The following is a 56,335-nucleotide window of genomic DNA, read 5'->3' as shown; positions in this document are numbered from 1 at the left end:
GAATCCGCGACTGCATCGAAATATCCGCCGAAAGGTCGAGAAGCCTTGTCCTCCAGAGAGATCGGAGGGGCGAGCCTGCTGTAGCCCGAGGTGTCGCCAGTTCCGCGGACCCCGAACATCCCTCTCGCGCCGGTGTTACCCGAGGTCATCGCAGAAGCCCCTTCATATCGATGGTGGGGGTGGATGCCAGTGCGGCGCGCTCGGCTGCCGCGCGTGCCTCTTCGCGGTTCACGCCGAGGGGCATCTCCTGGATCTTTCGGTGCAGTTCGATGATCGCGTTCAGGAGCATCTCCGGCCGCGGCGGACAGCCGGGCAGGTAGATGTCGACCGGCACGATGTGGTCGACGCCCTGAACCACTGCATAGTTGTTGAACATTCCGCCGGACGACGCGCACACACCCATGGCCAGAACCCATTTCGGCTCGGCCATCTGGTCGTAGACCTGACGAAGTACCGGGCCCATCTTTTGACTGACCCGCCCGGCCACGATCAGAAGATCTGCCTGTCGCGGCGACGCGCGGAAGGCCTCCATGCCGAACCGCGCCAGGTCGAAGCGGCCGGATGTGGTTGCCATCATCTCGATGGCGCAGCACGCGAGCCCGAAGGTGGCAGGCCACAGTGAACCTTTGCGGACATAACCTGCAAGGCCCTCGACCGTGGTCAGTAGAAATCCGCTGGGGAGCTTTTCTTCGAGACCCATATCCGACTCTTTTCAGTCGTAACAGCTTCGGTGTGACCGGTTTTGTCTGACTTCTTTGTGTTGATCGTCTACTCGTCCAGCTAGTCCCAACCGAGACCGCCTCGTCGCCATTCGTATGCGTATGCGACCGAAACGTTGACTATGAAAAGGCACATGGCCGCTAGACCGAACAAGCCGAGCGAATCGAAATGCACGGCCCACGGATAGAGGAAGACGATCTCGATGTCGAAAATGATGAACAGCATCGCCGTCAGATAGAACTTGACGGGAAACCGTCCGCCACCAGCGGTGCGGGGTGCCGGTTCGATTCCGCATTCGTACGCTTCGAGCTTTGCCCTGTTGTACCGCTTCGGGCCGACCACGGACGCGAGAACAACCGACACCACGGCGAAGGCCATCGCGATGACCCCGAGAACGAGAATGGGGATGTAAGCGTTCATGTCACCCGAACTCCTCTCCGCTGTGCGGATGTCCGCCTAGCCCGAAGGTGCCGTTAACCCGAAGGTGCCGTTCGAATTCGATACTGCCAGCAATTCACCACTTATGTGACCTGCGACACCCACACTAGGGGAGGCCTCCGACATTGGGTTGATTTTCGAGGTGCCGAGTTTCGCTCGCGAAAGCCCGAAGTAGTCGGCGCCGCAACGAATCACCGCTGCAACGGGTGCTCACCGGCTCAGTTGCCGACGCAGAAGCGCGATGACGGCGGAAGAGAGTTCAATCGGATCTATCGGCTGCGGCACTGAGGCTTCCGCTCTGGACCACGACGCCAGCCACGCGTCGTCGGGTCGACCGGTCAGTACGAGGATCGGTGGACAGTCGACGATCTCGTCCTTGAGTTGTTTCGCGACGCCCATGCCGCCCGCCGGACTCGCCTCACCGTCGAGGATGGCGAGATCGATTCCGCCGGCATCAAGCTTGTCGACGACGATCGGCGCCGTCGCGACCTCGACGTAGTCGATGGTGGGCATCGAAGGATGTGGGCGCTCTCCGAGCGCGAGCCGAACTTGCTCGCGCGTGTGTGCGTCGTCGCTGTAGACGAGGATGCGCACGGGTGCCATGGAGTTGGGCTCTGCGGTCTCGGCGGACACGCGGCCGACGTTACTCCGGGCGGTCACCGGCTACCGGCGAATGTTCGACATCGGCAAGAACTTCCGCGAAATCGCAGCTCGGCTTCACAGCGAACGGCCCCTACCCGGCGATGAACGCCGAAGTAAGGGCCGCCTGAATTACGTGTGTGCTCAGAAGTTTTCGACGAACTTCGTCAGACCCTTGCTTGCCGTTTCCAGGGCCGTCTTCTGCGCTTTCTTCACCAGGAAACCGGGCAGCGGAATCTTGGGATCGATGGTCAGTTCGAAGGTGACCTTGGTTCCACTGTCGGTGGGCGTCAAGACGTACGAGCCGTCCTGCTGGTTCTGCTGGCCGCTCTCGACAAGGGTCCAGGTCACCTTCTCGTCGCCCTCGAAGGTGTAGTCGACTACCTGCTCGTCGTTGATTCCGAGAATGGACACGGCCATGCGAACGCGATGCGGGCGTCCGTCGTCGTGGGTGCTTTCAATGGTGATCTTCTTGTGCGCAGACGACCACTCCGGCAGTCGATCGACCGCGGCGACGGCCTGCATCACCGTCGCCGGATCGGCCTTGATCTCGAATTCCTTGACGCCCGAAACGGCCATGAACGTGCTCCTTCTCGCCTTGCGGCAACGGTTCGTGATTACTGCAGTTGCGCAATTAGATCATTCGGCGATCGGGGTGGCGTCGAACTAGTCCATGCCGTTCTTGCGCATCTGGTCCCGCAACGCGCCCTGAACGGCTTGTGAAACCCACGAGTTGAGGGAAACTCCGTTCTGATTGGCTGCCTCCTCGGCGCGGGCTTTGATCTGCTCCATCATCCTCAACGTCACTCGGCTGATATCTCCGCTGACGTCGTCGAACGAGTAGGGGGAGTCCTTCTTCTCGTCGCCTGCTTTCTCGTCTGCGCCCTCGCCGTCGATCGGATTCGTCGGGCGGACGACGTCGGTCACGATCTCGTTGCCGTCGAGATTGACTCTGACCTCGCGGCCGTCGAGTTTGGTCCCGATCTCCTTGGCCAACTCCGTCGCTGCGGCCAACAAGACCAGGCGGACCGAGGGTTCGATGGCGGCGGACAACGACGCCGCAATCCGGCGCGTGTGGTCGTCGCCGAGTTCGGCTGCGGTGACGAGGTCATTCTGCAGCTTTGCGGTGTACTCCGAAATGTCCATGACACCAGAGTGACGTCAAAAGTGACGTCAGTCAAGGATGTGGTGACGTCACTCGATCTCGGGGGTGGGCGACCGCTATAGAGTTGCCCAGCACCTGAGGCGAACGGCGCCCAGGTTTTGTGCTTGTCGGTTTGTGCTTGCGAGGAGTGGGTTGTGCCGAACACGGTGTCGCTGAAAGTGCAGTTGGTGGCGAAGTCCGAGTTCTTCCCGCCCGAGGACATTCCGTGGGAGACGGACGCGGATGGCGGCGAAGCACTCGTCGAGTTCTCCGGCCGAGCCTGCTACCAGAGTTGGTCCAAACCGAATCCGCGAACGGCAACGAACGCCGGATATTTACGGCATCTGCTCGAGGTCGGGCACGTCTCGGTGCTCGAGCATGCAACCGTGAGCTTCTACATCACCGGTATCTCGCGCTCGTGCACTCACGAATTGATTCGTCACCGGCACTTCTCGTACTCGCAACTCTCGCAGCGATTCGTCCGCGAGAATGATGCGAACGTCGTTGTGCCTCCCGCCGTCGAAGGTGATCCCGAGCTCGAAGCACTGTTTCTGTCTGCCACCGACGAGAGCCGTCGAGCGTACGGCGAGCTGCTGACCGCCCTCGAGGGGAAATTGCAATCAGTGCCCGGTGCCCCGATGCGGGGGAAGCAAGCCAGGCAAGCCGCGCGCTCGGTGCTGCCCAACGCAACCGAGACGCGCTTGGTCGTGACGGGGAACTATCGGGCATGGCGGCACTTCGTCGAGATGCGCGCCACCGAACATGCCGACGTCGAGATCCGGCGAGTCGCGGTCGAGTGCCTACGTCAGCTTCGCGACGTCGCGCCAAATGTGTTCGGGGACTACGAGATTCTCCGCGGAAGCGACGGATCGGAAATCGCCGTCAGCGCATTTGCGGCCGAGTCGTGACTCGTGTGCAGAAGTAAGAGCTGAACCGGGTAACCTTCTGACCATGACCTACGGTGATTCCGCTTCTCTTGTCGAGCGTCCGTTCGGCACCATTTCCGTTGCGATGGTGACCCCGTTCACTGCCGACGGGAAGTTGGACGTCGACGCGGGAGTGCGCCTCGCAGCCCATCTCGTCGACAACGGCTGCGACGGCCTCGTTCTTGCCGGTACCACCGGTGAGTCTCCCACCACCACCGAGTCCGAGAAGCTCGACCTGCTCCGCGCTGTGATCGACGCCGTCGGCAACCGCGCCAAGATCGTCGCAGGCGCCGGCAGTAACGACACCGCGCACAGCGTCGAACTCGCCCGTGATGCGGCCCGCGCCGGCGCGCACGGTCTGCTCGTCGTCACCCCGTACTACTCGCGTCCGCCTCAGGCCGGACTCTTTGCGCACTTCACTGCTGTCGCCAACGCGACCGACCTGCCCGTCATGTTGTACGACATTCCGCCCCGCTCCGTCGTTCCCATCGAGACCGAGACGATCCGCCGACTCGCCGAGCACCCGCGAATCAAGGCCGTCAAGGATGCCAAGGGAGACCTCAACGCCGGCGCAGAGTTGATCGGCACCACCGAGCTTCAGTTCTTCTCCGGTGACGACCCCCTGAACCTGCCGTGGCTCGCTGTCGGTGCTACCGGCTTCGTCAGTGTCATCGGCCACCTTGTTCCGGGTCGCCTCCGTGACCTTCACACCGCGTTCGTGTCCGGCGACATCGCCCGCGCACGCGAGATAAACCTCAGTTTGATCCCTGTGATTCGTTCCGTTGCCCGCCTCGGCGGTGTCAGCGCTTCGAAGGCGGGTCTGCGACTCATCGGAATCGATGTCGGAGAACCACGCCTTCCGCAGGTTGCACCCACTAAAGAGCAGATCGACGGTCTTGCCGCCGATCTGCATGCGGCAGGAGTTTTGTAAATGACCCGTCCCCCCCGACGTCGTAGTGCCAGTCGTCAAGCCGGTCCGCCTTCGCCTCCGGCTCCCGAAACGGCCGCGAAGGCCGCGCCGGTAGAGGCACCAGCTGCGCCGGCGGCAGAAGCGGCCCCCGCCGCAGCCGCCCCGCCCAAGAAGGCCGCAGCAAGCAAGTCTGCACCAGCCAAGTCCGCAGCCTCCAAATCTGCTGCGCCGAAGAAGTCGGCCGAAGACAGGTCGCCCCGCAAATCTTCCGGCGGTAACCGTCCGGCAGCGTCGAAGACGGGCAACGGACGCGGAAACAAGCGCCCCGAGAACCGTCCGGCCGTCGATCCGACGGGTCGCCTCGGAACACCCCCGAAGGCACCGGCATCGGGTCTGCGCATCGTCGCTCTGGGTGGCATCGGCGAAATCGGTCGCAACATGACGGTGTTCGAGCACCGCGGCAAGCTGCTGATCGTCGACTGCGGTGTGCTGTTCCCCGAGGACCAGCAGCCCGGCGTCGACCTGATCCTCCCGGACTTCCGCTACATCGAAGACCGTATGGACGACGTCGAAGCCGTCATCTTGACTCACGGACACGAGGACCACATCGGTGCTCTGCCGTTCTTGCTGCGCCTGCGTGCGGACATTCCGGTCATCGGCGCGAAGTTCACTCTCGCCCTGGTTGCCGCCAAGTGCCGCGAGCATCGCCTGCGTCCGAACCTCGTCGAGGTCGTCGAGGGAAACACGACCACCCACGGCCCGTTCGACTGCGAGTACTTCGCGGTCAACCACTCGATTCCCGACGCTCTCGCGATCGCGATTCGCACCGACGCCGGCGTTGTCCTGCACACCGGTGACATCAAGCTCGATCAGCTGCCTCTCGACGGCCGCCTGACCGACCTCGCCGGATTCTCCCGCCTGGGCGACGAGGGCGTCGACCTGTTCCTCGTCGACTCGACCAACGCCGAGGTTCCGGGATTCGTCACCCCCGAGCGCGAAATCGGGGGAGTGCTCGACAACGTCATCGGCAAGGCGAAGCAGCGTGTCATCGTGGCGTCGTTCGCCAGCCACGTGCACCGCATCCAGCAGGTCGTCGACGTTGCTGCTCGGTACAACCGCCGCATCGTCTTCGTCGGCCGCTCGATGGTCCGCAACATGCAGATCGCACAGGATCTCGGCTACCTCACGGTGCCCGACGGCCTGGTCGTCGACATCGACACCGCCGCCACCCTTCCCGACGATCGCCTCGTTCTCATCTCCACGGGTTCGCAGGGTGAGCCGTTGGCAGCGCTCTCGCGGATGGCTCGCGGCGAACACCGCCAGATCAACATCCGCGCCAACGACCTGGTCGTTCTCGCGTCGTCTCTGATCCCGGGCAACGAGAACTCCGTTTTCGCCGTGGTCAACGGTCTGGCCAAGCGCGGTGCCACCGTCGTGACTCAGCAGAGCGCCAAGGTTCACGTCTCGGGCCACGCGTCCGCCGGTGAGCTGCTGTACCTCTACAACGCGGTTCGGCCCACCAACGCCATGCCTGTTCACGGCGAATGGCGTCACCTGCGTGCGAACGCAGCGCTCGCCAAGGCAACCGGCGTTCCGGAAGAGCGCATCGTGCTGGCCGAGGACGGCGTAGTGGTCGACATGGTCGACGGCCTCGCCGAGATCGTCGGACGCGTACCGGTCGGACACGTCTACGTCGACGGTCTCTCCGTCGGTGACGTCGGTGAGCCGACGCTGTCCGATCGCCTCGTGCTCGGTGAGGGCGGCTTCATCGCCATCACCATCGTCATCAACGAGTCGACGGGCCGCGCGGTCAGTACTCCCGAGGTGTCCGGTCGCGGGTTCTCCGACGATCCGACGGCACTCAAGGACGCCGCGGATCTCGTGGAATCCGACCTGGCACGCCTGGCGAGCGAAGGCGTCATCGACGCTCATCGCATCGCTCAGTCCGTGCGCCGCGTCGTCGGACGTTGGGTCGCGGACAAGTACCGCCGCCGTCCGATGATCATCCCGACGGTCATCGCGGTTCCGTAGATTCGGCACAGCAGGTCGCTTACGCTCGAACCCGGTCCGGTTCGAGTACTTTGGCGAAGGTGACCTTCGCTCATGACGAACGACTCGCCCTGGTGGACAGCATGGTCGAATTCGGCCCCGATGCACCGACACTGTGTGGGGAGTGGACCAATCGCGACCTGGCAGCACACTTGATCGTCCGGGAGCGGCGTCTCGACGCCGCTCCCGGAATCATGTTGAGCCCTCTTGCCGGACACACCGAGAGCGTGCGAAAGTCCGCAGCGGCGCGTCCGTGGGAGGAAATCCTCGACGACGTTCGGAGTGGGCCGCCGCGGTGGTCGCCGATGTACTGGCTCGACGCGCAGGTGAACACCACGGAGATGTTCGTCCACCACGAAGATGTACGACGCGCACACCTGAACTGGGCGCCGCGTCCGTTGTCGGAGGGTCGGCAGGCTCAGCTGTGGAAGTACGCACGCCAGGTCGGCAAGATGGGCTACCGCAAGGCCGCTGTCGAGGTAATTTTCGAACTTCCCTCCGGCGAGAGTGCGGTCGTCCACAAATCCGGCTCTCGCAGTGTTGTTCTACAAGGTGAACCCGCCGAGTTGTTGCTGCATGCTTTCGGTCGCAACGAAGTGCAGATCGAAGCCAAAGGTGAACTGGCCGACGTTCAATCTGTGATGGCGCTCGATCGCAGTTTCTGATTGCCTTTTTCAACCTGAGTGGAGCTCCGCAGACGGGTTGTGAAGATCACGTTTCGCACTCGCGACCAGTGTTGCTGGTGTTGCGGATGGTCCAGATGGGGTCGCACAGACTAGCCTGAACTCCATGGCAGGTAAGTCGAGCGCCCGGGGATCCAGTACAAGCACGTCCACGTCCAGGGCATCGACCAGGTCGTCAGCCTCTACTCCGAGCGCCCGAGCGACCGCAAAACCTCGTACGTCGCGCACCACACGGACCGTGTCGACTCCTCGCAACGTCACGACTTCGGCCAGGGCTGGTGGGCGTCCGGCCTCGGGCAAGGGCTCCAAGCCGGCGCCCAAGAAGGCGTCCGGTACGTCGTCGGCCGCGCGTCGCCCGGTATCGAAAACGTCTCAGCGGGCCAGTCCGTTGGCGGCCGTCGGGAAGGGAATCGGAGCCGGGTGGTCCCTGGCTGCCCGCGGCGTCGGCGCCACCACACGCACCGTCAGTAAGGTCGGCGAGATCGAAGCCGGCCACCGCCGCGACGGAATAGCGCTCGGTCTGATCGCATTCAGCGTCGTCATCGCCGGCGGCGTCTGGTTCAAGGCCGGTGGTCCGATCGGCGGCGGCATCGACACCCTCGTGCGCGCGATCTTCGGCGCGGCCTCGGCCGTGCTCCCCATCGTCGGCGTCGGCCTTGCGATTCTGCTGATGCGCACCGAACCTAAACCTGAGATCCGGCCCCGACTGATCATGGGATCGTTCCTGGTCGGTCTGCCTGCGCTCGGCCTCTGGCACATCATCTCGGGTTCACCGACAGACTCCACCGGTCGCTCCAACGGCGCAGGGTTCGTCGGGTACGTCGTGGGCGGCCCGCTCACCAACGGGCTCACCGTCTGGCTGTCCGCGCCGCTGCTGGTCATCGCTGCCGGATTCGGAATCCTCCTTCTGACCGGAACCACTCTGCGTGAGGTGCCGAGCAAGTTCCAGTCCTTCTTCGGTGCCTCGTATCGCTCGGACGAATACGGCGACTACGGATCCGAATTCGACGAGGACGGCGAGCACCACTACGGCGAATCTGCTTACGATCCTTCACTGTTCGATGCCGACGGCTACCCGGTCGACACCTACGCCGAGCCACCGCTCAAGCCCGCCAAGCGGACCAGCCGACGCGCACCGATCGACAACTACCCGACGGACGAGTTCGAATCCGGCGACAAGAAGACCGAAGTACTCGGTCTGTGGAACGCCGACGAAACCGCGGTACCCGACGAGCCCGTCGTGGCTGCGGCAGCGCCCGTCGTGGAGACTCCGGCGCCGCGTCCCAAGGTGCCGGCTCGCTCGGTCCCCATCGCGAAGCCGGTGCCGAAACCCGAACCCGAGCCGGAGGAGAAGGAACACTTCGTCACCGATCGGGTCACCGACGGCGACTACAACCTCCCACCGACGACGTTGCTGATCGAGGGCGACCCGCCCAAGCTCCGCAGTTCTGCGAACGACGCGATGATCGAGGCGATCAGCGAGGTCCTCGAACAGTTCAAGATCGATGCCGCCGTTACCGGATTCACCCGCGGCCCGACAGTGACGCGTTACGAGGTCGAACTCGGCCCAGGCGTGAAGGTCGAGAAAATCACCGCGCTCGCTCGCAACATCGCCTATGCGGTGGCAACCGACAACGTTCGCCTCCTCGCCCCCATTCCGGGCAAGTCCGCGGTGGGCATCGAGGTACCGAACTCCGATCGTGAAATGGTTCGCCTCGCCGACGTGCTGAACGCGCCGAGCACCCGACGCGATCACCATCCGCTGGTGATCGGTCTGGGCAAGGACATCGAAGGCGACTTCGTCAGTGCCAACCTCGCGAAGATGCCCCACCTTCTGGTGGCAGGTTCGACCGGCTCGGGTAAGTCGAGCTTCGTGAACTCGATGCTCGTCTCGTTGCTCACCCGAGCAACGCCGGAAGAAGTACGGATGATCCTCATCGACCCGAAAATGGTCGAGCTCACGCCGTACGAAGGTATCCCGCACCTGATCACGCCGATCATCACTCAGCCGAAGAAGGCAGCGGCAGCGCTGGCTTGGCTGGTAGAGGAGATGGAACAGCGCTACCAGGACATGCAGGCCAACCGGGTGCGTCATATCGACGACTTCAACTCCAAGGTCAAGTCCGGCGAAATCACCGCCCCGCTGGGCAGCGAGCGCGTCTACCGTCCGTACCCCTACATCCTGGCAATCGTGGACGAGCTCGCAGACCTCATGATGACCGCGCCGCGCGACGTCGAAGAAGCAATCGTCCGCATCACCCAGAAAGCCCGTGCTGCCGGTATCCACCTGGTGCTGGCAACACAGCGCCCGTCCGTCGACGTCGTCACCGGCCTGATCAAGACCAACGTGCCTTCGCGTCTGGCGTTCGCGACGTCTTCACTGACGGACTCGCGAGTCATCCTCGATCAGCCCGGCGCCGAGAAGCTCATCGGTATGGGTGACGGCCTCTTCCTGCCCATGGGTGCGGGTAAGCCGACCCGTATGCAGGGCGCGTTCATCACCGACGAAGAAATCTCGGCGGTTGTCGACTTCGCGAAGAACCAGGCGGAACCCGAGTACACCGAAGGTGTCACCGCGCAGAAGGCCGGGGAGAAGAAAGACGTCGATCCTGACATCGGGGACGACATGGACGTCCTCCTGCAGGCCGTGGAATTGGTGATCACCAGCCAGTTCGGCTCGACGTCGATGCTGCAGCGCAAACTGCGCGTCGGGTTCGCCAAGGCCGGCCGACTCATGGACCTCATGGAAAACCGCGGTGTCGTCGGACCCAGCGAGGGCTCGAAGGCTCGCGAGGTACTCATGAAGCCCGAGGAGCTCGACGGTCTGCTGTGGTCGATTCGCGGCGGCGACCCGGACGAGGCACCCGCAGACGAGTAGGGACACCTCGGCGGACAAGCCGTCGACAGACGACCGGAGGAACCCGTGCATGTGACGCCGTTGGCTTGGGGAATCACGATCGTGGTGATCCTCGGTCTGTTCGTCTTCGACTTCTTCGCCCACGTCCGCACTCCGCACGCGCCGACGTTCCGGGAGTCCGCATTCTGGTCGACGGTCTACATCTCGATCGCCGTCGTGTTCGGTCTCGTCGTGATGTGGATCTGGGGCACCACGTACGGCGGTGAGTACTTCGCCGGCTACGTCACGGAAAAGGCGCTCTCGGTCGACAATCTGTTCGTCTTCGTGATCATCATGTCGACCTTCGCGGTACCACGAGAGTTCCAGCAGAAAGTCCTGCTGATCGGCATCGTCCTCGCGTTGGTGATGCGCGGAATCTTCATCGGTGTCGGTGCCGCCGCCATCAACGCGTACAGCTGGGTGTTCTACCTCTTCGGTGCGTTCCTGATCTACACCGCGTACACCCTGATCCGCGATCACGGGCATGAGAAGGAGGCAGAGGAGAAGCGCGACAGTCGCATTATCTCGCTCGTGAAACGGGTGCTGCCGACAACCGAGGAATACGACGGGGACAAACTGATCACCCGGATCGACGGCAAGCGCGTCGTGACGCCGTTGTTGTTGGCGCTCATTGCAATCGGGTTTGCCGACGTGCTCTTCGCGCTCGATTCGATTCCGGCGATCTACGGTCTGACCCAGGAACCGTATCTGGTGTTCACCGCCAACGCCTTCGCGCTGATGGGCCTACGGCAGCTGTACTTCCTGATCGGCGGATTGCTCGAACGGCTGGTCTATCTCTCGTACGGGCTCTCGATAATCCTGGCGTTCATCGGCGTGAAATTGGTACTGCACGCGTTGCACGAGAACACTCTCTCGTTCGTCAACGGAGGTGAGCACGTCTCCGTGCCGGAAATCTCCACGGCACTCTCACTCGGAGTGATCATCGGAGTACTGGCGGTGACGACGGTCGCGAGCCTGTTGAAGACTCGCGACCGGGCGGGGGAGTAAGCCGGGGCCGAGGCTCTCAGGCGCTGAACTGACCCAATACCGGGACCCACTCGGTGATGCGGACGTTCTCGATCAAATCGGCGATCGCGAACGGATCGTGGGTGAAGAGGAGCGAAACGGTGTCGGCGTCCGCGGCGTCGACGATGATCAGCGCGCCGTTTCCATCTGCAAACGGGCCGGATGACAGAACGATCGAGCGGGAGACCAGATCCGCGAGCCACGCGCGGTGATCGCCACGGACTTCGTCGCGCTGAGGGTTCTTCTCGGGAGCGTAGGTGTATTCGACGAGAAACAACGACATCGTGACCGCTTTCGGGGACTGGTGATCGAGACAGGTGTGTGTGAAGAGCAGGGTGTGAGAAGAGTCTGAACGGTTCAGAGAGTCAGGAGCATGCGAGTGTTGCCGAGTGTGTTGGGTTTCACATAGCTCAGGTCGAGGAACTCGGCGACACCGGCGTCGTACGAACGACACATCTCGGCGTAGACCTCGGCGGTGACGGGAGTGCCGTCGATCTCCGCGAATCCGTGACGGTGGAAGAACTCGGTCTCGAACGTCAGAACGAACAACCGTTCCAACTCCAATTCCTTGGCGACCTCGATGAGTTTGTCGACGACATGGAAACCTGCACCCTGCCCCTTGGCTGTCGGATCGACTGCGACGGTGCGGATCTCACCCAGGTCTGCCCACAACACATGCAAAGCGCCGCAGGCGATTACCTGATTACCGCGCTCGGCGACCCAGAACTCCTGGACGGCCTCGTACAGCGTCACGAGGTTCTTCTCGAGCAGGATCTTGCCGGCGTAGATGTCGATGAGGCGCTTGATTTCGGGGATGTCCGACGTTCGCGCGCGACGCACGATCAACTGGCTCTCGGTATAGGTCGGCGCGGTCGAAGTCATGTGGTGCACATTAGTCAATGCCCCTACCGATATTCTAAGTCGCGTGCCTGTCCGCCCCACGCAATTCCCGCGCCGCTCGGCTGTATCCCGGGTTCGGCTCACCGCTCGTGCGGTGATCCGATGAGTACCCCGCGCGATCAGACCGACGCCCATCGCGCTGCCGTCGGCCCGTCCGACGGCACACCTGTCGCGGACAACCCGGTTCCATTGCTGAACATCGCGAACATTCTCACGATGGTTCGAATGGTTCTCGTTCCCGTGTTTCTCGTTGTTCTCTTCGTCGACGGCGGACACTCGACGTGGTGGCGTCTCGGGGCGATGGGCGTATTCATCGTGGCCGCGATCACGGATCGGATCGACGGCCAATTGGCTCGGAAATACGGTCTGGTCACGGATTTCGGGAAACTCATGGACCCGATCGCGGACAAGGCGCTGATCGGAGCTGCGCTCATCGGGCTCTCGGTTCTGGGTGATTTGTCATGGTGGGTGACCGGAGTGATCATCGCCCGAGAACTCGGAATCACGCTGCTGCGGTTCGCGGTTCTGCGGCACGCGGTCATCCCGGCGGGCAAGGGCGGCAAGCTCAAGACCCTCGTGCAGGCCGTCGCGATCGGCTTCTACCTGTGCCCACTGCCGAGCAGTTGGGACATCGTCAGCGGGTTGCTGATGGCTGCTGCCGTCGTGCTGACGGTGGCGACGGGAATCGAATACATCGTGCAGGCGATCAGGCTTCGCGCCGGAGTTCGCGCAGTCGAGTCATGACCGATCCGCTGCTCGGACTCGGAGTGGCCGAACTGGTCGAGGTCCTCGGCGCCGCGGGGCAGACTGTCGCCGCCGCCGAATCTCTGACGGCCGGATTGTTCACTGCAGCGGTGGCGTCGGTGCCGGGATCGAGTGCTGTGCTGCGCGGAGGGCTGGTCGTGTACGCGACCGACCTGAAGGCGACGCTGGCTGGCGTGGACCCCGATCGCCTGGCAACAGACGGCCCCGTGTCCGAGAGCACCGCGGTGGCTTTGGCGCTCGGTGCCCGCTCGAGGTGCGGCGCCGACTGGGGTGTCGGTCTGACGGGGGTCGCCGGTCCGAGTGAGCAGGACGGACACCCGGTCGGAACGGTGTTTCTCGGTATCGCCGGCCCGGACGGAACCGAATGCGTACCGCTCGCGCTCGGCGGCGAACGGTGGGAGATTCGAACAACCGCAGTCGCGACTGCCGTGTCGCGGTTACGTGATCGTGTCGCAGAGCGCGCGGCACGATAGGCTCGGGAACCAATCGGATGTGTTCGGACGTTGACGATTGTGAAGACGTACGACCATGCACGATGAGGTCACGGATGAAGGAGGAGCGAGATGGCGCTGCTATTGCGTGAGGCAATCGGTGACAGTCTCCGGCGTACGCGCGTTTCGCAGAGCCGCACGCTACGTGAGGTGTCGAACAGCGCGCGTGTGAGCTTGGGCTATCTGTCCGAAGTGGAACGTGGACGTAAGGAAGCATCGAGCGAACTGTTGGCAGCGATCTGTGATGCGCTCGCAGTCCCACTGTCCGACGTGCTGGTCGACGTGAGCGAGACCCTGGCCACGAAGAAGAGCGCTCCGGTGGCGAGTCGACAGGTCACCGAACCTGCCGTGTCGGCATCCGGCTCCGTCTCGGCTTCCGGTTCGCCGACTATCGCACGCGATACCCGCGTCGTGATTCCGGCACCGAACGCTCGAAGGTTGGCGGCGGCGTAGCCACTACCGGCCGTAACCGATAGATTTTGTACGTAACCGCCGGTTTCCAGCAGGTGGGGTCAGAGCAGATAGGGCGCAGCCCTTGTTTCGGTGCGCGACGGTCGCGCTCCGGGTCGCGTTCGGCGCGGCGCATCAGATGGAGGCAGGATCAAACCAATGGCTAATCCTTTCGTCAAGGGCTGGAAGTACCTGATGGCGCTCTTCAATTCGAAGATCGATGAGAAGGCAGATCCAAAGGTTCAGATTCAGCAGGCGATCGAGGACGCACAGCGCCAGCATCAGGCGTTGTCCCAGCAGGCTGCGTCGGTGATCGGTAATCAGCGTCAACTCGAGATGAAGCTCAGCCGTCAGCTCGACGAGGTCGAGAAGCTCAACGCCAACGCGCGCCAGGCCGTCAACCTCGCCGATCAGGCCGCTGCTGCCGGCGACAACGACAAGGCGATCCAGTACACCAACGCCGCTGAGGCTTTCGCGGCTCAGTTGGTGACGGCCGAGCAGGGCGTCGAGGATCTGAAGGCACTGCACGACCAGTCCTTGCAGGCGGCCGCTCAGGCCAAGAAGGCCGTCGAGCAGAACGCGATGACTCTGCAGGCAAAGGTTGCCGAGCGCACCAAGCTGCTCAGCCAGCTCGAGCAGGCCAAGATGCAGGAGCGCGTGAGCGAGTCGCTTCGTTCCATGGACAGCACGCTGTCGGCTCCGGGCAACACACCCAGCCTCGATGCTGTGCGCGACAAGATCGAACGTCGCTACGCCGACGCACTCGGCTCTGCCGAGCTCGCTCAGAACTCCGTTCAAGGCCGCATGATGGAGGTCCAGCAGGCTTCGGTCCAGATGGCAGGGCACAGTCGCCTCGAACAGATTCGTGCATCCATGAAGGGCGAGGCACTGCCGTCCGGCGGCGCAGCGGCCACTCCTGCGACTCCGTCCGTCGAGAAGCAGCCCCCGGCTGCCGGTCAGACCGGGCAGTAGCCGAATCCTCGATGTCGGCAGTGATGCTCTGATGTTTTCTTCACGAGACGGTCGATCTGGGCGTGAGCCCCGGTCGGCCGTTCCCGTTTCCGTATCCGGCGCTTTCGGAGCATTGGGACGCACCGCGGACACATTGCGCGAGGTCGGTCTGTCTGCGGCGGATGCAGCACGGCGGTGGCAGGACCCGCGCGCCAAATTCGAGCGCAAACGTGCCCGAGCGCGTCGACGAGCGCAGCGTTGGGGTTTCATGTCCGGCGGATCCGTGGTCGGCACTGCCGGCCTCGCAGTAGCGTCCGCTCCAGAGTGGTCGGTGGTCGTGGCAGGCGGGGGAGCGGCACTGTTCGCGGTTCCCGCCGTCATCGCGGTCGGCCGTTACCGTTCGATGAGTTCCGGCCCACCGCCGTCCGCGCCGATTCGCCGGCGGTTGCCACCGTCGTCGTCTCGCGCGTTCATCCCGATGTCTCGCCTGATCGGCGCCGAGACTTCGCTGTTCGAGATCTTGAGTGTGCTCAGGCGTGCCGACACCATCGACCCCGGCGAGTTGGACGAAATCACCGTCACCGCTGATTCGGCATTGAGAGCGATGTTCGCGGTGTCCACGGACGTGGTCGCGATGGAACGCGCGGTTGCCGCGACGCCCAAGGTGACCGAACCTCTTGATCCCACAATCGACAGCGCCGTACGTGAATTGCAGTCGGGGTTGGATCAGTACGAGGATCTGGTGACCTCGGCCGCCGCATTGACCGCGCCCCACAGCCCTTCGGCACTGGTGGGGTTCAATCGAGAACTCTCGGCGTTGCACGCAGCCGCCGAGCGACTCTCGGCGCTTGCCGACGCCATCGGCGAGGTGGACGACATCACCCGCAAGTACAACTGACAGCTCTCGGCCTGATCGGCGCTCAGTCGTCGGCGCCGCGGGCTGCCAACGCCTCACCCATCGCATCCGCGGTCATCAGCGTGCCGACGATGACCGGCACGGCGAAAGAACGTAGCGAGAAGCCGAGTCCACGCGCCTTGCGTGCCTCGGACACCTGCGTGATGACTTCGAACATGAGCGGGATGCACCGGATCGTCATGGCAAGGAGCAGGGCGATTCGTTCGGGATTGACGCCGAAGCGTCGCAAGGGCGTCAGGAATCTGGTGATCGCGTCGAGCATCTCGGAGATCCGTGTGGTCAGACCCATGATCGCCGCGAATGCGATCGAAATGATCAGAACGCCGCAAACGACGGACGCTCGCTGCCATCCCGCGACCACCAGCTGGAATGCCCCGATGAAGAGCAACATCCACAGTGCCGGACGCAGTTGCCGGAGTGCCGTCATCGGAGGAATGCGCGCAATCACGTACAGCGCAACAACGACGATCGCAGGAGCTGCCAGCTGCCAGGGCTCACGCACGAAGATCGAGACTGCCAGGATCGCCGCGATCAAGGCGACGAGCTTGATCCCCGTCGGCATCCGGTGCAGCAGTGACGTGCCCGGGCGGTAGACGCCGAGGGTGGTCACGAGACCAACGACCGATAGTGATCGATGGAGTCGGCGGGGGATCCGTCCGCGACGACGCGCCCTTGGTCGACAACCAACACCCGTTCGAAGGATTCGAGGAGATCGAGTTGGTGGGTCACGACGATCAGTTGCTGATCGAGAGACTCGAATACCGAGCTGATCAGCCGAGAGTTGCGAAGGTCGAGGAGCGTGGTGGGTTCGTCGGCGACCAGTACGGTCGGTTCCGTCACCATGACGGCCGCGAGCGCGAGAAGCTGTTTCTGCCCGCCCGAAAGCTGGTGGGTGGGATGGTCGGCGTGCCCGGCGAGGCCGTAGCGTTCGAGCACCGAGGCCACCTTTGCGGCGCGCTCGGTTTTGCCCGATCCGCTACGGCGGAGCGAGAATTCGATGTCCTCGGCAACCGTCGGCATCACGATCTGGTGGTTGGGATCGGTGAAGACGAATCCGACCTGCTTGCGTACGTCGCGGCCCTTCTTCGCCGTGTCCAAGCCGTTGACGTGGACGTGTCCTTCCGTCGGAACGACCAGTCCGTTGATCATGCGAGCGAGGGTCGACTTGCCGCTTCCGTTCGCACCCACGATCCCGATTCGCTGCTCGCTCAGACGCAGATCTATCTGCTGCAGGACCGTTCGCTCACCGAAGCGGTGTCCGACGTTCTCGAAGACGATCTCACTCATCGGAGATTAGTTCGCCACCACGGTCTTGTTCGAAGAGATCACCGAGTCGCGCAGTAGTGCCGGGTATGCCCGATGAACCTGGGACGCGACCAACGCAGTGACGACCGCTTTGGCGGCGTCGAGCGGGATGAAGGCGGCGTTGGCAGACCAGGCGGCGACGAAGCTCATGTGTCCGCGGACCATCATTCCGACGATGCCGAACGCGTAGAGAACGACGACGCCGCCGAGAAGGTTGATGCCGATGCCTGCGATGATCCGGTACTTGGGCAGCATCTTGGCAGTCAGCCATCCGATGACGAACGCCGTCGGGATCCAACCGATGAGGAATCCGGCCGTCGGGCTCGAGAGAGACACGAGTGCGGTGCGACCGCCGGCAAGGACGGGCAATCCGACCAATCCCAGGGCGATGACCGTCAAGACTGCGAGAACACCCTTGCGCGGTCCGAGCAGAGCGCCGGCCATCATGACGCCCATGGACTGAAGCGTGATGGGTACACCGGAGATACCGATGTTGATCGACCCGGGAAGGCCCAGCGCGATGATGAGTGCGGCGAAGACGGCTACATGCGCGAGATCGCGAGCGGGGAAACGGGTCGTAGACACTGCGGACGTGCTCCTTCGGCGTACGGGATGGAACTTCGCGAGCTTACGCCAGGAGCAAGCTCCGATGGGTTGGACACCTGACCTGCGTGAGGGCTGGTCTCGGGGTGAACCCTGATCTTTACCTGAACTTGCCGCTGAGCTGCTGCTTTGTCACGCCAGACCTGTCAGGCTGGTTCTACGGACGACGCAGCACCTGTCCGATTCGACTGATTATTCAACGGCACGTTGGAGGTAAGCATGTTTTGGAAGATCGTTTTGGCCGTCGTACTGGTGTGGGTCGCACTTGCGGTGGTCGGTGCGCTGATCAAGGGGCTTTTCTGGGTCCTGGTGGTCGGCGCTGTCGGTTTCGGAATCTACTTCCTGGTGAAGGCGATGTCGGGAAGTGACGACAATTCCCACGCTTCGCGGTTCTGACGGGCAAGATCTGCCCTATGGAAAACTTCCCCGAGGACTGGCAGCGCGCGATTGTCATCGTGGCGCATCCCGACGACATCGAATACGGCGCAGCCGCGGCAGTGGCGCAGTGGACCGATCGCGGTAAAGATGTGCGATACGTCCTGGCCACGCGCGGTGAGGCCGGAATCGCCGGTCTGTCGCCCGAGGAGTCCGGCCCGGTCCGCGAGGAAGAAGAGCGTCGCTCGGCCGCGATCGTCGGTGTCAGTGAGGTGGAGTTCCTCGGTCTACCCGACGGTCGTCTCGTGGAAGGCTTGGAGTTGCGCTCGACTCTCGCCGCGGCAATTCGTCGCCACCGCCCGGAATTGGTGGTGACGATGAACTTCTCCCACACCTGGGGACCTGGCTACCTCAACAGCGCGGATCACCGAGCACTCGGGATCAGCGTCCTGGACGCGACCGCTGATGCGGCGAACGAATGGATCTTTCCGTCATTGACGGCTCAGGGACTGGCGCCGTGGTCCGGCGTGCGGTGGGTTGCGGTCAATACGATGACTCCCACACACTGCGTCGACGTGACGTCGACGGTCGATCGCGCCGTGGATTCGCTCGCGGAACATGCGCGATATCTGGCGGCGTTGAGTTCCACGCCGATCCGGGAACAGGCGCGCGCACAGATCGACATGGTCAGCGGACCGAAGCCCGGTTTCGACGCCGAGCGCGCAGTTGGTTTCGAGTTGTACTATTTCTGATGATCGCTGAGCGAGAGAACTCGCAAGTCCCGACGGGATTACCGGTGACTTGTCCGGTATTGTGTTACACACGATGGTAATCCGTAACGCAGATGACTCACTTGCCCCTCGCAAGGCAGATGGTCAGCGCATCCCCAGCCGCGAGATCGACGACGTGATTCTCGACGCAGCAAGGTCGTGTGTCCTCGATTTCGGAATGCAACGAACCACACTTGCGGAGATCTCCCGTCGAGCCGGCGTGAGCCGACCGACGGTCTACCGGCGATGGCCGGACACACGAGCCGTCGTCGCGGATCTGCTCACCCGGGAGATTCGATCAGTGCTGCCAGAGGTGGCGTTCACCGGGTCTGCGGGCACATTGCTCGTGGAAGCTATCGGTGACGTCGTCGGCCAGATTCGCGATCATCCGCTCTTCGTGAAGATTCGCCACGCCGATCAAGAGTTGCTCACCACCTACATCGTGGACCGACTCGGCGCGAGCCAGAAGTCGATTCTCGAACTGATCACTTCCGTCGTCGCTGCCGGTCAACAAGACGGTTCGATTCGCGAGGGAAGCGTCAACGAGATTGCGGCGATGGTTCTGCTGATGGCTCAGTCCGTCGTCATCTCCGCACCGACTCTCGAGCCGGAACTCTCGGCCGACGCGTCGGTCGAGCAACTTCGACATGCGGTCGCTGCGTATCTGGCACCTGCAAAGAATTCGGGAGAATAGCTGTGGACCTTCGGGATTCGGCAGGCGGCGATTCAGCTCTCAACGCACAGCGGCGTACTCGTGAACTCGAGCAGTTCGCGAACGGCGATTCGGTTGACGTCCTGGTTATCGGCGGCGGAATCACCGGTGTCGGTGTCGCTCTCGACGCCGTGACTCGAGGGCTCAGTGTTGCGCTGGTCGAAAAGCACGACCTCGCATTCGGCACTAGCCGCTGGAGTTCGAAACTGGCACACGGCGGCCTTCGGTACCTCGCCTCCGGCAATGTCGGTATAGCGCGTGAAAGTGCGGTCGAGCGCGGCATTCTCATGACGCGCACCGCGCCGCATCTCGTTCGCGCCATGCCTCAACTCGTACCGCTGTTGCCCGAAACATCGTTTTTCGGGAAGGCCCTGGTGCGTACCGGTTTCCTGGCCGGTGACGCTCTGCGTATGTCGGCGCGAACCCCAGCGTCGGTTCTACCCCGATCACGGACGGTCAGCGCTGCTCGAGCGCGCGAATTAGCTCCCGCGGTCAAGCGAGAGAACTTACGTGGCGCCTTGACCGCGTTCGACGGGCAGCTCATCGACGACGCCCGCCTCGTCGTCGGCATCGCCCGAACCGCAGCGTCATACGGCGCGCGAATCCTGACCCGCGTCGGTGCATACGACGTATCCGGAACGTCGGCCACCTTGCGCGACGAGTTGACCGGGTCCGAGTTCTTGATGCGTGCCCGCGTCGTGGTCAATGCGACCGGTGTCTGGGCTGATCAGGTCGACTCCAGCATCACCCTGCGCCCCAGCCGCGGGACGCACCTGGTGCTCGATGCCGCGCGATTGGGGAACCCCACTGCAGCACTGACCGTGCCGATTCCCGGCGAGACCAACCGCTTCGTCTTCGCCCTGCCCGCGCAGCTCGGCCGGATCTACCTCGGGTTGACCGACGAAGCAGCGCCGGGACCGGTGCCAGACGTGCCGACGGCGTCCGAGGACGAGATCGACTTCCTTCTCGACACCGTGAACACGGCGTTGGAAGTTCCTCTGACCCGTGAGGACGTCCTGGGGACCTTTGCGGGTCTGCGTCCGCTGTTGGACACCGGTGAAGGCTCGACGGCCGACCTCTCTCGCAATCACGCTGTAGTCCGTTCGGACTCGGGCTTGGTCACGGTAGTGGGCGGAAAACTCACGACGTACCGCAAGATGGCCGAAGACGCCGTCGACGCCGCGGTCGAGGTCGGGTCGCTGAGCGCCGGAGCGTGTCGGACACGCGCGTTGCCGCTGGTAGGCGCTGCATCACCGGCTGAATTGAAAAAGATCAAGGCACCCGCGTCATTGGTGGCGCGATACGGCACCGAGGCTGAGGTCGTGGCCGCGGCGAGCAGCGATCGACTCCGGTCGGTTGCGGACTTGGAGATCTGCGGTGCAGAGTTCGATTTCGCGGTATCGCATGAAGGCGCCCTCGATGTCGACGACGTCCTTGATCGCAGGACGAGGATCGGATTGGTGGCTTCGGATCGCGAACGCGCACTGGGTGCGGCGGAACAGGCCTTTCACTCGGTGTGACACTCTGATCCGGTGCGTGTAGCCGTTGTTGCCGGGCCGGACCCGGGTCATGCTTTTCCCGCAATAGCGTTGTCGCTGGCGTTGATCCAGGCCGGCGACGAACCGATCCTGTACACAGGGACCCGGTGGGTCGAGGCAGCGCGAGCTGCCGGCGTGGAAGCCGAGCCGCTCAAGGGCTTGGCTCCGCGGCCGGGAGACGACGATCTTGATGCAGGCGCTCGGATTCATTCGCGCGCCGCCTATATTTCCACCGAACTGCTTCCCGACCTGAAATCCGTCTCCCCGGATCTCGTCGTCTCCGACATCCTCACTGCCGGAGGCGGATTGGCCGCCGAACGACTCGGCATCCCCTGGGTGGAACTCTCGCCTCACCCGCTTTACTCACCCTCGCGCGGTCTGCCGCCGATCGGCAGCGGGCTCGCGCCCGGCGTCGGAATTCGTGGTCGACTCCGCGATACCCTGATGCGCGCAGCGACCGGACGTTCGATCAAGCAAGGGTTGGCCCAGCGCTCCCACGCTCGCGTCGGTGTCGGGTTGCCCGCTCTCGATCCCGGTCCGCAAGCCCGGCTGATCGCAACACTTCCGGCGCTGGAAGTGCCTCGCCCCGACTGGCCGGAGCACGCACACGTCGTCGGCCCGCTTCTCTGGGAGCCGACCGAGGTCATTCTGGATCCACCGCCAGGTGACGAGCCGCTGGTCATGGTGGCGCCGTCCACGGCGCACACCGGGGCAGTGGGAATGTTCGAGGGCACGGTCGAGGGACTCGGCGGCGCCGGTGTCAGGCTGATCGCGTCGATGCTCGACGGAGCAGAAGGCGAGCATCCCGATTGGGTTCGTGCAGGTCTCGGACGCCAGGACGCGATGCTGCGCGACGCGTCGGTATTGGTGTGCGGCGGCGGGCACGGCATGTTGGCGAAGGCCTTGCTGGCCGGCGTGCCGACGGTCGTCGTTCCCGGGGGCGGGGACCAGTGGGAGTTGGCCAATCGCGCTGCGCGGGCAGGGACGTCGGTGATCGTGCGGCCCGCAGATGCCCAGTCGATTCGCGATGCCGTACTGCAGGTGCTCTCCGACAGACGATTCGCGGACGCTGCGAAGTTTGCTGCCGCGACTGCGTCGCAGGTCACCGATCCGGTGGCGGTGTGCCGACAGGTGGTCAACGGTGGTGTGACGGCGTGAGCATGGTGCGCCTGAATGCAGGTGCACCGCTCTGTGGACTACGGTTGCGGCTGTGCGGTTGACCGAATTTCATGAAATGGTGCGCGAAGAGTTCGGGCAGGTACGAGGCGACTCGATGTTGATCGACCATGTACTCCAGAGTCTCGACGGAATGACTGCCGCGGAGGCTGTCGAAGCAGGCTGGGAGCCTCGCGAAGTGTGGCGCGCGCTCTGCGTGGAGTTCGACGTACCCCCCGCCCGCCGCTGATTCTTCGGCGTGTCGAACGTCTCTCGTCTTCTGTTCGAACACGTGTTCGTCTATGCTGAACCTGTTCGGTGGTGACGCTCTTTTCGTAACTGCGAACTTTCGGTGTTCTACAAATGCGGTGTTTCACGAACGCGGTGATCGGCAAGCGCGAAAGCAAGATCGAAAAGTCTGTCGGTGGCCGGATCTACTCTGATCGCAACACACCAACAGGGTCGGCTCAGGCAGGCGCTGAAGAGACGGAGTCTGCTCAGGCAGGCACTGAAGACTGAAACAAGGATGGGGATCACGATGGCACCACAGGCACCTGATCGGGACAAGGCACTCGACCTCGCGTTGGCGCAGATCGACAAGAACTTCGGCAAGGGTTCGGTGATGCGCCTGGGTGAGGGTGTTCGTCAGCCCATCGCCGTCATTCCCACCGGTTCCATCGCGCTCGACGTCGCGCTGGGTATCGGCGGACTGCCGCGTGGCCGCGTCATCGAGATCTACGGCCCGGAGTCCTCGGGTAAGACCACCGTGGCACTGCACGCAGTTGCCAATGCTCAGGCCAACGGCGGCATCGCGGCGTTCATCGACGCGGAGCACGCACTCGATCCTGACTACGCAGCCAAGCTGGGTGTCGATACCGACGCGCTTCTGGTCTCGCAGCCCGATACGGGTGAGCAGGCTCTCGAGATCACCGACATGCTGATCCGTTCGGGCGCCCTCGACATCGTCGTGATCGACTCCGTGGCCGCTCTTGTTCCTCGCGCCGAGATCGAAGGCGAGATGGGTGACAGCCACGTCGGCCTGCAGGCTCGACTGATGAGCCAGGCGCTGCGCAAGATCACCGGTGCCATGAACAACTCGGGCACCACCGTCATCTTCATCAACCAGCTTCGCGAGAAGATCGGCGTGATGTTCGGTTCTCCCGAAACCACCACCGGTGGTAAGGCACTGAAGTTCTACGCTTCGGTCCGCCTCGACATCCGTCGCATCGAGACCCTCAAGGACGGTACCGACGCAGTCGGTAACCGCACTCGCGTCAAGGTCGTCAAGAACAAGGTCGCTCCGCCGTTCAAGCAGGCCGAGTTCGATATTCTCTACGGCCAGGGCATCAGTAAGGAAGGCTCGCTCATCGACATGGGTGTCGAGCACGGGTTCATCCGCAAGTCCGGCTCCTGGTACACCTACGAAGGTGACCAGTTGGGTCAGGGCAAGGAAAATGCTCGTAAGTTCTTGCTGGAGAACACCGATATCCGTGACGAGATCGAGAAGAAGATCAAGGAAAAGCTCGGTATCGGTGCTGACGTCACTGCAACCGACGAAGCTCCCGCCGACTTCTGAGTTCAGTCATGAGCTTCGACGACGGTGACCACGGCGAGAATGCTCGTGAAGAGTACGACGCTCCTCGGCGTCGATCCCGTCAACGCTCCGAGAAACCGTCGCAACGTGCGGAAGGTGGTACGGAGGCGCAGGCCAAAGACGCTTGCCTGCGCCTCCTGACCGACCGGGCACGCAGCCGCTCGGAACTGGAAACCAAGCTGAGCGGGCGCGGCTTCGAGCCCGAGATCATTACCAAGGTCCTCGATCGACTCCAAGAAATCGGGTTGATCGACGACGCAGACTTCGCAAACCAATGGGTTCATTCGCGGCACACGTACTCGGGCAAGGGAAAGCGTGCGCTTGCAGTCGAGTTGCGGCTCAAAGGAATCGACCAGGACGTCGCTTCCGAAGCTCTGTCGCAGATCGATCCCGAAGACGAGCGCGAGCGCGCAGCAGATTTGGTTCGGCGCAAGCTGAAGAACAAGCCGATCGACGATCGTGACAAGGTCACGCGTCGACTGGTCTCGATGCTCGCGCGCAAAGGATATTCAGCGGGGATGTCGTACGAGGTGGTCAAAGCAGAGATGGCTGCCGCAGAGTCGTAGGCAACACATGTCGTAGGCATCGAATACCAGGAGCGGGGTGTGTCACCGAATTCGGTGACACACCCCGCTCCTCGCGTCAGTGGAACAGCAGGTCGATCAGCTCACGGCTTGGTCAGGTCCATACCCGGTACCGAAACCGCTGGGTCGGCAGACGGAGCCGCGATGGGGCCCTTGCCCTTTCGCTTGCCGGAACGCAGGCGCTTCTCCACCTTGGTTGCCAGGAAGGTAAGCGCGGAGTTGAGAGCGATCATGATCGCGGCAACCACGATGAGCGCCGGCAGGAAGTTTCCGTAGAAAGTGCCGAGCTGTTGGGCCTGACGTACCAGCTCGACATACCCGATCAGGTAACCGAGGGCGGAGTCCTTCAGCGCCACGACCATCTGTGAAATCAGTGCCGGCAGCATGGCGGTAACCGCCTGGGGGAGCAGGATCGTCACCATGATCTGCGTCTTGCGCATCCCCAGCGCCTTGGCGGCCTCACTTTGCCCACGCGGGAGTGAGTTGATCCCGGCACGGACGATCTCGGCGATCACTGACCCGTTGTACAGGGTAAGACCCACGACGACTGCCGCGAGTGCAAGGTACTTCGACTTGAAGACTTCGTATTCGGCGAACACCTGATACGAGAAGATCATCAGAATCAGAACCGGTACTGCTCGGAACAGTTCGACGATGACGCCGCAAATTTTCCGGATGATGTTGTGCTCGGAGAGTCGGCCGATACCCAGGGCAGAACCGAGGATGAGCGCGAAGACGATGGACATCGCAGCCGCGATCAATGTCCCGCGGATACCGGGTATCAGATACGTTGTCCACGAGGTGGATTCGAGGAACGGATCCCACTTCGCTGCTGTCAGCTGGCCCTTTTCGTCGAGTGCGCGGTAGATGACGTACCCGATCGCGACCATGAGTGCAGCGACGACAAGGGACGCGAATCGGTAGAGATTTCGCGCTCTGGGGCCCGGCGCGTCGTAGAGGACTGTTGCGCGGTTGCTCATCGTGAAACCTCGAATCGCTTGCTCAGCTTGCCGAAGATCAAGCCCATGGGAAGTGTCAGGATCACGAAACCGACAGCGAAGATTCCACCGACGACGAAGATCGCGGCTTCGTTTTCGATCATCTTCTTCATCAGCGCTGACGCTTCGGATACGCCGATCACCGCGGCGATGGTCGAGTTCTTGGTCAGTGCGATCAGCACGCTACCCAGCGGCGCTGTGACCGCGCGAAATGCCTGAGGCAGGACGATCAGCCGAAGATTTTGGGCAAACGACAGACCGAGTGATCGGCCCGCTTCGGCCTGGCCGACGGGAACGGTGTTGATTCCCGATCGAAGTGACTCACACACGAACGCTGCGGTATAGACACTGAGTCCGAGCACTGCGAGTCGGAAGTTGTTGTCTGTCAAGAACGTCGGTGAGTCCGACTTTGCGAGATTGACTCCGAGCGTCTGCGACAGACCGAACAGACAGAACAGCAGAATCAGTGTCAGGGGGGTGTTGCGGAACACGGTCACGTACGCGGTACCCAGGAATCGGGCGACCGGAACCGGTGACACGCGCATGGCCGCGATCAGGACACCGATGATGACGGCGCCGATCGCGGAGAAGAACGTCAGCTGGATCGTGGTCCAGAAGGCTTCCAGAATCTGGTCGCCGTACTTGCTCAGAAGGTTCACTTGCCGTCTCCCCAGATCACGGGATCTCCGTTGGTGGCGTCACGCGCTGCGGCTCCCGAAGTGGGGAGCCGCAGCGAGATTGACGGTGAAAAAAGCAGGTCAGTAACGATCAACGGTGGGCGGGGCCGGGATGGGGTAGCCCGAAGCACCAACGGTGTTGTTGAAGGCTTCTTCCCACGCGCCGGTGGAGATCATCTTCTCGATGGCATCGTTGATCTTGCCGCGACCCTCGGAATCGTCCTTGGCCAGGCCGACGCCGTACTTTTCGGTCGTGAACGGTTCGCCGACGACCTTCAGCTCTCCTGGGTACTGGGCAGCGTAGCCGGCGAGGATGATGTCGTCGGTGGTGACAGCGTCGACAGCGCCGTTACGCAGAGCTTCGACACAAGCGGAGTACGTGTCGAGCGGCTGGAGCTGGACGTCCTTGGCGTAGTTGTCCTGGATGTTCTGCGCCGGAGTCGAACCCGACACCGAGCAGAGCTTCTTGCCGCCGGTGAGCGAATCGGGGCCGGTGATGTCGGTGTTGTCGGAGCGAACGAGCAGCGACTGGCCCGCGATGAAGTACGGGCCGCCGAAGCTGACCTTCTCCTTGCGCGTGTCGGTGATCGAGTAGGTCGCGACGATGTAGTCGACCTCGCCGTTCTGGATCAGGGTCTCGCGCTGGGCTGACGGCGATTCCTTGAAGGTGATGCCTTCGGGCTTCACGCCGAGTTCGTTTGCGATGTAACGGGCTACCTCGACGTCGAAGCCGGAGAAGGTGCCGTCTGGGTTGCGCTGACCGAGGCCGGGCTGATCGAACTTGATGCCGACGGTGAGAGTGCCGTCGGAAGCGCTCTCGGTGATCGACTTGTTCTCCTCGCCGCCGCCACAGGCAGTGGCAGCGAACGCGATGGCCATGATTCCGATTCCGAAACGGACGGAACGATTGATCTTCATGAAGATCCTCTCAGTTGTCGACACACGAACAGTGCAGTCGAGATGAACGGTGCAGCCGAGGTGAACGGTGCAGTCGAGCAAGTTGTCTTGTGGACGAGGACAGAACTGTCGGAGGGGAGACTGTAATCAGTGCGTGAGGATCTTGCCGAGGAAGTCCTTGGCCCGATCCGACTTGGGATGGGTGAAGAACTCTTCGGGCGTGGTGTCTTCGACAACCTGGCCGTCAGCCATGAACAGCACGCGATCGCCGGCCTTGCGCGCGAAGCCCATCTCGTGCGTGACCACGAGCATGGTCATGCCTTCCTTCGCGAGGGAGGTCATGACGTCGAGGACCTCGTTGACCATCTCGGGGTCGAGTGCGGAGGTGGGCTCGTCGAACAGCATCACCTTCGGCTGCATCGCAAGGGCGCGAGCGATCGCGACACGCTGTTGCTGACCGCCCGAAAGCTGCGCCGGGTACTTGTCGGCCTGATTGGCGATACCGACGCGTTCGAGCAATGCCTGCGCGGTCTTCTTGGCGTCTTCCTTCTTGGCCTTGCGGACCTTCATCGGTGCGAGCATGACGTTCTCGAGGATCGTCTTGTGCGCGAACAGGTTGAACGACTGAAAGACCATCCCGACGTCGGCGCGAAGTGCAGCAAGTGCTTTGCCCTCTTCGGGGAGCGTCTTGCCGTCGACGGCGATCGTGCCCGAGTCGATGGGTTCGAGGCGATTGATGGTGCGGCACAGAGTCGACTTACCGGAGCCCGACGGACCAAGGACGATCACCACTTGGCCCTTGGGTACCTCGAGATTGACCTCTTGCAGGACGTGAAGTTCCCCGAAGTGTTTGTTCACCGAGGTCATCGAAATCATGGATGTGGAATCGCCGGAGGTGGTCGGCGTCGTCGCATCGTCGGCTTGGGTCATAAACGAGAACCTTAGGCGTAGTTTGCGTCGACGCCCGTGATTTCGCCATGGTTCTTGCCATATGTAATGGAAATTTTACTGTGACGACGTTTATGTCGCGTTTCGGCTGTTTATCAGGGCGTTATCACACGTCGTAGTGGACGTGAGCTAGGCTGAAGCGTGTCACTGATCGACGAAATGTCCCCTGCACTTCCACAGCCGACTGCAGTTCCGGAACCGACGGCAGATTTCGAGCCGACGGCGACGCCTGTTCGCACCTACGAGGTGCGGACGTACGGCTGTCAGATGAACGTCCACGATTCCGAGCGACTGTCCGGTCTGCTCGAGGATGCCGGGTATTCGAAGGCGGAGACCGGAAGCGATCCTGATCTTGTCGTCTTCAACACGTGTGCGGTCCGCGAGAACGCGGACAACAAGTTGTACGGCAACCTCAGCCAGCTCGCCCCGAACAAGGAGGCGAACCCCGACATGCAGATCGCGGTCGGTGGGTGCCTGGCGCAGAAGGATCGTGACACCGTAGTCAAGAAGGCGCCGTTCGTCGACGTCGTCTTCGGCACCCACAACATCGGCTCGCTTCCCGCGTTGCTCGACCGCGCGCGCCACAACCAACGCGCCGAAGTCGAAATCCTCGACGCGCTGGAGGCCTTTCCGTCGACGCTGCCGGCCAAGCGCGAATCTGCTTACGCGGGTTGGGTTTCCATCTCGGTCGGTTGCAACAACACGTGCACGTTCTGCATCGTTCCGGCCCTGCGTGGCAAGGAAGTGGATCGACGTCCCGGCGACATTCTGGCCGAGGTGCAGGCACTCGTCGACGAGGGTGTCTCGGAAGTGACCCTGCTCGGGCAGAACGTCAACGCCTACGGCGTGTCGTTCGCCGATCCGGAACAACCGCGCGATCGCGGAGCCTTCGCCTCGCTCTTGAAGGCATGTGGACACATCGACGGTCTCGAACGGGTGAGGTTCACATCGCCGCACCCGGCAGAGTTCACCGACGACGTCATCGAAGCGATGGCAACCACTGCCAACGTCTGCCCGCAGCTGCACATGCCGTTGCAGTCCGGTTCGGACAAGGTTCTGAAAGCGATGAAGCGCTCGTACCGCAAGTCGAAGTACCTCGGGATCATCGAGAAGGTGCGCGCCGCAATGCCGCACGCCGCCATCACCACGGACATCATCGTCGGATTCCCGGGGGAGACGGAAGAGGATTTCGAGGAAACGCTGGACGTCGTGCGTAAGGCGCGATTCTCCAACGCCTACACCTTCCAGTACTCCAAGCGCCCGGGCACGCCGGCGGCGGAGATGGCCGATCAGCTTCCCAAAGAGGTTGTCCAGGAACGCTACATGCGATTGCTCGCGGTTCAGGAAGAAGTGAACATCGAGGAAAATCGCAAACTCGTCGGCACCGAGGTCGAACTCCTGGTGGCAGCGGGGGAGGGTCGGAAGAACGCAGCGACTCACCGTCTCAGTGGTCGCGCGCGAGACGGCCGCCTGGTGCATTTCCGCCCCGAGGGAAACCTCGACGGCACAATCCGACCCGGTGACGTGGTGACGGTCGTCGTCACCCACGGAGCCCCTCATCACCTCGTGGCAGATGACGGAGTGCTCACGCACCGTCGGACCCGCGCCGGTGACTCGTTCGACAAGGGCATCACACCCAAGACCCCGCCCATCGGCGTAGGTCTCGGGCTACCGAAGATCGGTGCCCCGGCCCCACAACCCGTCCAGATGGGATGCAACGCATGACCTCGCAACACGAGAACACGACACCACAGCCCGGCGACGACGCCTTCGAGGGCTACCGCAAGGATCTCGACGACGCGGAACGCAAGGTCGCGGGAGAAATCGATCCAGGTGCGCGCGCCATGGTCGTCGCAGTTGCGGTGCTCGTGCTGGTCGGCACGCTTGCGCTGCCCCATGCGGGAGTTGCGAACGGCTGGGATGTGCTCGCGTACAACCAGGATGCGGAAAGCGAACGGATTGCACTGTTCTCACGCTTGTTCGTGTGGTTCGTCGTCGTCTTCGGCATCGGATTCTCGATGCTCGCACTCGTGACGCGTCGCTGGAGTCTGGCGTGGGTCGCGCTGGCCGGCAGCGCCGTGGCGAGTGCTCTGGGAATGATGGCCGTCTGGTCACGTCAGACCATTCCCGCCGGTTTCAACGTGGCCGGACCGTCGATCGGGCTGATCATCGGATGGTTCGCCGTCGTGTTCTTGACGTTCCATTGGCTCAAGGTGGTCTGGACACGAACCAACATTCAGCTCGCTGCGGAGGAACAACGCCGGATCGCTGCGGCTGAAGCCGAGAAGCATCAGGAATGGAACGTCGGCTGACACAGCAGGCCGTCTGTACAAAGCGCAAGACAATGCCGGCTGACTCCTTTCGGAGTCAGCCGGCGTTTTGTTGTCTTGGCAGCTCGTCGTCGATTACTCGTTGACGGCGCTTTCGGCAGCTTCGGCCCACTCACGCCACTGCTTTGCCTGAGCGAGAGCCTTCTCGGCGTCCTTCGTCTTGCCGGCAGCCTGAGCCTTGGCGGCCTGCTCCTCGAACTGGCTCACCCGCTCCTTGAACTGTGCGACTCGGGCAAGTGCTTCCGGATCGGTACGACGCCACTCGGCGTCGACAGCATCGCGCACCTTGGTTTCGATGGCCCGGAGCTTCGCTTCGAGTTCCTGCATTCGGTCGCGCGGCACCTTGCCGATCGCGTCCCACTTCTCCTGCAGGTCGCGCAGCGCTGCACGAGCATTCTCGAGTCCGTGCGCCGGATCGATGTTCGCGTTGGCAGCGAGCAGCTCTTCCTTTGCAACCGCGTTCTGCTCGAATTCGGCATCGCGCTCGGATGCAGCAGCGTTGCGCGCGGCGAAGAACACATCCTGCGCGCCTTTGAAGCGCTTCCACAGGTTGTCGTCGGCCTCGCGCGGTGCGCGGCCGGCAGCCTTCCACTCGCTGAGCAGATCGCGGAATTCTCCAGCGGTCTGCCCCCATTCAGTGGAGGTCGACAGCTTCTCGGCGCGCTCGACCAGTTCTTCCTTCGTCGAACGGGCGCTCGCACGATCTCGGTCGAGTTCGGCGAAGTGGGCTCCACGTCGTCGGTTGAAGGACTCGCGAGCCTTGGAATACCGCTTCCAGAGTGCGTCGTCGACCTTGCGGTCGATTCCGCGAATCGTCTTCCACTCGTCGAGAATCTCGCGCAGTCGATCACCCGCGGTCTTCCACTGGGTCGACTCCGAGCCGATCTGTTCGGCCTCGACAGCGAGGGCCTCCTTGCGGGCGGTGCTGGCCGCGCGAGACTGTTCCTTCTCTTCCTTCGCGTGCGCTGCGGCCTCGTCGGACCCGGCGACGATCACGTCGAGTCGTCGGGCCAAAGCGTCGAGGTCACCGATCACGGCAGCGGTGGAGAGGGATTCGGACAGAGCGATGGCGGCAGCCTTGGTCTTCTTGGCGTCTCCGGCGCCCGACGTCAGTCGCGCCTCGAGTAGCGAGACCTCGGTCGCGAGGTCGTCGTAGCGACGACCGAAATGGGCGAGACCCTCGGCGGCATCCCCGGCCTGCCACGATCCGATCTGACGTTCACCGTCAGCGGTCTTCACCCAGGCGGTCCCGTCTTCCTCGACGCGTCCGAACTTGCTCGGGTCGCTGGCCGGTGCGGCGGTGACGGCATGCGAGGCTGCTGGGCCGGGGCGAGGTGCTCCGGGGCGGGGTGCACCGGGGCGTGGTCCACCAGGTTTGGGCGCGCCGGGTTTGGGTGCTGCCGGGCTCGGGCTGGCCGAACTGCTGTCGGCGCCGGTGGTGGGTTCACTGTTCTCGGTCATCGGTCCTCGTCTCTGCCGCGCGTCACGGCTGCCTGATCGCATTCCTGGTTCCATTGAACCCGGTACTCACGTTCTCCGACTATTGAATCAGGTAAGAGGGTGTGAGGTCGCCACCTCGGGGTCGACTAGCGTGGCAGCTGTGTTGACTTCCGCTGTTCTCGTCCCCTCGGCGCCGTTGCTCGTGCCGGAATTGTCCGGTGATTCGGCCGAGTCCGCTCAGGTGCGTGCTGCAGCGACAGCCGCCGTGCGCCGGCTCTCTGAGGAGGCGGTTCACTGGGTGGGCGTCGGTGTCGACTCCGAGAATGCGGCGGGCGAACTCTGGCGATCGGGCGTCGGACATGCGCAGATCGGAACATTTGCGGGATTCGGCGCCGATGTCCGGACGTCCCTGGACGCGGATGCGACCGGCGAACCGGTGCAATCACTCGAACTGTGCGCCCTTGTCGCCGGCTGGCTGCGTGCCCGAGCAGACGAGGAGATCACCGTCGACATGCACGCCGTCAGTGCAGAGGCGTCGGCGAATGAGTGTCGTGAATTCGGGAAGCAGCTGCGCAAGCAGCTCGACAGCGACAACCGACCGCAAGGGCTTCTGATCGTGGCTGACGGTGCGTCCACGCTGACGGCAAAGGCGCCCGGAAGCTTCGACGAGCGCGCCGCGGGCGTGCAATCGGCCATCGACGATGCCCTGACCACCGGTGACCCGGAGGCGCTTCTTGCTCTCGATCCGCAGCTCTGCCGGAGTGTCGGAGCCCAGGGGCGCGCGGCGTGGCAGGTCCTCGCCGGTGTCTTTACGAGCTCGTCTCCGTCAGCCCATCCTCGCTCGACGGTCGACTACACCGATGCGCCGTTCGGCGTCGGCTACCACGTCGGGACGTGGCGGCCGTGAACGTCCCTGAAGACCTTCGCCCGATCGCAGTTGTCGGTCCGACGGCGTCGGGAAAGTCCGATCTCGCGTTGGCACTGGCCGAGGAGTTCGGCGGAGAGATCATCAACATCGACGCGATGCAGCTCTATCGCGGCATGGATATCGGGACCGCCAAACTGACGCCTGCCGAGCGCTGTGGGATTCCGCATCACCTGCTCGACGTTCTCGACGTGACGGAGACGGCCACCGTCGCGCGTTATCAAACCGACGCGATCGCGATCGCCGAGGATCTGATCGCGGCGGGCAAGGTTCCGGTGATCGTCGGCGGATCCATGATGTACGTCCAGTCGTTGCTCGACGAATGGTCTTTTCCGGCAACGGATCCCGAAGTTCGCGCGAAGTGGGAAGCAGTGCTGGCCGACGGTGGGGTCGGTGCGGTGCATACGGCGCTTGTTGCTGCTGATCCGGTAGCGGCGGCGTCGATACTGCCTACGGACGGCCGGCGGATAGTTCGGGCGCTCGAGGTCGTCGAGCTGACAGGTCTGCCGTTCGCGGCCTCGGCGCCGCAGATCGGTGACCCTCGTTGGGGAACCCGCATCATCGGCGTGGATCGGGATACGGAAGAACTCGACAGACGGATTCGGTTGCGAACCGAGCTGATGTTTTCGGGTGGGCTTGTCGACGAAGTTGCCGTGCTGGTCGAGCAAGGATTGCGTGAGGGCGTCACAGCGCCGCGAGCCATCGGCTACGCACAGGTGCTCGCACATTTCGACGGTGAATACGATCTGGCCGAAGCACTCGAACGGACGTTCATCGGGACACGGCGCTACGTTCGACGCCAACGCTCATGGTTCCGTCGCGACGCACGCGTGCACTGGCTCGACGGTGCCGATCCGGAGCTGGCTCGCTCGGCCTTCTCTGCACTTGCAGATCGCGGTCTGTAACACGATCGAGCCGATCAGCTATCTTACAGTTAGCTCTTTCGCGATCCATCCGTTTCGCGATCGACGGACTGGAGGACATCGAACATGGCGCAGAGCGGGACGCGCGCGCGACCGAAAAGCCGACGCGCGAGTCGGCTGCCGCTTCTCCTGCTGCTCGTCACATTTCTCGCGGTGGGCGGCGTGCTGATCTATTTTGCGGTGAGTGCCGCCGGGAAGCCCGTCAGCGCACCCGTTCCCGAAGCGCCATTCGACGTGGGAGCCCCAACCGACCCACAGGCGACATGGGCGCCCGCGCCGACGGACTTGCCGCCGAACACGCTCGCGATTCCTGATCTGGATGTGCAAGCCGACATCGTGACCAGCGGGTTCGGCGCCAACCGCGGAATGATCCTTCCGCATCCTGACAAGGTTTCGCATTTCACCAACGGTGTGCAGTTCGGATCGTCGGAGGGCACCAATCTTGTTGCCGGCCACGTCGACGACGGTGATCGCACGCACGGCGCCTTGTGGGCGCTGCACCAGATGAAGCCCGGAACACCGATCTACGTGAGCGACGATGCCGGAACGATGTTCATCTATCACGCAGCGAGCCTGAAGCTGTACGAAAAGGTGGCTTTGCCGGCCGAGTTCTTTTCCGAAACGGGTGCGCCCAGGCTGGTCCTCGTGACCTGCGGCGGCGCGACGGTGCCGGACCCCTCGTTGCCGTCCGGATTCACGTACGAACAGAACGTTGTGGTCACCGCGTCACCTGCGTAAGTCGGTCGGTAGGTCCGGATAGGATGGCGACCATGGATTTCAGTAAGGGCCACGGAACGCAGAACGACTTCGTTGTTCTCCCTGACCTCGACGTACGGATCGATCTCGAGCCGGCACGAGTGTCAGCGTTGTGTGATCGCCAGCGTGGTCTCGGCGCCGACGGCATCCTTCGTGTCGCTCGCGCGGGCGCACTTGCGGACGCCGGCGTGCTCACCGCACTTCCCGACGGCGTCGCTGCAGAAGACTGGTTCATGGACTACCGCAACAGCGACGGCTCCATCGCGGAGATGTGCGGAAACGGCGTTCGGGTATTTGCCCATTACCTCAAGGCGTCGGGCTTGGAGAGCAAGGACGAGTTCGTGGTCGGCAGCCGCGCCGGAGCGCGTCCGGTCGTGGTGCACGGCTACGACGCCACGCACGGTGACGTGACCGTGGCGATGGGCCGGATCAAAGAACTCGGCACCAGTTCGGCAACAATCGACGGCCGCGTCTTCGCCGGAATCGGCATCGACGTCGGTAATCCGCATTTGGCATGCGTCGACGAGCACGTGACGGCAGAAGTGTTGAGTGCGCTCGATCTGAGTGTTTCTCCGGGCTTCGATCCCGGGTTCTTCCCGCACGGGGTCAATATCGAGATCGTGACGCCGATCCACGACGGCGGGGTCCACATGCGGGTACACGAGCGTGGTGTGGGCGAGACTCGTTCCTGCGGAACCGGAACGGTCGCAGCTGCGGCCGCGGCGCTGAAGTACGACGGCAGCGACGAAGGTTCGGTGCTGGTGCGCGTGCTCGGCGGCGAAGTGCAGGTCACCGTCGAAGGCGGTGAAGGGTCTTTGCGGGGGCCCTCGGTTCTGGTGGCGAACGGGACGATCAGCGACGCCTGGTGGCAATCGCTCGTGTGATATCGCCCGCGGGAAATACGCCTGCAGGAAATACGGATGCACCGTGCCCAGGTTTCGTGGGACCATGGATCTTGTATGACGAACACACATGAAAACGAAGAGTCCACCGCTCACGAGCAGTCCGAGTACGCGCAAGCCGAATACGCGGCAGATTCTGCATCGGGCAACCCGTCGACCGGTGAGATGCAACTCGCAGATCGCGGCGCCCTGCGCCGCGTGGCCGGTCTGTCGACCGAGCTCGAGGACGTCACCGAAGTCGAGTACCGCCAGCTTCGACTCGAAAGAGTTGTCCTGGTCGGCGTCTGGACCCAGGGAACCGCCGAGCAGGCCGAGGCGAGCATGACCGAGCTGGCCGCACTTGCCGAGACGGCCGGCTCGGAGGTTCTCGAAGGACTGGTTCAGCGCCGCGACAAACCTGACGCTGCCACCTACATCGGTTCCGGCAAGGCGCAGGAACTGCGCGAAGTTGTCCTGGCGACCGGTGCCGACACCGTCGTCTGCGACGGCGAGCTGACGCCGGCGCAGCTCACGGCGCTGGAGAAGATCGTCAAGGTCAAGGTCATCGACCGGACGGCTCTGATTCTCGACATCTTTGCTCAGCACGCGACTTCCCGTGAGGGTAAAGCCCAGGTGGCTTTTGCTCAGATGGAGTACATGCTCCCGCGTCTGCGTGGTTGGGGCGAGTCGATGTCGCGCCAGGCCGGTGGCCGTGCCGGTAGCAACGGCGGTGTGGGTCTGCGTGGTCCCGGTGAAACGAAGATCGAGACGGACCGTCGCCGTATTCGTGAGCGCATGGCAAAACTACGCCGCGAGATCAAGGGCATGAAGGCCGCTCGCGACACCAAGCGCACACGTCGATTGCAGAGCGACATTCCGTCGATCGCCATCGTCGGATATACCAACGCGGGCAAATCGAGTCTGCTCAATTCGCTCACCGGATCCGGTGTGCTCGTGGAGAACGCGTTGTTCGCCACCTTGGACCCGACGACGCGCCGCGCAGCACTCGACGACGGCCGCGAGTACGTACTCACCGATACGGTCGGCTTCGTGCGACACCTGCCGACTCAGTTGGTCGAGGCATTCCGCTCGACTCTCGAGGAAGTAACCGACGCGGATCTGCTTCTGCACGTCGTCGACGGTTCGGATCCGTTGCCGACAGAACAGATCAAGGCTGTGCGGGAAGTCGTCACCGATGTTCTGCGCGAGACGGATTCGAAGGCTCCGCCGGAGTTGATCGTGGTCAACAAGATCGACGCGGCAGATCCGGTTACCTTGACGCAACTACGTGGTCTGTTGCCTGGCGCCGTGTTCGTCTCGGCGCGGACAGGCGAGGGAATCGCTGAACTGCGAGCACATCTCAGTGAGGTGCTGGTTCGACCGGAGGTCGAGGTCGACGTGCTGGTGCCGTACACGCGGGGTGACTTGATGGCTCGAATCCACTCGGACGGAACGATTCTGGAATCGACGCACGAAGAGGCCGGAACGCGGGTGCACGCACGTGTGCCACAGATGTTGGCCTCGGCATTGGTCGAGTACGCACCTAGTGCGTAATTTCGGGGCCGTGGTCGCGGTGATCGCGGCGACTACGGCAACCGTATTGCTTCCCGGAGCACCCGCACAGGCATCGTCGTTCGAACCGAGCGAGTTCGCCCCACTGTGCACACCTACGGATCCTGCGCTCCAGGAGTTGTCGGGGATGGTCGTCGTCGACGATCGGATCTACGCGATGGGCGACGGCGGCAGTGACGACTTCGTATTCGAAATGGACCTGAACTGTGTTGTCCAGAAACAGATTCCGGTCCCGATTGATCCCTACGACGTCGAAGATCTTGCGGTGAGTGGTCGAACGCTCGTTCTGTCGGACACCGGTGACAACCTCCGAACCCGCGAAACGGTGGCGTTCATCACGATGGACCTCGATTCCGGTGACGGTACGTTGCACCGCCTCACATACCCGGACGGAGCGCACGACACCGAATCGATTCTCCTCGACCCCGATGGCCACGTCTTTGTCGTGACCAAGGAATTGTTCGGCGCCAGCAGTCTCTACACACCGGTCGGGGGTCAGAAGCTGAGTGACTTGGCACAGCCAGGCCCGACGCCGCTCGAGCGCGTCGGAGCCGTGTCTGTCGGACCGGAGAAGCCAGTGTCGGTGATGTTCACCGGGGGAGCGGTGTCGTCGGACGGTTCGGCAATCGCGCTCCGGAGCTACTCCGATCTGTACCTGTACGAAGTCGTGGACGGCGGAATCGGCGCGACGCTCACCGATACCGAACCGCTGCGGATCCCCCTCCCGACGGAGCCGCAGGGCGAGGCCGTGGCGTTCAACGACGCGGGCGATGTTCTGATCGGATCGGAATCTGCGGGTGGAGCTTTGCCGCCGGTTCACGTGATGCGCGCGCTCGTGGAAGCGACCGAATCGACGGCTGACTCGTCAGGCGATTCGGTCGGCGTCGGCGTCGATCCGTGGACATTCGCGTGGGCCGGATTAGCCGCGGCAGGATGCGCGATAGGCGGTGTGGCGCTCGTGAGATCTCGACGACGCCGCTGATTCGCCTCAACTCCGTGAATTCGCGGACTGCCGGTAGATGTGGATACTGGAACGAATGCACGGGCATCAACTCCTGACGCGGCTCTCGCGTATGTCACTCGAGCACGGACACATCATCGCAGCGCTGCTCGTGGGTTCCGTCCTCGTCGGTGTCGGCACGCTGCTTTTGCTTCGGTGGTTGCCGCGTCGGGCCGTGCTTGTCGCGCTGGGCCTGTCAGTGGTCGGGTCCGGCAGCGGCGCGATGTTCGTGTGGCTCAGTTATCGACCGTTGCCCGCTCAGCTACCCGTGTCGAGTTTCGTCTGGATAGCGCTGGCGATGTTCGGAGTCGTCGGCGCGGCGCTTGTTCTCCTTCGGCGCCCAGGACTTGCCCGCGGCCTTTCGGTGACGGCATTCGCCGCGCTGGCCACGATCGTCGCGGTAGGTCAGGTCAATGCCCAGACCGGCACCTATCCCACACTCGGTTCACTGGTCGGGCACTGGCCGGTCCGCGCGGTCGAGCACGTCGCCTTCGATTCGCTCCCCGGAGCCGAACCGGGGTTACAGCGGGGACTTCCCACGGAAACCCATTGGCAGGTACCGGTGCGGATGCCGAGCAACGGCGTCGTCACGGAAGCGGCGATTCCCGGCAACATCTCGGGATTCGACGCGAGGCCTGCGACGTTGTACCTCCCGCCCGCCTACCTTGCCGATCCGCGTGCGGAGTTGCCCGTCCTGGTGCTGGTGGCGGGTGAGCCCGGCAGCCCCGGCGACTGGCTGGACAGCGGCCGGCTCGCGACCACCGTCGACGCCTACGCGTCGAGGCATTCCGGGCTTGCTCCCGTAGTGGTAGTACCCGACGCGTTGGGGGACTACGACGCCAACCCCGGCTGCATGGATTCTGCTCTCGGCAACGTCGCGACGTATCTGGACCAGGACGTCCCGAACTGGATCGAATCGAACCTTCAAGTGAATCCGGACGCTGCGCAATGGGCTATCGGTGGGTTCTCCTACGGCGGGACGTGCGCGATCGAGATGGCCGTGAACTTCCCGGACCGATACCCGTCGTTCCTGGACTTCTCCGGGCAGGACGAACCGTCGACCGGTGATCACGAGGACACCGTGGCGGCCATGTTCGACGGTGACGAAAGCGCGTTCGACGCGGTCAACGCCCGAGACCTGATGGCGCAGAATCGGTATCCGCAGTTGTCTGGTGTATTTGTCGCGGGTGAAGACGACGACATCTACCGCCCTCAGCAGGAGATCATGTTCGAGGCTGCGCGCGCCGCCGACATGAACGTGGACTACTACACCCTTCCCGGCGGGCACTCGGGTGATGTGTGGGGCACTGCTCTGGAACTCGAAATGGACTGGCTGGGCCGGACACTCGCACTCACTCCGTGAGAGTGTCCGGCCCGCTACACAGCACCGGCCGAAATCGGATCAGGCGTCGAGATCAGCGGCTACCAGTTCGGCGACCTTGGCGAGTGCGTCGGCGTCGTCGGATTCGATGGTGACTTCGGTGTCCTTGGCGGCGCCGAGCGTCATGATCATCAGGGCCGAGCCGGCATCCACCGGTTCGCCGTCGGCGACTGCGAGGGTGACCGTGGCGCCGGAGGCTCCGACTGCTTCGGCGATGAGGGCGGCGGGACGGGCGTGAAGGCCGACTGCGGAACCGACGGCAACTGTCTTGCTGGGCATGGGATCTCCTCGTTGTAGAACTGTCGTTGCGGACGTTGTGGGGTGTTCGGGCAGATCTGGTGACTTCGGTGGTGACTGCAGTGTTGCCTGCTGTCGATCATGCCGCAGCGGGCACGATTTCGGGGTCGAGTTCGGCATCGGAGGGCCCCTTGCGGAAGAACTCCTTGGCTCCGACGACGGCGAGCGCAGCTACCACGGTTCCCGCAGCCAGTGAGACGAGGAACCAGCCGATGCCGCCGACTGCGAAGAAGACGAAGATCCCGCCGTGTGGGGCGCTGAGCGTGACGTCGAAAGCCATGATCAGTGCGCCGGTGACCGCGCCGCCCGCCATCATCGAGGGGATGACTCGAAGCGGGTCGGCAGCGGCGAACGGAATTGCACCCTCGGAGATGAATGCCGAACCCAGCAACCAGGCAGCTTTACCGTTCTCCCGTTCGGCTTCGCTGAAGAGCTTGGGACGCAACACCGTCGAGGCAAGTGCCATGGCAAGCGGCGGAACCATACCCGCGGCCATGACTGCCGCCATGATGCGCAAGGTGGCCGGGTCGTTGACGTTGAGTCCGGCTACAGCAAAGGCGTAAGCCGCCTTGTTGACGGGCCCGCCGAGGTCGAAGCACATCATGAGGCCGAGAATGATGCCGAGGAAGATGGCCGAGCTGCCTGACAATCCGTTGAGCCAGTCGGTGAGACCGGAGGTGATCGCGGCGAGCGGACGACCGAGGACGATGAACATCAGTGCTCCGACGACCAGCGTCGCGAACAGCGGGATGATCACCACCGGCATCAGACCTCGCAGCCACTGCGGGACGGCGATCCGGCCGATGTAGAGCGCGACGACACCGGCGATGAGACCGCCGACCAGGCCTCCGATGAAACCGGCACCGACGAACACGGCGACCGCACCGGCCGTGAAGCCGGGAGCGATGCCAGGCCGGTCGGCGATGGCGAAGGCGATGTAGCCGGCCAACGCGGGCACCAGGAAGCTGAACGCCAACGAACCGATCTGGAACAGCACTGCGCCGAGATAGGTGGCAAGACCACCGTCGGGAAGGTTGGTGATCGAGTTGTCGAGAACGATGTCCTTGGCCGGACCCGAGATCTCGTATCCGCCGAGCAGGAAGCCGAGGGCGATCAGCAGACCGCCGGCCGCGACGAACGGGATCATGTAGCTGACGCCGGTCAGGAGGACCTGACGGAGGTGGGTGCCGAACCCTACGGAACCGGCATCGGAATCCGCGGCCGCGGCGGCAGTGCCGTCCACGGTGGCGGCGGCGGGATTCTCGGAAGCGCGCAACGCTTCTGAGAGCATCTTGTCCGGTTCGTTGATCGCCCGCTTCACGCCGGAAGCGACGACGGGTTTACCGGCGAATCGTTCGCGGCCCTTCACTCCGACGTCGGTGGCGAAGATGACCGCGGCGGCTCCGGCGATGACCGACGGGTCCAGCGGGGTGCTTCCGCTCGAGCCCTGAGTTTCGACGTGAACCTTGACGCCGGCGCGTTCACCCGCAGCGACGAGTGAGTCCGCCGCCATGTAGGTGTGAGCGATTCCGGTCGGGCAGGCGGTGACCGCGACGATGTGACGCTCGGCGGGCGCTGGTGCCGGGGTCTCGTCGGTGGCGTGTTTCCCGGTGGAAACAGGTGCCGGGGGTGTCACTGCCGCGGCCGTCCCTGCAGAATCCTTGGCTGAAGAATCCTTGGCTGTGGGATCCTTCGGTGCAGGATTGAGGACCTCGTCGACCAAGCGCACGATCTCGTCCGGCGTCGACGCTTCACGAAGTGACGTGACGAACGCGGGCCTGACGAGTGCTCGGGCCAAGGAGGAGAGCAGCTTCATGTGCTCGGCTCCGGCGCCTTCGGGTGCCGCGATCAGGAACACGAGATCGGCGGGGCCGTCGGGTGCACCGAAGTCGACCTTCGGATCGAGTCGAGCAAACCCCAGGGATGCGGACGAGACGGCCCCGGCGCGGCAGTGGGGAATTGCGATTCCGCCGGGCAACCCGGTCGCAGACTGCGCTTCGCGAGCGAGTGCTGCATCGACCAGTCCCGCGGCGTCGCTCGCCCGACCCGCAGCAGTCAATCGCGCTGCGAGAGAACGAATGACATCGTCCTTGGTCGTACCCAGGTCGGTGTCGAGTGAGATCAGTTCGGGACTGATGATCTCCGGGCCGGAACTGCCGGCTGCGGTGGTATCGGACATGTCAGGTTCCTTAGGGCGTCAGGCGAGTTCGGTGGGGACGGGGATGGGAGAGGCGGCATCTGCTGCAGATACCGAAACCGCTGCCAGATCGATCTGTTCGGGCGTGGGAAGGGTTGTGCCGGGAAGGGAGGCAGCGGCGCTTCCGTAGGCGACCGCGTGACGTAGCCGCTCGGATTCCGAGCCGCCTCCCGCTTCGGCGAGGATGTATCCGGCCAGCGACGAATCGCCTGCGCCGACGGTACTGACTGCGACAATCGGGGGAGCGGTGGCGATCCACGCGCCGTCGGCCGTGACGAGGACAGCACCTGCTGCGCCGAGCGTGGCGAGCACACTGCCGACGCCGCGATCGACCAATCGCTGTGCCGCCGTGATTGCAGGCCCGCGATCACCGTTCTCGGCGGCACGTTCGAGGACGTGGCCGTCGACGCCGGTCAGTTGCGCGAGTTCCTCGCCGTTGGGTTTGAGCAGGTCAGGTGCCGAGTCGGGGAAGCCTTCGGCGAGTGCCGTCAGCGGGGCGTCCGAGGTGTCGACCGCTACCTTGCACGGGTGATCGCGCAGCGCCGCGACAAGTTCGCCGTACCACCCGAGAGGAACGCCGGGGGGCAGTGAGCCGGACAGCGCGAACCACAGGGCGGTATCGGCGCGGGCGATCAGTTCCTGCGCCAAGGCGTCGAGCGTCGAACCCGACAGCGTCGCGCCGGGCTCGTTGATCTTCGTCGTGGTTCCGTCCGGTTCCGCGATGGTGATGTTGGTGCGAGCCAGACCCGTCGTGGCGACGCCGATGTGGGGAATTCCACCGGCGGCGAGCGCCGAGAGTAGGGGGTCGCCGCCGTTCCCCGGTAGGACCGCGAGGACGTCGAGGTCGGCTGCGGCGAGAACACGCGCGACGTTGACCCCCTTGCCGCCGGGGTCGCTGCGAGTGGAGTGGGCGCGTAGCACGGAGCCTCGTTCGAGCCGTTGCTCGAGCTGCACGGTCCGATCGATACTCGGGTTGGCTGTCAGTGTGACGATCATGCGATCACCACCTCGATTCCGTGGTCGTGGAACTCGGATGTGTCTGTGGGACTGATCTCTTCGTCGGTGATGAGGACGTCGATGCTGTCGAGGGGGGCGAAGCTGATCAAGTGCTCGCGGCCGACTTTCGTGGAATCCGCCACCACGACAACGTGATTGGCAGCTTTGACCATCGCTCGTTTGACTGCGGCCTCCTCGCTGTCCGGTGTGGAGAGTCCGTGCCCGACGCTGATCGCGTTGGTTCCGACGAAAGCGACGTCGACCCGCAACGTGCTCAGCAGGCGTAGGGCGTCCTCGCCGACCGCGGCTTGCGTCACCCCGCGTACTCGTCCTCCGAGCAGGATCAGGGAAATCGAGTTCATCGATGCCAGTCGTGCGCCGATCGGGACGGAATTGGTGACTGCTGTGAAGTCGTTCTCGGTCGGTAGTTCGGGGATCATGCGGCCTGTGGTGGTGCCCGCGTCGAAGATCACGCTGCCGCCGGTAGGAGGGAGATAGGTGACCGCGCAGCGGGCGATCCGGTCCTTCTGTTGCGCCCGGGTCTGATCGCGTTCCGCCATGCCCGGTTCGGTCACGTGGAGGGATCCGGTCGGAACGGCGCCGCCGTGTACACGCCTGATCTGTCCGATCCGCTCGAGGAATGCCAGATCGCGACGCACGGTCTCGGTGGTCACACCGAAGGTCTCCGACAGAGCCGCCACGGACATGCGTCCGCGCTGCGACACCATGGTGCCGATCGCTTGTTGGCGTTCTTCCGCGTACACGTGCTCTCCGATTCCGAAATGTGATCCGACGGTGCGTTGTGGGTCACAGTGAATGTTGCTTTATGTTGTTTTACGCCCGAGTGTGTTGACATGTCAAGACTTGGGAGTAATCTTCGTCACAACGAAGGTGTGGGCTCAACGCGCTCGAGGTGCTCCGGTGTGACACCGGGCCCATCGCTCAAGGAGGACAGATGACCGAACAGCTCAATCGCATCACCGTGCACGGCACTCCCGTCGTGCCCGGAATTGCCTACGGCCCGGCTATCTGGCCGTCCAGCCGACCAGAACTCGTCACCGATGCGCCGGCCCTCGACGAGGCCGATCGAGAGGCCGCCGCCGACACCTTCGTCGCAGCGGCGAAGGTTGTCGAGAACCGCCTCCTCGGACGGGCGGCCGAAGCTACAGGCGCGGCTGCCGAGGTCTTGCAGGCCAACGCGGCGATGGCAGCCGATCGTGGCTGGATCGGGGCGGCCAAAAAATCGATCGCCGGCGGAGTGCCCCCGGTGCAGGCTGCGATCGCGGCGACGGAGCAGTTCGTTGTGCTGTTCACCAAAGTCGGCGGTGTGATGGCCGAGCGCGTCACGGACCTCGAGGACATCCGCGACCGCGTGATCGCCGAACTCTCCGGATTACCCGAACCAGGAGTTCCGATGCCCGAGACACCATCGGTGCTGTGCGCGGACGATCTTGCTCCTGCAGACACCGCGGGCCTCGATGCAACCAAGATCATCGGGCTCGTGACCATCTACGGCGGCCCGACCAGCCACACGGCAATCATCGCGCGGCAGTTGGGCATCCCGTGCATCGTTGCCGCGAAGGAATTGGAGTCCATCTCGGCAGGAACGCCGATTCTGATCGACGGAACCACCGGCGACGTGATCGCGGAGCCGGATCCCGAGCAGGCGCGCGAACTGGTCGAACAATCTCGGATCGATCGCGAGCGCGTCAGCACATGGACCGGACCGGGCCAGACGGCGGACGGACGGCCGGTCGACGTTCTCGCCAACGTTCAAGACGGCGCGGGCGCTCGCGCCGCGGCGTCGACTGCTGCGGGGGGCATCGGGCTCTTCCGGACCGAGCTCTGCTTCCTCGGCCGTGAGACCGAACCGACCGTAGACGAGCAGGCGGCGATCTACGCCGAGGTTCTCGAGGCCTTCGCAGGAAAGAAGGTCATTATTCGCACGTTGGACGCGGGTTCGGACAAGCCGCTCAAATTCGCCAACCATCAAGAGGAAGCGAATCCGGCGCTCGGCGTTCGTGGGGTCCGAATCGCCTGGCAGGACATGGGAATTCTCGACCGCCAGCTCGACGCGATCGCCGCAGCGGCGGCGTCGACCAACTCGTCGCCGTGGGTCATGGCACCGATGATCGCCACCCCGGCCGAGGCGAAACGTTTTGCCGATGCCGTGCGGGCACGCGATCTTGTTCCCGGTGTGATGGTGGAGATCCCGGCGGCAGCGCTGTTGGCCGACCAGATTCTCGAACACGTCGAATTCCTCTCGATCGGTACCAACGACCTTGCTCAGTACACGATGGCCGCTGATCGGATGTCCTCCGAACTCGCCGACCTGACCGATCCGTGGCAGCCCGCGGTGCTCGCCCTTGTCGCACGTACGGCCCAGGCCGGTCAGGCGGCAGGTAAGCGCGTCGGGGTCTGCGGTGAGGCGGCCGCCGATCCGCTGTTGGCCTGCGTACTTGCCGGTCTCGGCGTTTCCTCGCTGTCGTGCGCTGCGGCGTCGGTTGCCGGCGTGGGAGCGAAGGTCGGGTCCGTCACCATGGCGCAATGTGAGGCGGCTGCGGCGGCGGTACTGGCAACCGGTGATCCGGTGGCAGCGCGTAAAGCGGCGGCTGACGCACTCAGCTGACGTGGTTTCGTCGGTCTAGGTCGGCGACCGAGCGCCTGACCTCTAGTATTTCGACCTGTGATCGAACGAGAAACTATGACCGGGGCCGGCGGAATCGGCTGGACTGTCCACGGAGACGGCAAGCGGATCGCCGACGGCGCGGTCGTGGCGCCGGACGAACGACTGAGTTGGCCGCGCACCATCGGGATCGGGATGCAACACGTCATCGCGATGTTCGGAGCGACACTGCTCGTACCGACCATCACCGGCTTCCCCGTCACGACGACGCTGTTGTTCTCGGGTATCGGCACCGCGCTGTTCCTGCTCATCACCCGCGGCCGGATCCCCAGCTATCTCGGTTCGTCCTTCGCGTTCATCGCCCCGCTGACAGCGTCGGCAGGATCGGGCCCGGCCGCGCAACTCGGTGCCGTCATGGCCGTCGGCATCGTGTTGATGTTGATCGGCGTAGCCGTACGTCTGATCGGCAGCCGGGTCATCGACGCCGTCATGCCGCCGGTGGTGACGGGAGCTGTCGTCGCGCTGATCGGTCTCAACCTCGCTCCGACGGCGGTCGGCTCCTTCGAATCGCAGCCGCTGATCGCCACGGTGACGCTCGTTTCGATCCTGCTGGTCACGGTCGTCGGTCCCGGGCTGCTCGGCCGGCTGGGCATTCTGGTCGGCGTCGTGATCGGCTGGGTCTTCGCCGCGGTCATCGGCGGACTCGACAGTGAACGAGTGTCCGCTCTGCGCGAAGCAGACTGGTTCGGGCTGCCGAGTCTGCACGGACCGTCGTTCGACTGGTCGGTGATCGTGCTCGCGCTCCCCGTGGTGATCGTTCTGGTCGCCGAAAACGTCGGACATGTCAAAGCGGTGTCCGCTATGACGGGTAAGTCCCTCGACGATCTGGCCGGCAATGCACTGTTTGCCGACGGTCTCGCCACTACCTTGGCGGGCGCCGGTGGCGGATCCGGAACCACCACGTATGCCGAGAACATCGGTGTCATGGCAGCGACGCGTGTGTACTCGACCGCCGCGTACTGGGTAGCCGCCGCTACCGCTGTGATCCTGGCATTTTCGCCCAAATTCGGCGCACTGGTCTTCACGGTGCCGAACGGCGTCATCGGCGGCGCAACGATGGTTCTCTACGGCCTCATCGGCATTCTCGGTGTGCGCATCTGGATGGAAGCGAAGGTCGACTTCACCGATCCGGTCAACCTGACGGTCGCCGCGGCGGCGTTGGTCGCCGGCATCGGGAACTTGACGCTGACCATCGGTTCGGTCGAGTTGGGCGGCATCGCCTGGGGATCGATCGGCATCCTCGTCGCGTACCCGATCATGCGATATCTCGCCAAATTCCGTACTTCGAGTAACAGATAACCGCTACAGTCACGAATCGTGATCGTTCGGGTCATCGACGGGTATCGCAACAGGTTCTACCGTCGGAGGCAGTGACGTGGGCCCGCGCACTTCGGCGTGCCCAGTCTCAGCGAATACACCCCAGTGGGTACGTCCCCAGCGGGTACATCACTGAATTGCCGTATATCGAATTGCAAGGAGTCGGCGTGGAGCGCACCCTGTTCGAACCGGAACATGAACTCTTCCGGGAGTCGTACCAGAAGTTCTTGGCACAGCACGTGGCTCCGAACCACGAGAAGTGGGAAGAGCAGAACATCGTCGATCGTGACGTCTGGGTCGAGGCCGGAAAGCAGGGCTTCCTGGGAACCGCGGTGCCCGAGGAGTTCGGCGGCGGCGGTGTGAAGGACTTCCGCTACAACGCGATCATCACCGAGGAAACCACCAAGGGCGGGTTCAGCGGTATCGGCTTCACGTTGCACAACGACGTCGTGGCGCCGTACCTGCTGGAGCTGACCAATGAAGAGCAGAAGCAGCGTTGGTTGCCCGGATTCGCTTCGGGAGAGCTGATTTCGGCAATCGCGATGACCGAACCGGGTACCGGTAGCGACCTGCAGGGCATCAAGACCAAAGCAGTTCGCGACGGGGATCACTGGGTCCTCAACGGCTCGAAGACCTTCATTACCAACGGAATCAACGCCGACATCATCATCGTTGTCGCGTGTACCGACCCGGACAAGGGAGCGCAGGGCTTCAGCCTCCTCGTCGTCGAGCGGGACATGCCGGGCTTCGAGCGTGGACGCAACCTCGACAAGATCGGCATGAAGGCTCAGGACACCGCCGAACTCAGCTTCACCGACGTCCGCGTTCCCGCCGCCAACCTGCTGGGCGAAGAGGGAATGGGCTTCTTCTACTTGATGAAGAACCTTCCTCAGGAACGACTCTCGATCGCCGTTGTTGCCGCTGCCGCAATGGAATCGGTTCTCGAGAGCACGATCCAGTACTGCCGTGACCGCAAGGCATTCGGTAAGTCGATCGGTAGCTTCCAGAACACCCGATTCGTCCTCGCCGAGTTGGCTACGGAGACCACCGCAGTGCGGATCCTGGTGGACAAGTTCATCGAACAGCTCAATGCCGAGAAGCTGACCGTGCAGGAAGCTGCGATGGCGAAGTGGTGGACCACCGAAGCTCAGGTCAAGCTCATCGACCGCTGCCTCCAGCTGCACGGAGGCTACGGCTACATGAAGGAATACCCGGTTGCCAAGGCGTACATGGACTCTCGTGTGCAGACCATCTACGGTGGCACAACCGAGATCATGAAGGAGATCATCGGACGTTCGCTGAATCTCTGATTCGGGTGATGCACCGCTGATCGTCACGTAAAGACTCTGGGCCCCGGCTGATGCCGGGGCCCAGAGTCTTGTGGTCGTGGGGTGCGAGCGAGCTCAGATCTTCCGCATGACGGTGACAACCTTGCCCAGGATGACAGCGTTGTTGCCGGGAATCGGCTCGAAGAGGTCATTGTGCGGCATCAGCCACACCTCCTTCTTCGTGCGCTTGAACGTCTTCACAGTGGCTTCGCCGTCGATCATTGCGGCCACGATGTCACCGTTCTCCGCGACGTTCTGCTGACGGACGACAACCCAGTCGCCATCGCAGATCGCTGCATCGATCATCGACTCGCCGACGACCTTGAGCATGAAGAGCGAACCCTGGCCGACGAGTTCGCGGGGGAGTGGGAACACATCCTCCACCGCTTCCTCGGCGAGGATCGGTCCGCCGGCAGCGATGCGGCCCAGGATGGGGACGAACGCCGGCTCCGGTAGCGGGTCGGCGCTGTTGTACTCGCCCGAATGCTTCGACACGGATGCGATGGCGGTATCGGCTGCAACTTCGTCGAGGCCTCGAACATCGACCGCGCGAGGGCGATTGGGATCGCGGCGAAGGAAACCCTTTCGCTCCAACGTTCGCAGTTGATGTGCGACGGACGAGGTGGAAGTGAGCCCCACCGCATCCCCGATCTCGCGAATGCTGGGCGGATACCCGCGCTCCGTCACCGAATCGCGGATCACTTCGAGAACGCGCCGCTGACGCTCGGTGAGCGTCTCGCTCGACGGAGACGGAACTGCAGAAGCTCCTGCCTCCGCGGCTGTGCTGGAGCGATCGTCCTTCATGGCCTGTTGCCTCCGTGTCTGAAGAAGTCGTGCCTGAAAAAGTGCCTGGTGCACATCACGCAGAAACCTGTCGGTGCCTCCTGCCAACATTCGAGCTGTCGACAAACACGGAGGCTTTCGCAAATTCCCGCTGTGTGGTCTGACACGAATCTAGCCGGATTTGCTCGCGGTTTCAAACATCTGTTCGATTCGTGTCGCTCGAAGTAGAGACATTGTCGGCCAGGCGTGGTAGAAATTCGAACATGCGTTCCATCGAACGCATGATCGAACACATCGATCGGTGTCGACCAGCGGAGGTCACGATGGGTAACGCAGCACTGCAAAGCAACAGGATTTTCGACGACGCGATTGGTGTCGACGCGATTGGTGTCGATGCGATTGGTTTCGACGGCACGTCGGCACTGAAGTACCACCCCTCGTTCTATGGGCCTGATGGTGGGTCCGATGCTGACGTTGTGTCATTCGAACGGCGCGGTACGGCCGAAATGCGGGGTGTGGCCAGGTATGTCGACAACGAACCGCAGGCGGCCGTCGTTCGCCGTGTTCCGGCGGTGGGCGCGGTTTCAGGTTCGCGGTCATTGCGTGAGTCTCCTCGCCGGTGGGACAGCGAGCACGATTCGTCGCGCCCGTACGGAGGAAGTTTTGCGCACCGAAACCGAGTCGGTGTCTCACGGGTCGAACATGAAGTGGCTGCCGAGGACGTCAGTTGGAAGACAGTGTTCCTGGGCGCCGTATTCACTGCACTGGCAGTGTTGGCGTTGGTGGGGATCGGCGCTTTGTCGAGTGGTGATGTAGCTGCGACACACGGCGAGACCGAAGTGGTTCGCGTTGCCGCGGGTGAATCCCTCAGTGATATTGCTGCCAAGGTTGCGCCTGGCCAGGCTGTCGGTTCGGTGATCGAGCAGATCATGGATCTCAATGCGATGTCGAGTTCCGGACTGTCCGTTGGGCAAACTCTGATCGTGCCGGTCTCGGGCCGCTGACCGTACCCCCTCCCAGGCGGGGGCGTACCGAGCGTGAGAGCAGTCGGTTCACAGCGAGTAAGCTGTCCACTTGACAGTCCCACCACCTCGGGTGGTCGCGTTGAGTACGTGGATCTGCTCTGTAAATCGTCGGAGGATTTGCAGTCGGTAGCGAATCTGAGTTGCGGCCATTTCGGCGACAACGAAGGAACCCCGATGCATTGCCCGTTCTGCCGGCACCCTGATTCCCGAGTGGTCGATTCACGCGAGGCCGACGAGGGCCAGGCGATCAGGCGGCGCCGTTCGTGCCCCGAGTGTGGACGTCGATTCACCACGGTCGAGACGGCAGTTCTCTCGGTCGTGAAGCGCAGCGGCGTGACGGAGCCGTTCAGCCGGGAAAAGGTTGTCAAAGGTGTGCGTCGCGCATGCCAGGGCCGCCAAGTGGACAACGACTCGCTGAACTTGCTGGCCCAGCAGGTCGAAGATGCCGTACGTGCATCGGGTTCTGCCGAGATTCCCAGCAACGAGGTAGGGCTCGCGATTCTCGATCCGCTTCGAAATCTCGACGAGGTTGCGTATCTGCGATTCGCTTCGGTGTACAAGTCCTTCAGTTCCGCCGCGGATTTCGAACGTGAGATCACCGACATGCGCGAACATGCCGAGACCCGTGACGCCGACAAGGCTCCCGGCGCCGAGCCCGTTTCCGTCGACTGAGGCCTTCGACTTAGGTAACGCTCAGAGCACGGAGCGGGCACTAGGTAACGCTGAGAACACAAAGCGAACAATCGAACAAATCGGGCAAGTTATTCGCTTAGTGTCTACCAGGTACGTTCGTCCGCATCTCGGATCTTCACGGAGGCGTTATGAACTTAGTTGCAGTTCTCGGAGTCGTGAACAGCCTGGTAACCCTCGGGTTCGCCAACACTGTTGCCACCTTTGGCGGTTTCCTCACCAACGTCAACATTCAGACAATCTACTGATCGCGCAATCCTCGTCGAACATCAACGCTTGATCGCTTCGATAGCTTTCAGGACTCGCTTTTCGGATATCGGTGTGGGTGTACCGAGGGACTGCGCAAACAGACTCACGCGCAGTTCTTCGATCATCCAGCTGATCGCGTCGACGTCCCTGGCCGTGCGTCGCTCTTCGGGAAGTGAACTCAACAACCGGTCGTACGCTGCGTACACCCGGTCGAGGACATCCATCGCCTGCTGATCTCGTTGTGCGCTTGCAGGCAGAGCTTCGAGACGGAATTTTGCTGCGGCAAGATACCGCGGCAAATCGCGTAGGCGCGCTGAGCCCAACTCGGCGACGAAACCCGGAAAAAGCAGTGAGGTCAACTGCTCTCGGACGTCGTCGGCTGCCTCCCCGCGTGAGCGTTCGAGGACGACGCTCAGTTGGTGGGCGTGTTCGAGGATCGGAACAATCATGCGCAGGATCGCGGAAACGCGCCCGGCCAGTTCGGAGCGTGCGATCTTCACCAGGGCGTCGAAGGCCTCAGGCGTGCGCACCGGTCCACCGTGGGCCGCAATCACTTCGTTGGCAGCTGCCACTCGGCAATCCTCGACGAGGGCCTCCAAGCCGCCGTCCGGATTCTGGCCGAGCGCCAGACGCTGCGCGTTCGACAAGCCGGCGGTCACTGCCTTGAGTTGGGTGGGAACGGCCGCCAGGAGAAGCGCCCGAGTGCCTTCCCGCATCGCCTGCGCCTGCGCAGCCGGTGTACTCAGGACACGAACGGCAACTCCGCCGTTTTCCGGCACCAGTGCCGGGTATCCGGTTACCTGCTGCCCGCCGATGGAGCGAGTGATGGTCGGTTCCAACGCGCCGAGTGTCTCGGATGTCCAGACGGTTGCCGCTGCCCGTTCGGTACCGGTTGCCGCCTTGGCTACTTCTTTCTGCACGCGCGGGGCGAGCGCGCGTCGCAGCTGCGCCAGATCCTTACCCTTCGCGAGAACCTTGCCCGATTCGTCCTCGACGACAAACGTCATCCGAAGATGGTCGGGCAGCGCGGCGGGATCAAAGTCCTTGGCGTCGATCTGGATCCCGCCCAAGTGCGAGAGTTCACGGGCCATTGCGGTCATCAACGGCTCGGATCGAGGTTTGACTGCTGCCAACGCTGCGGCGGCGTAGTCGGGTGCCGGCACGACAGCGCGTCGAATGTTCTTGGGCAACGTCTTGATCAGAGCGGTAACCAGGTCGACGCGCATACCCGGGACCAACCAGTCGAAGCCGACCGGCTGAAGTTGCGCGAGCAGGCCGACCGGGATGTGCGCGCTGACGCCGTCGTCATCCTTTCCGGGTTCGAATTGGTAAGTGAGCGGAAACTGCATGTCGCCCTGGCGCCACGCGTCCGGGTACTCGCCACCGAGGACTGCAGCGGCGTCGGAGTTGACCACGGTTTCCGGTGTGAACGTCAGCAGACTCGGATTCTTGCGCCGCTCAGTCTTCCACCACTGGTCGAAATGCTTGGCGGACACGGCTTCCTGGCCGATACGTTCGTCGTAGAACTCGTAGAGAGTCTCGTCGTCTACGAGGATGTCGCGTCGGCGCGCGCGGTTCTCGAGTTCCTCGACGTTGTCGAGCAGTGCGCGGTTCTCGTGGAAGAACTTGTGGTTCGTCTGCCATTCCCCCTGCACCAGCGCATGGCGGATGAAGAGATCGCGGGAGGCCTCGGGATCGATTCGCGAGTACGTCACTGCGCGGCCGGTCACGAGGGGAACTCCGTAGAGAGTGACCCGCTCGTATGCCATCGCCGAGCCTCGCTTGGAGGACCAGTGCGGTTCGGAATAGGTCCGTTTCACCAGGTGCGGGGCGAGCTTTTCGGCCCACTCGGGTTCGATACGCGCGGACATGCGCGCCCACAGCCTCGACGTTTCCACGAGTTCGGCGGCCATGACCCAGCGTGGTGGCTTCTTGAACAGTCCCGATCCGGGGAAGATCGCGAAGTGGCTGCCCCTGGCGCCGAGGTAGTCCCGCTTCTCGCCCTCGCGTAGCCCGATATGCGAGAGCAATCCGGCGAGGAGCGACTGATGGATCGCGTTCTCGCTTGCCGGTGTCTCTCCTACTGTCCAGCCGAGACCGCGGGTGATCTGCCGGAGTTGCCCGTGCAGATCCTGCCATTCGCGGATCCGGAGCCAGTGCAGGAACTCGTTCCGGCACATCTTGCGGAACTGGTTGGAGGACAGATCGTTACGTTGTTCGCGTAAGTAGTCCCACAGCTTCAGGTAGGCCAGGAAGTCGGAGTTCTCGACATTGAACCTGGCATGCTTTTCGTCGGCTGCCTGCTGGAACTCGGCGGGCCGTTCGCGAACGTCCTGAATGGACAGTGCCGCGACGATGACAAGGGTTTCGTGAAGGCAACCGTTGTTCTTGGCTTCCACCAGCATTCGTGCCATCCGCGGATCCACCGGAATCTGGGCCAGCTCGCGGCCGACGGGCGTCAGTTCGGGATGGCTGGCCTCGGAACCTCGCGCGATGGCGCCGAGTTCTTCGAGGAGTCCGATTCCGTCCTTCACTGCGCGCTGGTCCGGCGGTTCGACGAAGGGGAAGGCCGCGATGTCGCCCAGGCCGAGAGCCGTCATCTGCAAGATCACGGATGCGAGGTTGGTTCGCAGGATCTCCGGTTCGGTGAATGCCGGCCGTGACTCGAAGTCCTCCTCGGAGTACAGGCGGATGCAGATTCCTTCGGCGACGCGGCCGCAACGCCCGGAACGCTGACGCGCCGACGCTTGGGAAATCGGTTCGATCGGCAACCGCTGCACTTTGGTGCGTACCGAGTATCGCGAAATGCGCGCCGTTCCTGGATCGACGACGTACCGAATGCCGGGAACGGTCAGCGAGGTCTCCGCCACGTTGGTTGCGAGGACGACGCGTCGGCCGGTGTGCGGCGAGAACACCTTGTGTTGTTCGGCGGCCGACAGCCGCGCGTACAGCGGGACGATTTCGGTGTTGCGAAGACGCCGATCGCGTAAAGCGTCTGCGGTGTCGCGAATTTCGCGTTCGCCGGAGAGGAAGACCAGGATGTCGCCTTCGCCCTCCGCGCTCAGCTCGTCGACAGCCTCGCAGACCGCGTCGACGGGATCACGGTCGAAGGTGATGTCGCCGGATTCGACAGTCAGTGGCCGGTAACGCATTTCGACGGGGAACGTTCGCCCGGATACCTCGACGATCGGCGCGGGCTTACCGTCGACAGCGAAGTGCTCGGCGAAGCGTTCGGGATCGATGGTCGCCGACGTGATGATGACTTTGAGATCGGGTCGGCGGGGGAGCAGCTGAGCCAGGTACCCGAGGATGAAGTCGATGTTGAGGCTGCGTTCGTGCGCTTCGTCGATGATCAGCGTGTCGTAGCGTCGGAGCATACGGTCGCGCTGAATTTCGGCGAGGAGAATGCCGTCGGTCATGAGCTTGACGTAGGTGCGATCCGAGACCTGATCGGTGAACCGCACGGTGTATCCGACGGCGTCGCCGAGTTCGGTGTCGAGTTCTTCGGCGATACGTTCGGCAACGGTGCGGGCTGCCAACCGGCGCGGCTGTGTATGTCCGATCAGTCCGCGGACGCCACGTCCGAGTTCGAGACAGATCTTCGGGATCTGGGTTGTCTTACCCGAGCCGGTCTCGCCGGCGACGATGACAACCTGATTCTCCGAGATCGCGGTCGCGATGTCGTCCTTGCGCTGACTGACGGGCAGGGCTTCGGGGTACGAGACCGCGGGAACACTGACTGCGCGGGCAGCCAAGCGTGTGCGTGCCTTCTCGATTTCTTCGGCCAGCGCCACCAGAGCGTCTGGTGTGCGGGCGCGGTCGAGTTTGCGACGGAGTCGACTCTCGTCGCGGAGTGAGACCTGTGCCAGCGCGCTCTTCAGGTCACTCCGCTTGGGGGAGAGCGGGGCCGGTGGTGTTGTAGACATGCTGATGACAGCCTATCGAACGCATTCACAACTACCGCTCGCAGATCGTAGTGATGTGCAAATATCGTCGAGTGACGACAAATACCGCAAATGAGTCATCGGTGCCTGTCGCGTCGACACCTGTTGCCGTGCGAGTACTTCGATTGTTGTTCGCGCTCTACGGACTCACTGCGTTGTTGTGGATCCCGATTCGCAACGCCGACGGATTCTCGTTGTCGAACTATCTGAGCTACTTCACCATCGAGAGCAATATCCTCGCGGTGTTCGTGTTGCTGGTGGGCGCATTTCGTGATCCGCAATCGCGGACATGGCAGTCGATTCGTGGCGCGGTGACTCTGTACATGGTCATCACCGGAATCATCTACGCCGTCCTACTCGCGAACATCGACGTCAATTTGAACGACGCGTGGATCAACTCGGCGCTGCACCGCATTCTTCCGCTGGTGATGCTCCTCGACTGGGTGTTCTTCGCTTCGCGGCACCGGATCTCCGAAATTCGCTCGCTGCAGTGGCTGCTGTTTCCGGTGATCTACGCGGTGTACACGTTGATTCGAGGTCCGATCGTCGACTGGTATCCGTACCCGTTCATGGATCCGCGCCATCAGGGCTACCTGGCTCTGTTCATTGGATTTGTCGTGCTGGGCATCGCGATGGCCCTGATGGCGTTGGCGGTCAATGCCGTCGGACGGTTGGGCGCCGGGCTACGCGGCCGGAACGCCCCGCAGTCCTAGCCCGCTTCCGGTGGCGATCACCTGATCGAGTCGGTCGATGTTCGGGTGCTTGCCGCGGTTCGCTCGCGCGTCCTCGGTGTGCTCGGCGAAGATCGTCAGTCCTGCTGTCGCGGCTTCGGGTGTCAGGGCGCCGTAGACCTCGGCAAGATGGTTGTACACCTTGACCGAGCCGGACTTTCCGGGCTTGTTCTCGACGGTGTCGATGACGGTTCCGTCGGCGTCGAGTACCTCGATGGCGGCCAGATGATCGATGGTGGGCAGTGCGGCGAGATTGTCGGCAAAAGTCATGGTCGACAGATTACGTGTGTACCCGGAAATGCCGGTGCCCGGCGAGCGCCGTCGTGCGCCGATTCCCGGTGTCGATATAGTCGCAGCACATCGTTTGCACACCAGCATCGTTTGTATTCGAAGGGGACAATGATGGCTTCGGCATTGTGGCACGGGTTCGCGGACATGGGCGCTGTGGAGAAGAACGGCGCGTTTGTCGTCTCTCGCGGTGAGGGCGCGTACATCTGGGACCGCGAGGGCACTCGGTATCTGGATGCGACGGCGGGCCTGTGGTTCACCAATGTCGGGCACGGGCGCGCCGAGATCGCGGACGCGGTGGCGGCTCAGTTGTCGAAGATCGCTCATTTCTCCAACTTCGGTGATTTTGTTCCCGAGACCACGCAGGTGTTGGCGGAGCGGTTGGCGACGATTGCGCCGGTTGCCGGGAGCAAGATCTTCTTCACCTCGGGCGGTTCGGATTCGGTGGACACTGCGGCGAAGCTCGCTCGCCGGTACTGGCACGAGGTGGGGCAGCCGGAGAAGGCGATCATCGTCGGTCGTCAGAAGGCGTATCA

Annotated in this window: 58 protein-coding genes (1 of these 58 running past the window's edge); 35 read left to right on the top strand and 23 right to left on the bottom strand. The window is 63.2% G+C overall.

From position 1 onward, the window contains the following. From DBV08_RS29830 to DBV08_RS29805, 6 genes are all read right to left on the bottom strand, one after another. On the bottom strand, positions 1-149 hold the beginning of the coding sequence (locus DBV08_RS29830) for an NADH-quinone oxidoreductase subunit C (protein WP_095970588.1). 514 nt of this gene lie to the left of the window's left edge; 149 of the gene's 663 nt are visible here — the first part of the coding sequence; its start codon is at positions 147-149; the stop codon falls past the left edge of the window. Next, positions 146-700 carry an NADH-quinone oxidoreductase subunit B family protein gene (locus tag DBV08_RS29825; RefSeq protein ID WP_095970587.1) on the bottom strand — a complete coding sequence of 185 codons (555 nt, stop codon included), beginning with the start codon at positions 698-700 and terminating at the stop codon, positions 146-148. Before DBV08_RS29825 ends, DBV08_RS29830 begins: the two co-directional genes overlap by 4 nt. Before the next feature lie 80 nt (positions 701-780). Continuing rightward, positions 781-1,140, bottom strand: coding sequence for an NADH-quinone oxidoreductase subunit A (locus tag DBV08_RS29820; RefSeq protein ID WP_124569764.1), 360 nt, complete (start codon positions 1,138-1,140; stop codon positions 781-783). Positions 1,141-1,368: 228 nt separating this feature from the next. Then, positions 1,369-1,761, bottom strand: coding sequence for a response regulator transcription factor (locus tag DBV08_RS29815; protein WP_095970743.1), 393 nt, complete (start codon positions 1,759-1,761; stop codon positions 1,369-1,371). Between the two features lie 180 nt (positions 1,762-1,941). Further along, positions 1,942-2,376 carry an SRPBCC family protein gene (locus tag DBV08_RS29810; protein ID WP_095970586.1) on the bottom strand — a complete coding sequence of 145 codons (435 nt, stop codon included), beginning with the start codon at positions 2,374-2,376 and terminating at the stop codon, positions 1,942-1,944. An 87-nt stretch (positions 2,377-2,463) separates the two neighbouring features. Continuing rightward, on the bottom strand, positions 2,464-2,943 hold the full coding sequence (locus DBV08_RS29805) for a toxin-antitoxin system HicB family antitoxin (RefSeq protein WP_095970585.1): 480 nt from the start codon (positions 2,941-2,943) through the stop codon (positions 2,464-2,466). A gap of 153 nt (positions 2,944-3,096) precedes the next feature. Between DBV08_RS29805 and thyX the strand changes: the two genes are divergently transcribed. From thyX to DBV08_RS29775, 6 genes are all read left to right on the top strand, one after another. After that, entirely contained in the window at positions 3,097-3,849 is a 753-nt protein-coding gene (thyX, locus tag DBV08_RS29800; protein WP_095970584.1) for an FAD-dependent thymidylate synthase, read from the top strand. Between the two features lie 43 nt (positions 3,850-3,892). Beyond that, on the top strand, positions 3,893-4,798 hold the full coding sequence (gene dapA / locus DBV08_RS29795; protein WP_003942142.1) for a 4-hydroxy-tetrahydrodipicolinate synthase: 906 nt from the start codon (positions 3,893-3,895) through the stop codon (positions 4,796-4,798). After that, a complete protein-coding gene (locus DBV08_RS29790; RefSeq protein WP_095970583.1) occupies positions 4,799-6,808 on the top strand; it encodes a ribonuclease J in 2,010 nt (669 codons plus the stop codon). Between the two features lie 59 nt (positions 6,809-6,867). Continuing rightward, the gene (locus DBV08_RS29785) at positions 6,868-7,491 is read left to right on the top strand and encodes a TIGR03085 family metal-binding protein (RefSeq protein WP_095970582.1); all 624 of its coding nucleotides are present in this window, start codon (positions 6,868-6,870) and stop codon (positions 7,489-7,491) included. A 124-nt stretch (positions 7,492-7,615) separates the two neighbouring features. Then, on the top strand, positions 7,616-10,387 hold the full coding sequence (locus DBV08_RS29780) for a DNA translocase FtsK (RefSeq protein WP_185564975.1): 2,772 nt from the start codon (positions 7,616-7,618) through the stop codon (positions 10,385-10,387). 45 nt (positions 10,388-10,432) lie between these two features. Next, complete coding sequence (locus tag DBV08_RS29775) at positions 10,433-11,413, top strand: TerC family protein (RefSeq protein WP_069146046.1); 981 nt, start codon at positions 10,433-10,435, stop codon at positions 11,411-11,413. Between the two features lie 16 nt (positions 11,414-11,429). Here DBV08_RS29775 and DBV08_RS29770 read toward each other — a convergent pair whose 3' ends face one another. Beyond that, positions 11,430-11,714: a YciI family protein gene (locus tag DBV08_RS29770; RefSeq protein ID WP_095970580.1), complete on the bottom strand. Its 285-nt coding sequence runs from the start codon at positions 11,712-11,714 to the stop codon at positions 11,430-11,432. A gap of 74 nt (positions 11,715-11,788) precedes the next feature. Next, positions 11,789-12,313, bottom strand: coding sequence for an amino-acid N-acetyltransferase (locus DBV08_RS29765; RefSeq protein ID WP_095970579.1), 525 nt, complete (start codon positions 12,311-12,313; stop codon positions 11,789-11,791). 120 nt (positions 12,314-12,433) lie between these two features. Between DBV08_RS29765 and pgsA the strand changes: the two genes are divergently transcribed. The 5 genes from pgsA to DBV08_RS29740 all read left to right on the top strand — a co-directional run bounded on the left by pgsA (position 12,434) and on the right by DBV08_RS29740 (position 15,886). After that, the gene (gene pgsA, locus DBV08_RS29760; RefSeq protein ID WP_003942125.1) at positions 12,434-13,075 is read left to right on the top strand and encodes a CDP-diacylglycerol--glycerol-3-phosphate 3-phosphatidyltransferase; all 642 of its coding nucleotides are present in this window, start codon (positions 12,434-12,436) and stop codon (positions 13,073-13,075) included. Beyond that, positions 13,072-13,569 (top strand): CinA family protein, encoded by a 498-nt coding sequence (locus DBV08_RS29755; RefSeq protein WP_124569763.1) that lies wholly within the window; start codon positions 13,072-13,074, stop codon positions 13,567-13,569. Before pgsA ends, DBV08_RS29755 begins: the two co-directional genes overlap by 4 nt. Before the next feature lie 90 nt (positions 13,570-13,659). Further along, positions 13,660-14,040 (top strand): helix-turn-helix domain-containing protein, encoded by a 381-nt coding sequence (locus tag DBV08_RS29750; RefSeq protein ID WP_095970577.1) that lies wholly within the window; start codon positions 13,660-13,662, stop codon positions 14,038-14,040. A gap of 156 nt (positions 14,041-14,196) precedes the next feature. Continuing rightward, a complete protein-coding gene (gene pspA / locus DBV08_RS29745) occupies positions 14,197-15,009 on the top strand; it encodes a phage shock protein PspA (protein WP_003942098.1) in 813 nt (270 codons plus the stop codon). 31 nt (positions 15,010-15,040) lie between these two features. Continuing rightward, on the top strand, positions 15,041-15,886 hold the full coding sequence (locus tag DBV08_RS29740; protein ID WP_260395814.1) for a phage shock envelope stress response protein PspM: 846 nt from the start codon (positions 15,041-15,043) through the stop codon (positions 15,884-15,886). Between the two features lie 22 nt (positions 15,887-15,908). Here DBV08_RS29740 and DBV08_RS29735 read toward each other — a convergent pair whose 3' ends face one another. From DBV08_RS29735 to DBV08_RS29725, 3 genes are read right to left on the bottom strand one after another with little or no spacing between them, the layout of a single operon-like run. After that, positions 15,909-16,514 (bottom strand): energy-coupling factor transporter transmembrane protein EcfT, encoded by a 606-nt coding sequence (locus DBV08_RS29735; protein ID WP_124569762.1) that lies wholly within the window; start codon positions 16,512-16,514, stop codon positions 15,909-15,911. Then, positions 16,511-17,191 (bottom strand): energy-coupling factor ABC transporter ATP-binding protein, encoded by a 681-nt coding sequence (locus tag DBV08_RS29730; protein WP_124569761.1) that lies wholly within the window; start codon positions 17,189-17,191, stop codon positions 16,511-16,513. Before DBV08_RS29730 ends, DBV08_RS29735 begins: the two co-directional genes overlap by 4 nt. A gap of 6 nt (positions 17,192-17,197) precedes the next feature. Next, positions 17,198-17,794 (bottom strand): biotin transporter BioY, encoded by a 597-nt coding sequence (locus DBV08_RS29725; protein ID WP_007735162.1) that lies wholly within the window; start codon positions 17,792-17,794, stop codon positions 17,198-17,200. Between the two features lie 237 nt (positions 17,795-18,031). Here DBV08_RS29725 and DBV08_RS32465 point away from each other — a divergent pair, with 237 nt between their 5' ends. The 8 genes from DBV08_RS32465 to recX all read left to right on the top strand — a co-directional run bounded on the left by DBV08_RS32465 (position 18,032) and on the right by recX (position 24,522). After that, positions 18,032-18,208: a hypothetical protein gene (locus DBV08_RS32465; protein ID WP_166809567.1), complete on the top strand. Its 177-nt coding sequence runs from the start codon at positions 18,032-18,034 to the stop codon at positions 18,206-18,208. 17 nt (positions 18,209-18,225) lie between these two features. Then, a complete protein-coding gene (locus DBV08_RS29720) occupies positions 18,226-18,939 on the top strand; it encodes a PIG-L deacetylase family protein (protein ID WP_019748191.1) in 714 nt (237 codons plus the stop codon). A 73-nt stretch (positions 18,940-19,012) separates the two neighbouring features. Continuing rightward, positions 19,013-19,651: a TetR/AcrR family transcriptional regulator gene (locus DBV08_RS29715; RefSeq protein ID WP_095970573.1), complete on the top strand. Its 639-nt coding sequence runs from the start codon at positions 19,013-19,015 to the stop codon at positions 19,649-19,651. Between the two features lie 2 nt (positions 19,652-19,653). Beyond that, a complete protein-coding gene (locus DBV08_RS29710) occupies positions 19,654-21,189 on the top strand; it encodes a glycerol-3-phosphate dehydrogenase/oxidase (protein ID WP_095970572.1) in 1,536 nt (511 codons plus the stop codon). 12 nt (positions 21,190-21,201) lie between these two features. Beyond that, positions 21,202-22,365, top strand: a complete 1,164-nt coding sequence (locus DBV08_RS29705; RefSeq protein WP_124569760.1) for a glycosyltransferase — start codon at positions 21,202-21,204, stop codon at positions 22,363-22,365. Between the two features lie 52 nt (positions 22,366-22,417). Continuing rightward, positions 22,418-22,612: a DUF3046 domain-containing protein gene (locus DBV08_RS29700; RefSeq protein WP_003942185.1), complete on the top strand. Its 195-nt coding sequence runs from the start codon at positions 22,418-22,420 to the stop codon at positions 22,610-22,612. Between the two features lie 288 nt (positions 22,613-22,900). Continuing rightward, positions 22,901-23,938, top strand: coding sequence for a recombinase RecA (recA, locus tag DBV08_RS29695; RefSeq protein WP_007735170.1), 1,038 nt, complete (start codon positions 22,901-22,903; stop codon positions 23,936-23,938). 8 nt (positions 23,939-23,946) lie between these two features. Then, positions 23,947-24,522 (top strand): recombination regulator RecX, encoded by a 576-nt coding sequence (gene recX, locus DBV08_RS29690; protein WP_124569759.1) that lies wholly within the window; start codon positions 23,947-23,949, stop codon positions 24,520-24,522. Positions 24,523-24,623: 101 nt separating this feature from the next. On the opposite strand, the gene DBV08_RS29685 is transcribed toward recX, so the two are convergent. The 4 genes from DBV08_RS29685 to gluA form a co-directional block, all read right to left on the bottom strand. Further along, positions 24,624-25,520 (bottom strand): amino acid ABC transporter permease, encoded by an 897-nt coding sequence (locus DBV08_RS29685; RefSeq protein ID WP_007735172.1) that lies wholly within the window; start codon positions 25,518-25,520, stop codon positions 24,624-24,626. Beyond that, on the bottom strand, positions 25,517-26,197 hold the full coding sequence (locus DBV08_RS29680; protein WP_019748198.1) for an amino acid ABC transporter permease: 681 nt from the start codon (positions 26,195-26,197) through the stop codon (positions 25,517-25,519). Before DBV08_RS29680 ends, DBV08_RS29685 begins: the two co-directional genes overlap by 4 nt. A gap of 99 nt (positions 26,198-26,296) precedes the next feature. Beyond that, on the bottom strand, positions 26,297-27,133 hold the full coding sequence (locus tag DBV08_RS29675) for a glutamate ABC transporter substrate-binding protein (protein ID WP_020907523.1): 837 nt from the start codon (positions 27,131-27,133) through the stop codon (positions 26,297-26,299). Between the two features lie 126 nt (positions 27,134-27,259). After that, positions 27,260-27,988 (bottom strand): glutamate ABC transporter ATP-binding protein GluA, encoded by a 729-nt coding sequence (gene gluA, locus DBV08_RS29670; RefSeq protein WP_095970742.1) that lies wholly within the window; start codon positions 27,986-27,988, stop codon positions 27,260-27,262. 213 nt (positions 27,989-28,201) lie between these two features. On the opposite strand from gluA, the gene miaB reads away from it, so the two are divergent. After that, positions 28,202-29,785: a tRNA (N6-isopentenyl adenosine(37)-C2)-methylthiotransferase MiaB gene (miaB, locus tag DBV08_RS29665; RefSeq protein ID WP_124569758.1), complete on the top strand. Its 1,584-nt coding sequence runs from the start codon at positions 28,202-28,204 to the stop codon at positions 29,783-29,785. After that, a complete protein-coding gene (locus DBV08_RS29660) occupies positions 29,782-30,372 on the top strand; it encodes a hypothetical protein (protein ID WP_124569757.1) in 591 nt (196 codons plus the stop codon). Before miaB ends, DBV08_RS29660 begins: the two co-directional genes overlap by 4 nt. Before the next feature lie 93 nt (positions 30,373-30,465). Here the strand turns inward: DBV08_RS29660 and DBV08_RS29655 are convergent, their stop codons facing one another. Next, the gene (locus DBV08_RS29655) at positions 30,466-31,851 is read right to left on the bottom strand and encodes a DUF349 domain-containing protein (protein ID WP_095970567.1); all 1,386 of its coding nucleotides are present in this window, start codon (positions 31,849-31,851) and stop codon (positions 30,466-30,468) included. Between the two features lie 139 nt (positions 31,852-31,990). Between DBV08_RS29655 and DBV08_RS29650 the strand changes: the two genes are divergently transcribed. The 7 genes from DBV08_RS29650 (at position 31,991) to DBV08_RS29620 (ending at position 39,250) form a co-directional block, all read left to right on the top strand. Beyond that, on the top strand, positions 31,991-32,737 hold the full coding sequence (locus DBV08_RS29650) for a class III extradiol dioxygenase subunit B-like domain-containing protein (protein ID WP_124569756.1): 747 nt from the start codon (positions 31,991-31,993) through the stop codon (positions 32,735-32,737). Next, positions 32,725-33,660: a tRNA (adenosine(37)-N6)-dimethylallyltransferase MiaA gene (gene miaA / locus DBV08_RS29645; protein WP_124569755.1), complete on the top strand. Its 936-nt coding sequence runs from the start codon at positions 32,725-32,727 to the stop codon at positions 33,658-33,660. The genes DBV08_RS29650 and miaA overlap by 13 nt, the downstream gene beginning before the upstream one ends. 84 nt (positions 33,661-33,744) lie before the next feature. After that, positions 33,745-34,416, top strand: coding sequence for a class F sortase (locus tag DBV08_RS29640; protein ID WP_124569754.1), 672 nt, complete (start codon positions 33,745-33,747; stop codon positions 34,414-34,416). 32 nt (positions 34,417-34,448) lie between these two features. After that, on the top strand, positions 34,449-35,318 hold the full coding sequence (gene dapF / locus DBV08_RS29635) for a diaminopimelate epimerase (protein ID WP_124569753.1): 870 nt from the start codon (positions 34,449-34,451) through the stop codon (positions 35,316-35,318). A 75-nt stretch (positions 35,319-35,393) separates the two neighbouring features. After that, the gene (gene hflX / locus DBV08_RS29630) at positions 35,394-36,869 is read left to right on the top strand and encodes a GTPase HflX (protein WP_124569752.1); all 1,476 of its coding nucleotides are present in this window, start codon (positions 35,394-35,396) and stop codon (positions 36,867-36,869) included. Positions 36,870-36,879: 10 nt separating this feature from the next. After that, positions 36,880-37,869: a hypothetical protein gene (locus tag DBV08_RS29625; RefSeq protein WP_260395813.1), complete on the top strand. Its 990-nt coding sequence runs from the start codon at positions 36,880-36,882 to the stop codon at positions 37,867-37,869. A gap of 55 nt (positions 37,870-37,924) precedes the next feature. Continuing rightward, on the top strand, positions 37,925-39,250 hold the full coding sequence (locus tag DBV08_RS29620) for an esterase family protein (protein ID WP_240951939.1): 1,326 nt from the start codon (positions 37,925-37,927) through the stop codon (positions 39,248-39,250). Positions 39,251-39,289: 39 nt separating this feature from the next. Here the strand turns inward: DBV08_RS29620 and DBV08_RS29615 are convergent, their stop codons facing one another. From DBV08_RS29615 to DBV08_RS29600, 4 genes are all read right to left on the bottom strand, one after another. Next, positions 39,290-39,547, bottom strand: a complete 258-nt coding sequence (locus tag DBV08_RS29615) for an HPr family phosphocarrier protein (protein WP_003942144.1) — start codon at positions 39,545-39,547, stop codon at positions 39,290-39,292. Between the two features lie 97 nt (positions 39,548-39,644). Further along, positions 39,645-41,744, bottom strand: a complete 2,100-nt coding sequence (locus DBV08_RS29610) for a fructose-specific PTS transporter subunit EIIC (protein ID WP_124569749.1) — start codon at positions 41,742-41,744, stop codon at positions 39,645-39,647. 18 nt (positions 41,745-41,762) lie between these two features. Then, positions 41,763-42,758, bottom strand: coding sequence for a 1-phosphofructokinase family hexose kinase (locus DBV08_RS29605; protein WP_124569748.1), 996 nt, complete (start codon positions 42,756-42,758; stop codon positions 41,763-41,765). Further along, complete coding sequence (locus DBV08_RS29600; RefSeq protein WP_095970559.1) at positions 42,755-43,522, bottom strand: DeoR/GlpR family DNA-binding transcription regulator; 768 nt, start codon at positions 43,520-43,522, stop codon at positions 42,755-42,757. The genes DBV08_RS29605 and DBV08_RS29600 overlap by 4 nt, the downstream gene beginning before the upstream one ends. 191 nt (positions 43,523-43,713) lie before the next feature. On the opposite strand from DBV08_RS29600, the gene DBV08_RS29595 reads away from it, so the two are divergent. From DBV08_RS29595 to DBV08_RS29585, 3 genes are all read left to right on the top strand, one after another. After that, positions 43,714-45,387, top strand: a complete 1,674-nt coding sequence (locus tag DBV08_RS29595) for a putative PEP-binding protein (RefSeq protein ID WP_124569747.1) — start codon at positions 43,714-43,716, stop codon at positions 45,385-45,387. 75 nt (positions 45,388-45,462) lie between these two features. Next, positions 45,463-46,743 (top strand): uracil-xanthine permease family protein, encoded by a 1,281-nt coding sequence (locus DBV08_RS29590; RefSeq protein WP_020907537.1) that lies wholly within the window; start codon positions 45,463-45,465, stop codon positions 46,741-46,743. A gap of 185 nt (positions 46,744-46,928) precedes the next feature. Beyond that, positions 46,929-48,071, top strand: coding sequence for an acyl-CoA dehydrogenase family protein (locus DBV08_RS29585; protein WP_007735194.1), 1,143 nt, complete (start codon positions 46,929-46,931; stop codon positions 48,069-48,071). 93 nt (positions 48,072-48,164) lie between these two features. Here the strand turns inward: DBV08_RS29585 and lexA are convergent, their stop codons facing one another. Continuing rightward, the gene (gene lexA / locus DBV08_RS29580; RefSeq protein ID WP_007735195.1) at positions 48,165-48,893 is read right to left on the bottom strand and encodes a transcriptional repressor LexA; all 729 of its coding nucleotides are present in this window, start codon (positions 48,891-48,893) and stop codon (positions 48,165-48,167) included. Positions 48,894-49,135: 242 nt separating this feature from the next. Between lexA and DBV08_RS29575 the strand changes: the two genes are divergently transcribed. Continuing rightward, positions 49,136-49,876 (top strand): LysM peptidoglycan-binding domain-containing protein, encoded by a 741-nt coding sequence (locus DBV08_RS29575; protein WP_124569746.1) that lies wholly within the window; start codon positions 49,136-49,138, stop codon positions 49,874-49,876. A 195-nt stretch (positions 49,877-50,071) separates the two neighbouring features. Then, on the top strand, positions 50,072-50,569 hold the full coding sequence (gene nrdR, locus DBV08_RS29570) for a transcriptional regulator NrdR (protein WP_095970738.1): 498 nt from the start codon (positions 50,072-50,074) through the stop codon (positions 50,567-50,569). 287 nt (positions 50,570-50,856) lie between these two features. Here nrdR and hrpA read toward each other — a convergent pair whose 3' ends face one another. Further along, complete coding sequence (gene hrpA, locus DBV08_RS29565) at positions 50,857-54,762, bottom strand: ATP-dependent RNA helicase HrpA (RefSeq protein ID WP_124569745.1); 3,906 nt, start codon at positions 54,760-54,762, stop codon at positions 50,857-50,859. A 101-nt stretch (positions 54,763-54,863) separates the two neighbouring features. Between hrpA and DBV08_RS29560 the strand changes: the two genes are divergently transcribed. Beyond that, complete coding sequence (locus DBV08_RS29560; RefSeq protein ID WP_124569744.1) at positions 54,864-55,493, top strand: Pr6Pr family membrane protein; 630 nt, start codon at positions 54,864-54,866, stop codon at positions 55,491-55,493. On the opposite strand, the gene DBV08_RS29555 is transcribed toward DBV08_RS29560, so the two are convergent. Further along, complete coding sequence (locus tag DBV08_RS29555) at positions 55,464-55,781, bottom strand: DUF2322 family protein (protein WP_124569743.1); 318 nt, start codon at positions 55,779-55,781, stop codon at positions 55,464-55,466. The genes DBV08_RS29560 and DBV08_RS29555 overlap by 30 nt on opposite strands. Positions 55,782-55,910: 129 nt before the next feature. Here DBV08_RS29555 and DBV08_RS29550 point away from each other — a divergent pair. Further along, positions 55,911-56,335, top strand: a 425-nt coding sequence (locus DBV08_RS29550) for an aminotransferase class III-fold pyridoxal phosphate-dependent enzyme (RefSeq protein ID WP_148090798.1), incomplete at its 3' end; no start/stop codon positions are given.

The organism is Rhodococcus sp. KBW08, assembly GCF_003852455.1.
GTDB lineage: Bacteria > Actinomycetota > Actinomycetes > Mycobacteriales > Mycobacteriaceae > Rhodococcus_F > Rhodococcus_F baikonurensis.
The sequence above is the reverse complement of the archived record's forward strand: the minus strand, read 5'-3'. Positions and strand labels throughout refer to the sequence as shown.

What these genes read in the sequence shown, in the direction of transcription:
- DBV08_RS29825 (WP_095970587.1), bottom strand. Translation starts at nt 700, where the DNA reads ATGGGTCTCGAAGAAAAGCTCCCCAGCGGATTTCTACTGACCACGGTC.
- DBV08_RS29820 (WP_124569764.1), bottom strand. Translation starts at nt 1,140, where the DNA reads ATGAACGCTTACATCCCCATTCTCGTTCTCGGGGTCATCGCGATGGCC.
- DBV08_RS29815 (WP_095970743.1), bottom strand. Translation starts at nt 1,761, where the DNA reads ATGGCACCCGTGCGCATCCTCGTCTACAGCGACGACGCACACACGCGC.
- DBV08_RS29810 (WP_095970586.1), bottom strand. Translation starts at nt 2,376, where the DNA reads ATGGCCGTTTCGGGCGTCAAGGAATTCGAGATCAAGGCCGATCCGGCG.
- DBV08_RS29805 (WP_095970585.1), bottom strand. Translation starts at nt 2,943, where the DNA reads ATGGACATTTCGGAGTACACCGCAAAGCTGCAGAATGACCTCGTCACC.
- dapA (WP_003942142.1), top strand. Translation starts at nt 3,893, where the DNA reads ATGACCTACGGTGATTCCGCTTCTCTTGTCGAGCGTCCGTTCGGCACC.
- DBV08_RS29790 (WP_095970583.1), top strand. Translation starts at nt 4,799, where the DNA reads ATGACCCGTCCCCCCCGACGTCGTAGTGCCAGTCGTCAAGCCGGTCCG.
- DBV08_RS29780 (WP_185564975.1), top strand. Translation starts at nt 7,616, where the DNA reads ATGGCAGGTAAGTCGAGCGCCCGGGGATCCAGTACAAGCACGTCCACG.
- DBV08_RS29770 (WP_095970580.1), bottom strand. Translation starts at nt 11,714, where the DNA reads ATGTCGTTGTTTCTCGTCGAATACACCTACGCTCCCGAGAAGAACCCT.
- DBV08_RS29765 (WP_095970579.1), bottom strand. Translation starts at nt 12,313, where the DNA reads ATGACTTCGACCGCGCCGACCTATACCGAGAGCCAGTTGATCGTGCGT.
- pgsA (WP_003942125.1), top strand. Translation starts at nt 12,434, where the DNA reads ATGAGTACCCCGCGCGATCAGACCGACGCCCATCGCGCTGCCGTCGGC.
- DBV08_RS29755 (WP_124569763.1), top strand. Translation starts at nt 13,072, where the DNA reads ATGACCGATCCGCTGCTCGGACTCGGAGTGGCCGAACTGGTCGAGGTC.
- DBV08_RS29750 (WP_095970577.1), top strand. Translation starts at nt 13,660, where the DNA reads ATGGCGCTGCTATTGCGTGAGGCAATCGGTGACAGTCTCCGGCGTACG.
- pspA (WP_003942098.1), top strand. Translation starts at nt 14,197, where the DNA reads ATGGCTAATCCTTTCGTCAAGGGCTGGAAGTACCTGATGGCGCTCTTC.
- DBV08_RS29740 (WP_260395814.1), top strand. Translation starts at nt 15,041, where the DNA reads ATGTTTTCTTCACGAGACGGTCGATCTGGGCGTGAGCCCCGGTCGGCC.
- DBV08_RS29730 (WP_124569761.1), bottom strand. Translation starts at nt 17,191, where the DNA reads ATGAGTGAGATCGTCTTCGAGAACGTCGGACACCGCTTCGGTGAGCGA.
- DBV08_RS32465 (WP_166809567.1), top strand. Translation starts at nt 18,032, where the DNA reads ATGTTTTGGAAGATCGTTTTGGCCGTCGTACTGGTGTGGGTCGCACTT.
- DBV08_RS29720 (WP_019748191.1), top strand. Translation starts at nt 18,226, where the DNA reads ATGGAAAACTTCCCCGAGGACTGGCAGCGCGCGATTGTCATCGTGGCG.
- DBV08_RS29715 (WP_095970573.1), top strand. Translation starts at nt 19,013, where the DNA reads ATGGTAATCCGTAACGCAGATGACTCACTTGCCCCTCGCAAGGCAGAT.
- recA (WP_007735170.1), top strand. Translation starts at nt 22,901, where the DNA reads ATGGCACCACAGGCACCTGATCGGGACAAGGCACTCGACCTCGCGTTG.
- recX (WP_124569759.1), top strand. Translation starts at nt 23,947, where the DNA reads ATGAGCTTCGACGACGGTGACCACGGCGAGAATGCTCGTGAAGAGTAC.
- DBV08_RS29685 (WP_007735172.1), bottom strand. Translation starts at nt 25,520, where the DNA reads ATGAGCAACCGCGCAACAGTCCTCTACGACGCGCCGGGCCCCAGAGCG.
- DBV08_RS29675 (WP_020907523.1), bottom strand. Translation starts at nt 27,133, where the DNA reads ATGAAGATCAATCGTTCCGTCCGTTTCGGAATCGGAATCATGGCCATC.
- gluA (WP_095970742.1), bottom strand. Translation starts at nt 27,988, where the DNA reads ATGATTTCGATGACCTCGGTGAACAAACACTTCGGGGAACTTCACGTC.
- DBV08_RS29660 (WP_124569757.1), top strand. Translation starts at nt 29,782, where the DNA reads ATGACCTCGCAACACGAGAACACGACACCACAGCCCGGCGACGACGCC.
- DBV08_RS29655 (WP_095970567.1), bottom strand. Translation starts at nt 31,851, where the DNA reads ATGACCGAGAACAGTGAACCCACCACCGGCGCCGACAGCAGTTCGGCC.
- DBV08_RS29640 (WP_124569754.1), top strand. Translation starts at nt 33,745, where the DNA reads ATGGCGCAGAGCGGGACGCGCGCGCGACCGAAAAGCCGACGCGCGAGT.
- dapF (WP_124569753.1), top strand. Translation starts at nt 34,449, where the DNA reads ATGGATTTCAGTAAGGGCCACGGAACGCAGAACGACTTCGTTGTTCTC.
- hflX (WP_124569752.1), top strand. Translation starts at nt 35,394, where the DNA reads ATGACGAACACACATGAAAACGAAGAGTCCACCGCTCACGAGCAGTCC.
- DBV08_RS29620 (WP_240951939.1), top strand. Translation starts at nt 37,925, where the DNA reads ATGCACGGGCATCAACTCCTGACGCGGCTCTCGCGTATGTCACTCGAG.
- DBV08_RS29615 (WP_003942144.1), bottom strand. Translation starts at nt 39,547, where the DNA reads ATGCCCAGCAAGACAGTTGCCGTCGGTTCCGCAGTCGGCCTTCACGCC.
- DBV08_RS29610 (WP_124569749.1), bottom strand. Translation starts at nt 41,744, where the DNA reads ATGTCCGATACCACCGCAGCCGGCAGTTCCGGCCCGGAGATCATCAGT.
- DBV08_RS29605 (WP_124569748.1), bottom strand. Translation starts at nt 42,758, where the DNA reads ATGATCGTCACACTGACAGCCAACCCGAGTATCGATCGGACCGTGCAG.
- DBV08_RS29595 (WP_124569747.1), top strand. Translation starts at nt 43,714, where the DNA reads ATGACCGAACAGCTCAATCGCATCACCGTGCACGGCACTCCCGTCGTG.
- DBV08_RS29590 (WP_020907537.1), top strand. Translation starts at nt 45,463, where the DNA reads ATGACCGGGGCCGGCGGAATCGGCTGGACTGTCCACGGAGACGGCAAG.
- lexA (WP_007735195.1), bottom strand. Translation starts at nt 48,893, where the DNA reads ATGAAGGACGATCGCTCCAGCACAGCCGCGGAGGCAGGAGCTTCTGCA.
- DBV08_RS29575 (WP_124569746.1), top strand. Translation starts at nt 49,136, where the DNA reads ATGCGTTCCATCGAACGCATGATCGAACACATCGATCGGTGTCGACCA.
- nrdR (WP_095970738.1), top strand. Translation starts at nt 50,072, where the DNA reads ATGCATTGCCCGTTCTGCCGGCACCCTGATTCCCGAGTGGTCGATTCA.
- hrpA (WP_124569745.1), bottom strand. Translation starts at nt 54,762, where the DNA reads ATGTCTACAACACCACCGGCCCCGCTCTCCCCCAAGCGGAGTGACCTG.
- DBV08_RS29555 (WP_124569743.1), bottom strand. Translation starts at nt 55,781, where the DNA reads ATGACTTTTGCCGACAATCTCGCCGCACTGCCCACCATCGATCATCTG.